This is a genomic window from Endozoicomonas numazuensis, from assembly GCF_000722635.1.
Classification (GTDB): domain Bacteria; phylum Pseudomonadota; class Gammaproteobacteria; order Pseudomonadales; family Endozoicomonadaceae; genus Endozoicomonas_A; species Endozoicomonas_A numazuensis.
Map to the genome: position 1 here is coordinate 271,914 of NZ_JOKH01000006.1, position 51,522 is coordinate 323,435.

Consider the following 51,522-nt stretch of genomic DNA (forward strand, 5'->3'; position numbering starts at 1 on the left):
GATAGAAATAATATTCAGGAATCCTCAGTATTAAAGGACAAAGAAAATATTTCATGGGAATCTGCAACCGTGGGGTTGGCATTTTAACATCTAAGAATCGAAGCAACATTTTACGCATCACTGATGCCGAAATGTTCCTGATAGATAGCCCTGTGCAATAAGCCTGAATTTGAATAATGATGCTGTCCAATACCTGGCCGGGCATACCTGATGCCTCGTACCCGGGTTACAGTCAGCCTTGAGAAAATCGGAGACCTATTTACCATGCAACAGAATAAACTGTTTGTAGGTAACCTTCCTTTCAACAGTAATGAAAGTGACCTCCAAGAAGCCTTTGAGCAATTCGGTGAGATCGATGAAATCCATGTCATTACTGACAGAGACACTCGCCGCTCCAGAGGGTTTGCCTTTATTACCTTTTTCGAAAGCAGTGATGCTGACTCGGCACTGTCCATGGATGGTAAGGAAATGAACGGCAGACCCCTGCGTGTTAACTTTGCAACAGAACGCAGTGGTGGAAAGCGCCGGAATCAAAACTCACCAAAAAACAATGCCTGACTGAATCATTGGATTGAACTGAATGCTTCTCTTTCATTACTAAAGCCCTGAAAGATGAGACGACTAATGCCTCTGGAAAGGCAATGAAGGGCCAGCGAAGTCCTTTTTTAGCATCCTTGCCAAAAGGCTTGGTCTATTTTTTCTCCAGATTTTTCTTCAACACTTCCTGCTGAAGTTTTATCTGTTCCATTTGCATTCTTTGCAGTTCTTGCTGATTCAACTGCTGCTGCATCTGCTGTTGCTGAAAAGCACTGGGATCACGAAAATCCGGGATAGGAACTCTTGACTGGTTGGAACAGTTTTTATCCTGAGCAAGGCTAAGAAGGTGATTATAGCGCTGACGGTAGGCATCAATTTCGATTTGTTCTGCCTGACTCAGATCCATAAAAAACCATGGAACCAAAAAGAAAACACCCGTTACGCCCAGAGCTACGTTTTTACCGGTTTTATCCGTTTTGGGCATCAGTCTGCTGATCTCTCCCTCTATAAACATCATCTCGCCTTCCAGAGCGGCACAAGAGCGATTGATATCCCCATACTGTCGTACAGCAATTGGATGAGCATCTCTGCCTGCACAGCCTGTCTGCAATAACACCAGAGCCAGCAGAGACATCCCCACAATTCGATTTCGATTTCGATTTCGATTTTTTAATAACATAACTCTGTTTAAACACGCTATAAAACTCAGTACAGCGCAGACCAACAAGACGACTGTTCGTTCACTTCTTGGAAGATATTCATCAATCTAACAACCAACAGTTTGTAAAAAGAAGAAACAAACTCCTCTAATCAGAAGCCTCATCCATGTCCATTTCTGCCGATACAAACCTAACTCCACTCCTGCAACTGATCACTGGATGACCTGATGAAGAAAAATTATATTCTCCCCCTACTCCTGATTTTGTCACCAGCTCTGCATGCCAATCAAAAACCGGTTGAATCCACTCAGCCTGAACTGACCCTTAAGACAGCCATACAACCCGAGTTGACTGATGAATCTCCCATGCCATTAGTGTCTGCTGCTGTTCGTTATGGAATGATGGCCGATGCCTACCTCAGCAGCCCCAGCGGTATGGTAACAGAAGGATATCGTTTTCAGATCAGAAGTCTCTATCTGTCCTATCTCAAAGAGATGCTGGCAGAGCCGGGTAACACCGTCGATAACATCAATGAAGCACTACTGGCAAAATGGATGATGCGTCTGGGTCGCGAAGGTATTGGACCTGAGATATTGGTCAGCATCAAAAATGGTATGCAGAAAAAACTGGCAGAGTGGAGTCAGAAAAGTCTGTCAGGGCAGATCACCCCTTTTCTGGAATCCACTGAAATCATGCCAAAACTGGAGCAGCAGATTAAGGCGTGTAAGAAAATGACTCCACAGCCGTCGAGTGATCCAGCCAAGCGCCGTTCCTGCCACCAGGCCGAATCCCTGACTCGGGTTGAATCAAGCAGACTGATTGACCCCAACCTTCTGAAAAGCGCCATGCTGAAACTGATACCTTCTTATGCTGAAGGCCTGATTGATGTTTCAAATCGCCCCTATTACCGAGCCTTTCTGACTTCCCGGGAAGACTTTGAAGAAAGCCTTACTGCCTTGCTTGGACAAGGGTACACCGCACGCCAACTGGCAGAAATCCTTGAGTTTGCCGGGGTGGATTATCCTGAAGTATTCGACAGCCTTTATTACCACGCCCTGAGGAATGACAAAAGTATTCACGAACCCGCCATTACCCAGAAATAAACATAACCATCCAGATAAGCAGGGAACCCATCAGTTTCCCTGCTATCCAATCTCTACTGCAAACCCGCTGCTCAATTTAGTCGTACTTGACCTTATATAACAATGAATAGGTCACAGGAAGAACAATCAAGGTCAGAATCGTTGCAAAGCCCAGACCAAATATAATAGTAACTGCCATTGAGCTGAAGAAAGCATCAAACACCAGTGGAATCATTCCCAGCATAGTTGTGAGTGCCGCCATACAGACTGGACGCACCCTGCTGACAGCAGCATCCACAATGGCATGACCCAGATGCCCTGTTTTCTCTTCCTCAATATTGATCTGTTCCACCAGCACAATACCGTTCTTTATCAACATCCCTGAAAGGCTCAACAAACCCAGCAAGGCGGTGAACGTGAACGGCATATTCAGTGCAAGCAGACCCGCTGATACGCCAATAACGCCCAGCGGGACCGTAAACCAGATAGCCAAAGGCTGTCGGATAGTACTGAACAAAAATACGGTAATGATAAACATGATCAGATAGCCCATAGGCAAAGACTTGAAGACATTACCCTTAGCTTCACTGGACATCTCATACTCCCCACCCCATTCCAGGCTATAACCTTCTGGCAGGGTGATGGACTCAATTTTACTTTTCAGTTTCAGTCGAACCGATTCCGGAGTTTCATCGGTAAACGGTCTCGCATCCGCCATTACGGTCAGAACACGCTTGAGATTACGACGAATAATCAACGGATTTTCAGTCGCCGACTCAAAACGACTCACGACCTGCGCTACGGGTACAAAAGCATTACGCTCCTGACTCCAAACCTGAAGATCCGTCAGTGTATTAGCATTCAGCCGTTCTTCTTCCGGCGCTCTGGCCAGTATTGGCAACAGATGACTTCCATCTCGATAGACGCCTACCTGCATGCCTGTGAAGTTCACCAGCAAAGCATCATCCAATGCCTGTTTTGAGATGCCACTTCTTCGGGCTGCCGCTTCATCAATCTGTGGACGGGCAATGGTTACCCGTTCTCGCCAGGACTGCCTGATATCGGAGGCTGAAGGTTCTGCCTCCATGATGGCTATAGCCTTGGCACCCAGCTCTCGCAGCACTTCAGGATCTGCCCCATAAAACCTTGCTTCAATATTAGCGACAGGCGAAGGTCCGTTTTGCAGAAGTTTGAACTTAAATTCAATGCCAGGGTATTTGGCATTCATGGCCTTTTCCATAGGGCCAACCAATGCCTTAATCCGATCCCTATCGTCTACTTGAATAATCAGCTGCCCATAACTGCTGTAACTTTTTTCGGGTGCATAGGTCAGAATAAAGCGCTGAGCCCCCATCCCCATCACCGACGTCACATTTTCTACGCCTTCATAGGCCATCGCATCCTGTTCAAGCTGCTTGATGGCTTTTTCAGTTTCACGAATATCACTGCCTTCCTGCATCCAGACATCGACAAAAAAGATCGGAGTATTGGAAGGTGGGAAAAAAGCCTGCTTTACGTGACCAAATCCTACAATAGCCAACGCCAGGGCAGCGACAGTCAACACCAGGGAAATAGTTCTGTGTTTCAGGGCTTTACTCAGGAAACGGCGATAGAAAACAAACAAGGCACCTTTGTATGGATCGGCATCGCTACCTGCCATAACTTCAGAAGGTTCCTTGAACATCATATGACAGAAAAAGGGGGTCAATGTGATGGCCAGAACCCAGCTAATCATCAAAGACAACGACAGAACCTGGAACAGGGAAACCATGAAATCGCCGGTAGAGTCCGGGGACAAACCAATAGGTGCGAAGGCTATGATCGCAATCACAGTAGCACCCAGCAGAGGCCACTGATTCTGGACGACTACCTGTTTGATGGCATCCATGCGGGAAAGCCCTCGGTGCAAACCGACAAGGACTCCTTCGGTCACCACAATAGCGTTATCAACCAGCATCCCAAGGGCAATGATTAATGCCCCCAGCGAGATTAACTGCAGTTCCACTCGCAGCACTTTCATACCGATAAAAGTACCCAGAATGGTCAGCAACAGAATGCCCCCCATCAGCAGGCCAGAACGCAAGCCCATGGCAAAAAGTAATACCACAATGACAATGGCAATAGCTTCCGCAAGGCTGATCAGAAAGCCATTTACCGAAGCTCGTACGACTTCGGGCTGATCATAAACCACCGTAAAATCGATACCCAGCGGGCGACTGGATTCCAGTGCTGCCAGACGGGCATTCACGGCTTCACCCACATCCACTACATTGACACCCTTGGCAAAAGAGATACCCAGGGAAATCGCTTTCTCACCATTACTTCGGTAAAGGTTCAGAGGGGTCTCATCAAATGTGCTGTGAATATCAGCAATATCACCCAGATAAATCAATTCAGTCGTGCCTGGCGCGCTGATTACCAGCTGTTTCAGTTCACTGATGTCCTTGAATTCTCCTGTAGGATGAATACGCACCGAAAAGCCATCAATAAACATATCTCCGGCATTGGACACAACATTCTGATTCTGGATCAGACTGTAGATATAAGCCGGATCCACACCCAGTGCAGCCACTTTGGACTGTGAGATCTCGATGACAACCTGTTCGTCTACAGTGCCTGCAAGACTTACCTTCTTGACCCCATCCACCAGAGACAGTTCACGGCGAAGAAAGTCACCATAGTTTTCCAACTCACGGTAGTTGAAATCATGGCCACTGATATTCAGCATGATGCCAAAGACATCACTGAAGTCATCGTTCACGATCGAAGGCAGCACACCCGGCGGCATAGACGACTGTGCATCATTAACTTTCCGACGAAGCTCATCCCAGATTTGAGGCTGATCGCTGGCAGTGAATTCATCTTTCAATTCCACCATGATCTGGGAGACACCCGCATTAGAAACAGAATCGATATTTTTAACGTATTCCAGTTCTTGAATAGCTCGTTCCAGCGGGAGAGTTACCTCTTCCTCAACCTGTTGAGGCGAGGCCCCCGGATAGGCGGTATTGACCATAGCCTGAGGAATGGGAAATTCAGGAAACTCCAGCTGTCCCAGACCAAAAAACGATATCGTTCCGCCAATCAACAGCAGGACAACAAACATCCAGCTGATGACTTTGTTACGTATTGAATACTCTGCGATATTCATGCTCACAGCCCCCGCTCACGCTGCAGTGGCTTGACGGCCATACCGGAACGCAGACGATTAACACCTGCCGAAACAATGCGATCACCTTCCTTGAGCCCGGAAGTCACTTCGATACCTGATTGAAAAATGGTACCCACAGTCACCTCAACCGGATTCACCGTATTGTTTTGCTGATCAAATACCCAGACCTGCTCCTTGCCGGTAGCGTCATCCTTCAGAACCGCAGACAGCGGAACGACAAAGTGCTGACCTGCATTTGAGCGGGGTGAAACTTTAGACAGGTCAAGAGTCAGGGTTGCACCCATGCCTGGATAAACGGTCAAGTCTTCAGGAATAGGCATGGTGAACACCACTTCATACGACTGAGTGCCAGGTGTTACCTTGGTGGAGTGCTCTTTATAAGTGACCCTGTACTCTGTGCCTGGTCTTCCTGCAAACGTGGCAACTGGTTGATAGTTGCGGTCGATATTTTCCTCACGGACATTGGACACAATACTTTCTGGAACCTGAATACTGACATCCAGAGTATTACTGCCTTGCAGTATCAAAATGGTTTGTTGTGCCTGTGCAAACTGATAGTTTTCAACCAGTGTCTGGGCAACACGTCCATCAAAAGGCGCTTTCAGTACGGTGTATTTCAGTTTGTCATTAGCTAACTGCAAAGCTGCCTGTGCTGATTTCAGCTTGGCATTGGAGTTATCCAGCTCAGACTGGGAAACAACTTTCTTCTTACGCAGTGATTTAATCCGGTTATTTTCTGCTTCTGCCAGATCATAATCAGCCTGCCGGGCAGCCAATTCATTACGAATATCCCGATCATCCAACTTAGCCAGCAGCTGTCCTTTTTTTACCTCTTCTGCCTGCTTCACTGGAAACTTGACCAGTTCTCCAGGAATACGAAAAGAGATTTCAGCTTCTTCACTGGCATAGACCTTGGCTGGAAACTGTCTTAAATTTCCGGCGTTGGAATCTTCAACCTGAAACAACTTTACAGGGCGAATCATTTCTTTCTGCTCTTCCTGTGGTTGCGAGCAACCCGAAAGAGTCAGAGCCGCAGCCACCAATGAGCTTATGAAGAGCAGGGAATAACTCAACTTATTTCTTTTTGTAAAAGCCCTGCCTTTGTGCAGGCTGAACGGCGATTTCATAAACCTTCTCCCTCTCAGGCATAAACTGCCCAAAATTCCGAATATTATTCGAAAGATGTTCTAAAAAATCCCCAGTCAAAGGGGATCATAAAAAATCAGCAGGATGCTGCTTCAAGTGCGGTGTAGGAACTCACGACGTCTGCCAGCTGGCTCAACCGTGATCTGGGAATAGCTGAGTGAAGTTTCCAGCCCGCCAGATAACGCTCAATATTTGCCAAGTGTAGATCAACCCCGTCGTCTTCTCGAAAGTCAGCATTGAAAACACCAAAACCTGATTCCTTGATTTGATAAAGACCACTGGACAAGCCCCAGAGCCCCATCATCAACTCTGCTACTGACTGATCCGTCACATCTTCAATAGCATTTTCAACCAGAGCCAATCGAACCAGGGTCTTGAGCTGACCATCGATATAGTCACCCAATTCATTCATTGCATTGCTGCGATTGGAAGAGGCTCTTTGCCAGACGCTGGGGTTCATAGCCAGCTGACTGAGCGCAAAATGCTCAGGTCGATCCTGATTAATTTTCCACATGCACAGAGAGATCATGACCATTTTTTCAAGAGAGGTGAGCTCGGCCTCAATGATGCGGTGCAATACCTGAATTTTTTGCCGGGTCAGAAAGTATTCACACCCCAGTAGCAGATCTTCTTTGCTGGAAAAATGAGAATAAATTGCTCCCATTGAACATTCTGCGGCCTGAGCCACATCAGACATTCGTAGATCAAGAAAGCTTTTCTCTTCCAGCAGGAGGAGTGTGGCAGCAACGATCTCGGCCTCTCTCTGTATGCGCTTCTGCTGTCTGGACATAAGGATGAAAACACTTGGAAATAAGAGCGAATATTATTCGTTTTTCATAAACGGATACAAGCTATTTTTCAGGTTGAAACTACTTAATCCAACCTTGATGAGCCCATCCAGAGTCTGTAGTGTCGGGCTCTAATCTTTTTAAGACTGGATGTAGAAATGGCGCTCAAAGCCACCATATTCAAAACCGAACTGCACATTGCCGATATGGATCGGCATTATTATCAAAATCACTCTCTCACTATCGCCCGTCACCCGTCTGAGACTGACGAGAGAATGATGATTCGGCTTTTGGCTTTTACCCTGTTTGCGGATGAACAGCTTTCATTCACCAAGGGGTTGAGCACAGACGACGAACCCGATCTATGGCTTAAGAATTACAGTGATGAAATAGAACTCTGGATTGATCTGGGCCAGCCCGATGAAAAAAGAATCCGTAAAGCCTGTGGCCGTGCACACTCGGTTGTACTCATCAACTATGGTGGCAGAACTTCTGATACCTGGTGGGATCAGATGGCTGGAAAGCTGGATCGTTTTCAGAATCTGAAAGTACTTAACCTAGAGGAAAACTCAAGTAAAGCTCTGGCCGAGCTGGCTGAGCGCAACATGCAGCTCAGCGCCAGCATCCAGGACGGTCATATCATGATGAGCAATGAACGACACAGCCTGGACATTACCTTTGAGTGTCGAAAAGACTAGAAACAGTTAGTCGGTCTGGGCAAACCCGCGATTCTGGCCGCCAGCTTGGCGGGGCTGCCCGGGAATAATGTCATCAGGTAAATACTGTTACCCTTTTCCTTCCCAAGCTGGCTGGCAATGAACTTTACGAAGGGTCTCTGGCTGGGGGCATGCTCAAACTTCTGATAGAACTCTCTGAGCAGATTCAGAATTTCCCAGTGTTCGTCAGTCAGGATAACATCATCATCAGCTGCCAACTGAGTGGCAACCTCTGGACTCCAGTCACTGAGATTAACCAGATAACCCTCTTTATCACGCTTTAAGTCGATCATACTCTAAAACCAGCTCACTACCTTGTCATTGGCTTCAGTCAGTTCAACAAACCCCTGATAGTCCACCATACCAATATCCAGATTGTCCCGGTTGGTCATCCCTCTGGCCAACACATCCGCCTCCAGCACATAAACGGCCACATGCTTCAGCAAATCAGACAGCACATCACTGGCTTCATAAAGAGCATAAACGCCCTCTTCCAAAAGCAAAACATTGTCACCGGCATTGAGGGCTCTCAAGCAAAGCTCCAGGGGCTGCCCGGTTTTATTCACGGTATGCAAAGTAGCCATCAGAAACTCAAAACCTTGTCATGCTGTGCCAGAAAGGATGCAACGGCATCACCTTCCAGGAGAGTGTATAAAGGTAACAACTGTTCAGGATCAAGATTGCGCTCTTCCAGCGACTCTCCGTCTACATAGACTGTCTCAATTCCGTATAGCTCCAGCGATTGAAACATGGACGAAAGGTTTTTTCTGCCCAATTGCTCAGGAGACTGTCCGTCCAGTATCTGATAAACCCCATCGCCCATCAGTAAAAGACTGGTTGGAATGTCATAAGTGGCAGACACCAGAGCAGCATCCAGAGCTTCTTTGGCAAACTGGCCACGATAAGGAGCCTGAGTCGATATAATACAAAGGGTTTGACTCATAATCAGTCTCCAAAAGTTACCAGACGATCTGCCTCAACGGCTGCCTCAAGCAACTGCCCCAGCCCCGAAAGTTCATAACCTTCTCTGAGGTTGCTGGCTGACAACTCATACCTTTCTGCCTCATCGACACTGACCACTCCCCGTCTGAGAGCTGCTGCAATACAGACAACTGCATCAATATCATGTTCTGCTATCAGCCTTTGCCACTGCTCAGGAAGATTCTGCTCATCCTGAGGAGGAGAAGTCAGGCTGGTAGCATTGTGTACACCTTCCTGATAAAAAAAGACACGCATCACTTCATGACCAGAAACCAACAGAGCTCGGGCAAAAGACAATGCGGTCAGTGAAGACTGCCCAGTACTGGCAGCACCATAAACAGCCAGTGCATATTTCATTCACAGACTCCAATCTACAAAATTATCTTTAAGCACTTCATGGAGACCGTACTTTGTTCACTCAAAGTTCATCGGACCGACGTGAAGCCGGATTGTTAGCAGGAAAATAGTCGTTCACAAGGTCGGCTACATGATCCCAGCAATCTGGCGTACTCGGTCCCGACAAGGCAGTCCCTATATAATAGGTAGAGTGTCTACCCTGCAGCTTGTTCAGATTTTGATAGAAACCATTGCGAATATCATCCACTTCTACGTAAGGTCCAAAGGGAGAGTGATTATGGAACTCAACAAACTCTTTGAACTTAACTTTGCTGCCCCGAAAACTCAATCGTTCAATATCATCCCTGATGCGCTGCTTGACGTCATCATCGGAAAGCGACAAATCTTCCGCGCCAAATAGCACATTATAATGATCTGAAAATGGCATGGGTAGCACAGCATAAATACCCGGGAACCTGGCAGCCTTGATCATATTTTTGGTATTGACATTAAAAACCCCTTTATCCTTGTCCAGACCCTCTGCCCGGACAACCGCGGTCCAGTAGCCCCTGGCCTTGAATTTGCTCAAAAGTAACCGCTCGTGCTCATCAAAATCAAACACGGTACCGAATGTCTCTAGCAGTGGTGGCGCAGAAACACATAAATAATTGCAGGAGAATTCAAGACGCTAGCCATTCTGATAAGTTTCAACCAAGACGGGCTCGTCTTCGACTCTTCTTACTTTTTGTATCTGGAGGTTCAGAAAAACCGCTTGCTTACCGGTTAACTGAGCTATTTCTTTCGAAATAGCCGGATAAATAGCGTCCCCCCCCCTCGGCTGGCGTCTGGAAGCTGTCCCTGAGAATAGAATATGCCACTCGATGGGTAATGTTCTTAAAAACATACAGCATGGGCACATTCTCAATGGAGCCATACCCCTGCAGGTAATGAATCAATGGCGTGAACCCAATATCAATTTCCTTCTTTTTGAGGAATTCTCCCATTGTGAGCAACAAATCTTCTGGCACAGGATCAGGTAAATGAGTACCAGGCCTCAACAAAAAGGAGTAGGTATATACCTTGAGTAATACCAGTAATAAAAGAGGGATATCAGCGTAGATCGATAAGAGGGCTCCTGATAATCAGACAGCGCACCGCTTTCAAAATCGACATATTTCCTTTTTAAATCGAGGATAGATGCACGCACGAGCTTCTGGCCAAAGCGATCAAACACCTCTTTGACCGTATCACTCTCTGGAAATATTCTGACGCCCAAATCGTAGACTGAGCCCCAGGGTTCAGCCCGATAGGTCTGAGCATGCCCACCCAGTCGCCCTTTTGCTTCGAGAACCGCAACAGAATATTTTTTATCTGCTAATTTGAGCGCTGCATACATCCCTGAAGCGCCGCCCCCTATGATACAAACATCCCTGCTCAGTTCCTGCCCATATCCCGTGACGCTAAATAACCAACCTAGAACAATCAGGATCTGCAAACGACCAGAGAGAATCTTTTCCATGAGAAGGCACCTTCACAGCTCATCGTGAACCGTATTCACTTCCCACTTATCTGACAGGCAAAAAAATACCCCGGGGCAAAACCCCGGGGTATTTTCATCAAACACTGAATACTCAGTCGTCAGAAGACATACCCAGCAGAGAAAGCAGAGCCGTAAACAGGTTATAAATATTCAGGTACAGAGAAACTGTAGCGCGAATATAGTTGGTCTCACCACCATGAATGATACGGCTGGTATCAAACAGAATGAATCCGGACATCAACAGCACAATAGCTGCAGACAGAGCCATAGAGGCCGCCGGAATCTGGAAGAAGATCAAGGCAATACTGGCAATAACCGCAACAATCAGGCCTACCATCAAGAAACCGCCCATAAATGAAAAGTCTTTACGGGAAACCAGGACATAGGCTGACAAAGCAAAGAAAACAACGGCTGTACCACCCAGAGCCTGCATAACCAGGGAAGGTCCATTAGCCAGAGCCAGGTAGTAATTCAACATAGGGCCCAGAGCTGCGCCCAAAACACCAGTGAAAGCAAAGACAGCGACCAGCCCCTTGGCTGAATCAGCGGTTTTATTCACGACAAAAATCAGGCCAAAGCCCACCAGGCTCAGTACCATGGCAGTCATACGGCTGATTTCCAGTGCCATAGCTACACCAGCAGTGAAAGCACTGAACAGCAGAGTCATACCCAGCAACATGTAGGTGTTGCGCAGTACACTATTGATTTCAATGCCGCTGCCGACCTGTGTCGACCTTGACGCTACAGCGGTGGGTTTTCGTTCCATCTTTTATTCCTCGCATTGGGGCTTATATAAGGAGTATACCAGAGCTGGACACACCGGCTATATCCAGAACCTCTTTTTACAAGATGGCCATAATAGCGTATTCACTGTTACGAAACCGTAACAGTCGTTGGTTTTTTCAATGCAATGTGACAAAAAAAATCGGATTCGGATATATCCTTTGGTTTTCAAGGGTTTGACAGTTGGTCGTTTTCAGGTAATATTCATTCCCGTTGCTGCGGAGGGATGGCTGAGCGGTTGAAAGCACTGGTCTTGAAAACCAGCGTGGGTTAATAGCCCACCCAGGGTTCGAATCCCTGTCCCTCCGCCATTTTTCTATAGTCTGTTCTATATAAAGTCTCAGTAGCCCCACATTCTAGTGGAGTTATGCCCTACGGAGGGATGGCTGAGCGGTTGAAAGCACTGGTCTTGAAAACCAGCGTAGGTTAATAGCCTACCCAGGGTTCGAATCCCTGTCCCTCCGCCATTTTCCTGATTGATCATCACTTTCTCAAAACGCCTGAGCCTGTATATTCTACCCTGTATTCAAACAGTTACACCTTTATTTCCCCACATACCTCCTTTCGCCACCGCCCGACACAAGCCGTCATTTGCCGAAAAAGCCTTTTTACCCTGAGAAGTTCTCTAAAAAATTCCCCACTTTTGCGTTTTTGGCGGGGAATTTTTTCTCGTTTTAAAACAGTTGGTTGTACGCGTTTTCGGGTATACCCTGATTTTCAAGCTTTCTCCTACCCACCGCCTATCGGTAATGCATTAATGGGTTAACAGTTAATCCTCTCTACTGCTATTACCTACTCATTCACCGCCACCAGCCGCATAAATCCTTTCACACTTAAGGCATTTAGAAATAAACACAGGGTTTTACTACTGGCCGACAGGCGGTGGAAATGAGTACAATCTTATCATCTTAAAAATCACCCCTCAGAGCTATCGAGTCCCATGCTTTGCCAGCCTTTAAACGACCATGGCTATATCTCCGGGTGGTAGCGTGTCTAATTCTTACCTAGTTTCCGTCCAAAAACTCTGCACTCCTTATGTAGCAGGACGTAACGTCAAAAACAGGACTTTTGTTTTTACCCCTGAAACCCTTGATTCCCGTAGGCTCTGGAAAAAACTTGCAATTTTCAAGTCATTTCCAGAGTCTTCAATTCGCTACGTATCCGGTGGCTCAAGGGCTAGAGTTTTTGGACGGGAACTACCTACTTTCGAGTACTCCATGGATTCAACCGGTCAACAGTTTCTCAACAGTCTTGAGAAAAAACTCTGGGCAAGCGCCGTCGGTCAACTGATCGACAACTCTCTGGAAGCCATCGAACACGACAACCCCAAAGGCGTACAATGCTACACCCAACTTCAGATCAACTTGAGCTGTGCCAAAACAGGCTGAAGTGCTTACTAACCAGTGGAGTAGCCTCAACCAACAAAAATATTGGACGGGCAGCCTGGTTTGGTATTTGCCAAAGGAATGACTGTGATTAACTAGTCGAGTCAATCACTATCTTCTCTCTATAATTTTAATCTCTGGATGATAAAAAGTGCTCAATGTATTCGTAAGCTACGCTCATGCCGACGAACAGTATAAAGATGAATTTCGAAAGCATGCGGCAGCTTTAAGACGGAACAAGATAATTTCATTATGGAACGATAGAGAGATTGTCGCAGGACAAGAATGGGAATCAGAAATCACGGAAAATCTTGAACAAGCAGATATTATACTTCTGCTCATAAGTCCTGACTTTCTCGACTCAGACTTTTGCTATGACATTGAAATGGAGAGAGCAGTCCAACGTCATGATGAAGGCTCCGCTACTGTTGTACCTATCATTCTGAAAGATTGTGACTGGGCTGAAACACCATTCGCAAAAATTCAGGGCGTTCCCAAAGATGCTAAAGCTGTAGTTACCTGGTCAGATAGAGACACTGCATGGCTGGATGCCATTCGGTCCATAAAAAAAGCTATTGAAGAGCATAAAAAAAAATTCCAGCAGTCCCTACCTCACCACAGAGCAACCAAGATCTAATTTCAGATTCTGTCAGTCAGTGGATAAATGATACTGCTGTTGAATTCACCCACAGAAAAAAAGACCGAGTTACACTCCCTGACATATATATAGAACCGGACCTCAAAAGATTAAGAGCCGACCTTAATAAGATAGAAAATTTCCATACAATAAAAACAATATCCAAAGATGGATATTTCCTCGTCTTTGGTGATACCCAATCGGGAAAGACATCCCTCACAAAAAAAAATGTTCGCAGAGCTTTTCAATGCCGGTTATTTCCCAACAGTCATTGACGCAGAAAAGGTAAAACAAGCCGACATAGCTCCTCTAGTCAGAAAAACTCAAAAACAGCAATTTAGTGAAATAACACCAGAGCTAAAATATCGAAAAAGAGCTCTAATCATTGATGATTTCTCGAAGATAAAACTCAATAAAAAATATATCGAGAGCTTCATCAAGAACTGCAAAGAATCAAACAGCATTTGTATCTTTATCTGTTTGGACTCGTATCAGTACATTGCTCCTGAGATTGAGGAATTTGACGATTTCGATTTTTATGAGATCATCCCTTTTGGTAATATCAAAAGAACTGAGCTTATTGAAAAGTGGGTTTCTATGGGGCAAGAAGAGACGATTGAAGACAAATCGCTCTATAAAAAAACAGACAATATAAAGTCGAAAATAGACTCAATGGTGAGAAAAAAAATTATCCCACCAAAGCCACTATATCTTTTGACTCTCCTTCAAATGCTGGAGTCTTATACCCCACAAAAGTTAGAGCTTACCTCGCATGGCCATTGCTACCAGCACCTAGTTTATAAAGCACTGGAAAACTCAAAAATCCCCAATCAGGAAATAGACAAGTATTTAAATGTTCTTACCGAACTTGGTTGGTACGTCTTTGACCAGAAAAAGACTGAACTAAACGAACAAGATTTAAATACCTTCTTCGATGAATACAGAAAAAAATATTTAGCAGTCGACAGCCAAGACATAATCGAAAACTTAATTAGATGCAGCATATTAGAGAAAAGAGAATATGGAACTTCCTTTAAATACCTCTACATCTACTACTTTTTTGCTGCAAAGAGGATGGCTGATACATTTAGAAATGATAATCACGTAAAGGACTCAATATCAGACTTGCTACACAACCTCCATAAAGAAGACTCTGCCAACATCATAATCTTTATTACCCACCACACTAAAGATGACTGGATTATTGATGAGCTCCAACTATGCCTAATGGGACTATTTGAAAGTCAAGAGCCTGCACACCTTGAAGCAGAAAAGCTCACCTTTATGAGTGAGTTCATTGATGACATTCCAGACCTAGTCATAGAGAGAAGAAAAATTAGAGATGAAAGATTAAAGCATGAGCAATTAAAAGATGAAGCTGACAATAAATCCAAAGAAATAGATAAACAGATAGAGCAATCAGAGTCTACTGATATACTCGCAAGAATAAATAAGACTTTCAAAGGAATTGAAATAGCAGGGCAAATCATAAACAACAGACATGCTTCATTGACAAAGCACAATTTATACCAACTTATTAATGAAGGCATAACAACAGGTCTTAGATTTCTTGGATACTTCCTAACTATAGCTGACAGCTCTAAAACTGAAGTAATTAAGATCATTGAACATCATCTTAAAGAACACCCGAATTTAACCAATAAAGAAGTTCAGAAAGCAGCAGAAAGTACATTTCTTTTCTTAACATACGGTACAATTCTTGGTGTAATTAAAAAAGTATCTACTTCTATAGGATCTGCCGAGGCACAAGAAATATATAAAGAAATAGACAGAGATTTTGATACCAGTTCTATCAACCTAATAAACCAAGCTATCGACCTTCATTTTCATAAAAGTCTGAATTTCAGTGAAATTGAGCGATTGAATAAAAAATTCACCAATAACCCTACCTGCGCAAGAATTCTTAAGGAAATAATTGTTCAACACACATATATGTTTCCTGTTGAATACAAAGACAAACAGAGAATCTCTTCAATGCTGAATATACCAATGAATACCCAAAGGAATATGGATAGGAAAAAACAGATCAAACAGTGATCCCAAAACAAAACTATTGACTCGTTCCCACGGTCCTCCGTGGGAATGAATCCCCAACAATAACGCTCCCACGCTGGAGCATGGGAGCCAGAAAAGCCCGGCCAAAGGAATATTGCCTGCGGCAAAATTCCTGACGATACTGACAACATAACCCCAACAAAGGCCCAACCATGACACTGGACACCACAGGTATCACCCAGGCACTCACCCCCCTTAACAATGCGCTGGAACTGCTGGACGAAACCGCTTCTGACAACGAACGTCTGCGGCTGGCCCTGCAGGATTCCGTGGTGCAGCGTTTTGAATACACCTACGAAATGAGCTGGAAGCTGATGAAACGCTGGATCAGCGACAACGTCAGCCCGGAAGACAGCGAACCCGGCTGGTCACGGCGCGAACTGTACCGGTTGGCGGCCAAAACCGGCCTGATTGCGGAACCAAAACGGTGGTTTGCCTACCATGAAGCCCGGAATGTTTCTTCTCACACCTACCATAAAGCCAGCGCCGCAAAAGTGATGGCCGTGGTCAGGGAGTTCGCCACCGACACCGCCTGCCTGGTTCAAGTGATCAATGAACAGGAACCATCATGATTGATCTCAACAGGGAAGACGCCAAAATACTGAAGCAGCTTCTTCAGCAACATGTGCCCGATTGCGAGGTTCGCGCCTTCGGCTCAAGGGTCACGGGCAAGGCCCGCCGCTATTCCGACCTCGACCTGGTGCTGACCCCCTCCAGCGGCCAGCCCCTGCCGCTGGAGCAGCTATCAGGCCTGCAGGAAGCCCTGGCCTGCTCGGACATCAGTATTATTATTGATCTTCATGACTGGTTCGCCATACCGGATCATTTCAAAAACACCATTAACACGCAGAGCGTTCCCCTGACTCTGTAAAACTTTACTTTTGACATATAGTAAAGATCTATTACGATGAATCTTGCTTCTCAACAGTAAAGAGGTCCAACCATGCCCAGAGTCAGCGCCAAGCGACAGATCACCCTGCCCATGGATCAGTGCCGCCAAGCAGGCATTGAACCCGGTGATGAGTACGAGAGTTTTGTCGATCATAACGGCCATATCACTATTATCCGCAAGGAAGCGGGAGCCGCTGAAGGCCTGCTGAAAGATCTCCAGCCCGACCCTAACCTGACCGATGAGGACTCCCTGCAGGACGCTATGCATGATCGCCATTGATACCAATGTGTTGCTTCGCTATCTGCTGCAGGACGACGAGAAACAGTCACAAAAAGCGACCGCCCTCATTCACTCCTGCTCTTCGGTGCTGGTTACGGATGTTGTTCTCTGCGAAACGCTCTGGACACTCAAAGGTAAAAAATACCAGCTGGCTCGATCAGACCTTCTTGCTGTCATTGACCGTTTGTTTCGGGAGCGAAACATCCGTTTTGAAGAAGGTCAGGTTATCTGGAGAGCATACCGGGATTTTGCAGAGGCAGTCCCTGTCAAAATTGCTGGTGGCAAGAAAAAATGGCCTGATTTTGCCGACATCTTGATCATTAACAAAGCCCGGCATATGGCTGAAGCTGAACGTGAGACCTTTGAGGGTGCCTTTACATTCGATATCGCTGCCCAGCAAATCGATGGAGCTGAACGTCCATAAACGACAAATGACCTAAACCGCTTTTTCCCGTAAGATGGGTAGGAACCCAGACACCTGCCTATCTGATGGAATAGAGCCGTTTATGACCAGCCAGCCTTTCAACGAAGCCAACACCATAGAAGCCGCCCTGATCGATAAACTCACCACTGGTCGCGGCCCGAAGTGGGATTTCGTCAACGGTGAACAACTCCCCAAACAAGCCGGTGATGTACTGATTGGTGAGTACCTGCACGATGCCCTGTGCAAACTGAACCCGAAGCTCTCGTAAGAGAACGCTGATGAGGTGATCTACAAACTTAAAGGCGTACTGCTGGAAGCCAAAAACAGCGGTTTAGTACGGGCCAATGAGCAGTTTATGGAATGGCTGCTAGCAGAGAAGTCGTTGCCCTTCGGTGAAGATGGCGAGCATATCACTATTCGGCTGATCGACTTTGATCAGCCGGAGAACAACCATTATGTGATGTCTCAACAATTGCTATCTCTTGTGTAGCGTCTCTGACGAGGTGGCTACTGCCGGTAAGCAACATTACCGGCAGTGTGGAACACTTTGGAGAGTTCAGGTCTGGGGCTATGTACCAGGCTTTGTTTTAGCAGGTTCGAACTGCGGGCCTCCAGAGGAGGCTAGGTTAGGCATTAACGGTTGGCCTTAACCACACAGTGCTCCCTTGGGGGCTCACCTTTCCGGTCAGTTACGGTAATTGAGTCGCTTTTTTCGTTTATTCCGTCTTTTATGTCCAGAACAAACTCCCAGGGGTCGTTTAAATCGTATAAAAGGCGGAGCTGATCACCGGGTGTTGGTTGAAGATCCTTCAGGTTGGTGTCATCGGTATAATCAGTGTGCCGTGGTTTTAACAGAGGGTCGGCAATCTTATATATATCGCCATAAGAATCCTCATAGATAAAGCAGTGAAGATGCTGATTGCTAAACGAAAATGCTGCCAGAATCGCTTTAGCTAATTGCTCCAGAGTTGCATTGGCAGGCACCATGAGTGTTCTTCGGCATTTGTAGGCATACATTGATGCATTGATGATGTAGCTGTCTTGCAATTGTTCAGCTATTGGATGCAGCAGCTGTTTCAAGTCATTACGCCATTGCCGGACCACTTTCAGCATGCCGTCATTTTCATAGAGTATGTCCTCGCAGCCATCGGGCATGGCTAGTCCATGAAGATCAATGGATTTCTGGAAAGCATTAAACAAGACGACGCCCAGAGAGGTAAATTGCAGATGTGTTAGTTGAGTGGTGGTTTGCCACTGGACGTTAGCCAGACCAAACAGTTTAAGTAATGCAATATTATAAGTGCCGAAACTGGTAGGAAGTGCTTCAAGGCTTATATCTGAAACAGGGTCTTCATTAAAAGCGAGCTGTCTGAGAAAATTAACACCACTGCAGCTCAGCGGGCGGTGCCCCCTGCCATGCAGTTCTTCACCAATAATGTCTGAACTGCCCCTGGTCAGCCAGCCATCCAGCAGGCTGAAATACTGTTCTACAGGTCTCATCTGTCGCCACTGTGCCACCATACTTTCGTTAATGACCAGTTGCAGTTTGTTGGTTCCCTTTATAATAACTCGACCCAGTCCAGAGGCTCGAACCAGCAGGTACAGCCCGAGTGCTGATGGGTAATGAATGGTAAGAGGGCGCTTGAGCTCAGGGTAGTCCGGGGCTGTAAGCCCTTCATTCAGGAGTGCGGTCCATTTTTGAACCGGCTGTCGTTTCCCTTTACTTAAAGGAACGGGTTTTTCCATAATCAGGTCCAGGAAGATATTAAAATCTTTAACGACAGAGTCGGGTTCTGTTTCAGAGAAGCACTGGGTTTGAATGGTTTTCAGCGAATCAGAGGGAAGTTTGATAAGATTCATTTTATTTGATCTCGCTCACGTAGGAATCGTAAGCTTCTGACAAGGCATCGTGGAAACCCCAGCCCATTTGCGAGGTTTTTTCTAATATATCGCACAGGCGGTCATCAAATGTCTGGATAAGCCCCTCTTTTGTGATGAATTTGACAGCATTTTCATACATGCTTTCCATACTGCAATAAAATGGCTCATCAATATCGCCATACTCGCGAGTACACCAAACACCAGACTCCACAAAAGTTAGCATGATATCAGCAAGACCCGCATTGGAACATGAGACTTTCTTATAATCCGAGATCGCCTTTCTCGCTACAGATGCCCGCATACGAGGAAATTGTCTCCGTCCCGAGGGAATGTATTCATCCCTGACAATCTTTTTGTACTTTTCCAGCACTACACAATCGTCATTAAAGAAAGAAGCTTGATAGAACTCTTTTACATTGCTGAACCTCTTATAGAGGTGAGCAATTTCCTCGACCAGCTCGTTCTGGGTCTTTTTTCTTAACTGTTTTTTCAGTTCAGTCAGGTTGGGCTTTTTGGACATAGCTAAATTTACTTCAAGAGATTATGAAGGAGTTACTGGTTAGCAGAGGTGCTATGGAGTGCGGGCTCTGTTCACAATAAATGTTGGTAATATATGAAGTACCGCTGGCTGCCTTGCTGTTATAAGGATTCACTAAAATCCTGACTGCCTCAGTACTACTGATTTTGAGAAGATTACCAACACTTACTGTGAACAGAGCCAGAGTGCGTATTATTGCTTTTATTCGGAAACATTGGTAGCAATGTTAATGCCTCTTACCGATAGTGTGGAACACTGGTGTGAAGCGTTTTGGAGAGTTCCGGCCTGGGATTATGGAATACCAGAGCTGGTGCTTGTCAACATAGTTGCCACTTCGGATAAGTACTCTCACCATTGAAAAACTGCTATCACTCTGAATTTGTAGAAAAATAAAGAGAAAATTTAGGGCGATAAGAAAGCCTGTTGCGCATTTATGAGAAGGGCTAAGAGAGGGGGTAAAGCGGCTACCAGCCATAGGAGTGGGTGCGTAAATTATGAGAAAATTGTTTAAATTTGTCGTTGCCCCTTCGCCATTCAAAAGCCCCTGTCAGCATAAAGCTGATCAGGGGCTTTTTTTCATTAAACTCTACTCATCAACTATCTTCGTTTGACCCTTTCACTGATAAATTCCAAGTGGCTTGAGGTTATCCATTCTTTACCCAAGTCAACCTGGTAACAACTTAACCAACAAAGAAAAGTGTCACTTTTTGGGCTGATAAAGAAAGTAGTGAACATTGGCCCCGACCTGATGCTCATAAGCCAGCTTTTTATAAATCCTGTTCAACAACTCCTCCTGAGTATAAAACTCAGCTTCCGAATCCTGGGTAAGATAGTAAGGCTGAACAACAAACATTTGCAGGTCAGAATTATAGAAGATGACGGCCTGAGAATTACCAAAACCCTGAGTTCCCTGATTCTGAATACCAAATTCGATAATTAAATCTCCCTGCAACAGATAACTGATGATTCTGCTGTTTTCCGTTCCAATACCCTGAGCTAACTCGGCCGCAGCGAGCGAAGCACCTTGCTGACCTATGGAAGACTGCTCTTGAACCAGCTGAGACAATGCACTCGATAGACAGATGAAACCAGCCAGGCAGAGCACATTATTAAAAACATCATTATTAGCATTCGACGCTAGAAAAGGCGTCACGACATTCTCGTAAAAACTATAAAGCACCCCTTCCGGTGTTGGCGTTGGTTTTGCTAAATCCGGAGCCATTGCCCAGGCTCCAGCACCTGCCTGAGGAGCATCGATATGGGGAGTATCAACATGGGTAGAATCAATCTGGCAAGTTTCAATCCCACTGGATTCAGTATGGCTCGCTCCAAGACTGATACTGAAATGCTGACTGGCTAACTTTTGAGTTAAAGCATCAACCAGGCCACCCAGTACCTGCTGATCAACACTCTGACCACTTTTAAAGATTCCTCCCGAAGTATCAGAGCCTGAACTTGCAAAAACAGCCACCACAGGCTTGCTGACGATAGATGTTAATCTCCCGGGCGATATTAACTCTGCATCTGATACATCACTCACCCCCTGTAGCGGAGTACCTTCATCGTCATCCGACATATCATCAAGATAATCATCATCGTAATCCTCTTCTTCCTCATCCGTCTCTTTCAGCTCTTCTTTAGGCTTATCCTTGTACTGGAACTTACACACCTTGCAGTTAGCGACACCATCGTTGTTCGGAGGATTATCTGTTTTACCACATAACGGACATAGAATGGCCTGAGCACCCATACTAAAAGACAGACTCAACAACAGGCTAATGACTGCAAAAAACAGCTTGTGATCGACCATGATACTTTTGAATGCTTATTATCGGACTGGTAAGTTTAGACAAAGAAAAAATATCGACTCAGATTCTTGTTCTGCTCGAAAGAGCAGATAGATAAAGGTCATTAATGAGCCTGAGTTACCATCCATTCATGTCGTATAGTTCACCCTGTAATGAAAAATAACTACATCAAGAACGGCTACATTTACCTGCCAGACTTTTTCACCGACAAGGAACTGTCAGAGATCAAACCTGTGCTATTAAAGTTCCATAAAGCCTGGATAGCTGACAATCAGCCGTTCTACCATGAGAAAGCAGTCAACTCTGCTTATCTGACCGGGACAAAATACCTGAATAATTTAGAACGGCTGGTACTCTTCAAACTCATTGCCTCTGAAAAGATCGCTTACTTACTTCAGTCACTGCCTTTTCAAAACCCTGCTTTTATGAATACTCAACTATTCTTTAATCCGCACAACCCCCATCAAAAAAATTACTGGCATAGAGACCCGCAGTACCACTTGCCTGAAGAGCAACAGAAGCAGGCTCTGAAAGGCCCTGAAGTGATTCATTTACGGATCCCTCTTGAGAACGAACCGGGTATAGAGTTGATTCCCGGCACTCATAAGAACTGGGATTCAAAGGAAGAACTGGCAATCAGGCTGGAAAAAAATGGAAAAAAGAATCATGAAAACCTGTCAACAGGAAAAGTCATACCTCTACAGAAAGGCGACTTATTGCTCTTCTCTGCCAATATGATTCACAGGGGTCTTTATGGAAAAGACCGACTGGCACTGGATGTTCTGTTTTGCGAAGCCGACCCTGAACTTCTTAGCTTCGCTGATAAAAACTGTATGCCAGACGAAGCCTCAATGAATCTTATCGACCGTCCGGAACCTTTTGCAAACACACTCAGGATAATGACAAAGCAGCCATAAAGACTGTTGTATCTGAGACCATTTTGAGATGAACTATAGAAACCAAAGTGCCCTGAGATAACCCTCAGGGCAAAATCATTTTCAGAGCTGCAACTTTAAACCCAATCAATTTTTTCTTAACAGCTCAAGCTGCATAATTGACTGTGCAAACCCCTGACCCGCGGCCAGTTCATAATACGTTTTGGAGAGCGTTTTATTCATGGGGGTGCCATGACCCAGTTGATACATTCTGGCTACCCAGTGCTGAGCACAATCCAGGCCATTATCGGCCTCTACCTTAAGCACCTCAAATGCCTTGGCGTACTCACCATCAATATAAATGGCCAGTCCGGATGAACAACGTTGATTATCAACCGTTTCTTCAGCAAACGATTGCAAAGGCAATAAAACCAGTAACACCAACAGTCCCATAGCTTTCATACCAAACACTCCCTGTTTGTTTATGCTTTTCCATAATGACAGAAAATTAAGAAAGAAATGAAATTTTTCTTTTCAAATCTGTCTAATCAATCACAGGTTATTTAAACGGTGCATTCCAACTGAAGTTTGTTGATCTTTTGAGTCAACTCATCATAAACCAATTGCCTGAACCAGATATGTGCAGGTTCTTTCATATGTCGCTCATGCCAAATAATGGAATAAGTAAAGGGTTGCTGCTCCATAGGAAAGGGCAATATTTCCAGACCGTAGTGTCCAGCACAGCTTCTGGCCAGACCATATGGCACTGTCAGGATATAATCGGTATTAGCAACGAGTGCCAGTGCCGCAACAAAATGCGGAACTCTCAGCGCAACTCGTCTCGACAAACCTTTCTCTTCCAGCAGATAGTCGACCGCTCCCTTACGTTCGCCCCCCATGGTAATCAACGCATGTGGATGACTGGCGTACTGCTCTATATCCATCCCCTGCTCCACCAGAGGATGAGAGTCTCTTACTACGCAAACAAACTTGTCCTGCCCTACTCCACGCCCGTGAATCATTGCTGGCGCATCCGTTATTGAACAGGTAGCCAAATCCACATTCTGTTGATCCAGTTCATGCAGCAAGTGTGAACGCCAGGGCACAATTTCCAGAGATATGCCCGGAGCTTCTTCACTCAATCGCTTAATGACGTCAGGCAACAAGACCTGCGCTCCGTAATCGGAAGAAGCCATTCTGAAACTGTGCTCAGACTCAGAAGCTATAAAGTTCGGAGGTTCAATTAATTGACCAATATCTTGTAAGGATTTCTGCAACCCCAGAGCTATACCCTGAGCCCTTGGAGTGGGAGCCAACCCTTGAGGCGCACGGGTAAAGAGTGGATCATCAAACAATATCCTCAAACGAGCCAGGCTCCGGCTAATGGCCGGCTGAGTCAGATTCAAACGGCCAGCAGCACGGGTCACACTTCGTTCTTCCAATAACACTTGCAGTACAGGCAACAAGTTCAAATCAGAAGACGACAGATTATCAACAGGCAATATCATTACTCACAATCATGATCACTATAACAATGATGCATTGGAGTCATAATCAGTACAACGATAAATTACCCATGAAATGTCGGTTATTGGAATCCTGCCCATGTTTGTTGAGAAAAGCTGCGAAATTCACCTCACCAGACGTCCAGAAGGACTCCCGAACAAAGAGTGCTTCAAACTGGTCACCCGGACGGTTGCAGAGCTAAAAGAAGGGGAAGTACTGGTTAAAAACCACTGGATGTCTGTAGACCCCTATATGCGTGGGCGCATGATTGACCAGAAAAGCTATGTAGAACCCTTTGCTTTAGACACCCCACTAGAAGGTGGTGCCATTGGAGAAGTCGTAGAATCTCTCAACCCATCACTGCCTGAAGGTACCAGAGTGTCCAGCATGAATGGCTGGCGTGAATACTTTATTTCCAATGGAAAAGATCTTCAGTCTCTACCCGACACATCGGTGGAAGATCAGGCTTTTCTGGGAATACTGGGCATGCCAGGCATGACAGCCTGGGCAGGACTCATGCAGATTGCCAAACTGAAAGAAGGCGACCACGTCTTTGTTTCTGCTGCATCCGGTGCTGTGGGCTCTACCGTTTGCCAAATTGCGAAACTGAAAGGCTGTTATGTGGCTGGCAGCGTTGGCTCTGATGAGAAAGCCCGCTACTTAATGGGAGAGTTAAATGTTGACTCAGTTGTTAATTACAAAACCACCAGTGATTTACAAAGCGACATCGCCAAAGCCTGCCCTGAAGGCATTGATGTTTATTTCGAAAATGTCGGCGGTAAACATCTTGAGGCCGCACTCAACCTAATGAACGAGCACGGTCGTATTGCCGTATGCGGCATGATCGATCAATATAATACAACCAACCCCACTCCCGGACCGTCCAACCTGTCCCAGCTGATTATTAAGAAGCTGAAAATGCAGGGTTTTATTGTGTCAGACCACTGGGAGCATTACCCCGCCTTTGTCCAACAAATGAGCCAGTGGATACAGGAAGGCAAGGTTTCCTGGAAAGAAACTGTTTTTGAAGGTCTCGAACAGGCACCCGAAGCATTCCTGGGGCTTTTTTCTGGCGTAAACACCGGCAAAATGCTGGTAAAACTCAGCTGAGCATTTGAGTATTTATGAAAAATTTTTCCTTTCAAAATCCAACACGCATCCATTTCGGCAAAGGCATGATCGCCCGTATTGCTGAAGAGATCCCCCAGACCGCCAACATACTGATTACCTATGGTGGCGGAAGCATCAAAAAGAATGGCACTCTCCAACAGGTCAGAGAGGCACTCAAAGACCACGCATCAATCACCGAATTTGGGGGTATTGAGCCAAACCCTTCCTATGAAACACTCATGGAAGCTGTTGCTGTAGCCAAACAGGAAGGTATCGATTATCTGTTGGCTGTGGGCGGTGGTTCCGTCATTGACGGCACCAAGTTTATTGCCGCAGCTATCCCTTTTGAAGGCGACCCCTGGACCATACTCAGTGACAATGCAGAGATTCATCAGGCGGTTCCCGCAGGCAATGTTCTGACGCTTCCTGCTACAGGTTCCGAAAGCAACTCAGGCTCTGTCGTCACACGCAGAGCCACGAATGACAAGCTGGCCTTTCTCAGCCCAAAAGTGTACCCACAATTTACTGTGCTGGACCCCGAAACAACCTACAGCCTCCCCCTGGGACAAAGCGCTAACGGTGTGGTTGATGCTTTTGCACACGTTATGGAGCAGTACCTCACTATCCGAGAAAATGCCCCTATTCAGGATCGCTATGCCGAAAGTCTACTCATAACCCTGATCGAACAAGGCCCCATTGTACTTACTCAACCTGAAGATTATGAAACACGAGCAACCATTATGTGGGCTGCCAATCAGGCACTGAACGGCCTTATTGGCCTGGGTGTGCCCCACGACTGGTCAACTCATATGATAGGTCATGAAATCACTGCCCTGTTTGGGCTGGATCATGCTCAAACCCTGGCCATCGTACTCCCTTCAGTCATGCATATTATGAGAGAAGATAAAGCATCCAAGCTGCTTCAGTATGCTGAGAGAGTCTGGGGGATCAGAGAAGGTAACGATCAGGAAAAGATAGATTCAGCCATTAATAAAACCCGGGCATTCTTTGAACAAATGGGCATTAAAACTCGCCTGTCGGACTACGGCATTCAAGAAAGCGCTATTACCGACCTTGTTGACCAGCTGAAACGTCATAAAATGACAGCACTGGGAGAAAACCAAAACATTACTCCTGAAGTTGCCACTCGAATTCTCAGGCATGCAGCCTGACCATAGGGAGATGAGCTTATGAAGGTGTTATTCGTCCTGACTTCCCATGACACATTGGGAGAGACAGGTGAGAAAACCGGTTTCTGGATAGAAGAGTTTGCTGCACCATACTATGTGTTTGCTGACCACAACGTCCAGGTGACCCTGGCCTCACCTGAAGGCAATCAGCCTCCCATTGACCCCAAGAGTGCCTTAGCTGACTTTCAGACTGCAGCTACTCAAAGGTTTGACTCTGACAGCGCCTTGCAAGAAAAACTGTCAAACACGGTCAAACTATCAGAAGTATCCGCCGATGAGTTTGATGCTGTTTTTTACCCGGGCGGCCATGGTCCTTTATGGGATCTGACCCATGACCAGCACTCCATTGCTCTAATAGAAGCTTTTGTTCAGCAGGGGAAACCTGTCTCAGCGGTTTGCCATGCTCCTGCCGTACTGTTGAACGTCAGAAAAGGCGACAATACACCGCTGATCAGTGGCAAAAGAGTCACCGGTTTCAGTAACAGTGAAGAGGCTGCCGTTGGATTAACCGACATCGTCCCCTTTTTACTGGAAGATGAGCTCAGAAACAAAGGTGGACATTACAGCCAGGGAGATGACTGGTCTCCTTACTGTGTGACAGATGGCCTGCTGGTAACCGGGCAAAACCCGGCCTCTTCAGAAGCCGTCGCAGAAGTCGTTTTGTCTCTACTCACTTGACTTTATTCCTCCTCAACGGAACGGGCCCTTGGAAATTATTCCAGAGGCCCTTTTCGTTGAGGAGAAACATTACTGCCTTTGTCAGTTATGAAGCAGCCTTATCAATAAAGCTCCAGGCTCTCTCAAAGGATCGAGGTTCTTGCTTAATACATAACCATCACAGGGAGCGAAATATTGACCGCATTCCTGCCCAAAACTGTCATGCTGAATAACCAGTAACTCTTCTTTTTTTACCTGTTGCCCCATAGCGACCTGAGGAATGAAATACCCTCCGGACTTAGCTCTAATGCTGGTCAGTTTTTTACCCTCATAAGCATTCCGAGACGGGTGTATAGGAGCTTCGGGCAGTACGTTCTCAGACTTCAGTATATTCAGAACTCCCTGAACAGCCCGCTCAACCAGATCCAGTTGCATCAGCTTTCCAGTACCCACTTCAACCGTAATACTGGGAATGTTATTTTGATTCCACACTGTTTCAAGAATGCCAGGATCACCGGGGTCATCCATGATGGCATCAGGTGCCATCCATCTTGCCATAGCAACACAGTCCGAAATCCGATAATCAGCAAATACATAGAGTGGATACTCAGCACCCTTAGTCTGGGTATGCAGGTCAATGGCCTTTTCAGCATTGGGCATCAATAACTTATGCCAGATGGCGCCAATGTATTGCTCAGCAGAACTGCCCTCCTCCTTGCCCGGAAAAACCCGGTTTAAATCGATGGGAGGTGCATCAGGGTCGGAAGGTATAAAGTGCCGGGTGCTGGCATTAATACCTGGCTGATTAATTTCAGGCACAACCATCACAGAGCCATTGATCTCACTGTCTCGAAGCTCTGCAATCAACTTCTGGGCCGTCAATACACCGTTCAGCTCGTCTCCGTGAACCCCCGCCGTAACCACAATGGCTCGCCCGGGCTGCCGGCCTTTTTTCACAAAAACAGGCAACAGCCACCCCTGTCCGGTCGCATTAGTAGAAGGCCTGAACCAGAACTCGTGACATCCGGGGGTCAGGGAGCTGACGTGTAAAGACTCCACCACCTTGCGGCCCTTTAATACTTCCATGGTCTGAAATCTCTCCAGAAAATCCAGCTAATCATACTAACGAAAATGGGCGACCAGAGCCGCCCATTTCTCACTGCACTGCCAATCAGGCAAATCCAGCCAAGTGTGCGCCTACAACAATCACACTGGAAAGAACAAACAACAAAAGAATAAAACGCCAGCAGAATCTTGCCCAGTCGCCCCAATCAATACGGCAAACACCCAGTGTAGCCATTAAGGAAGCAGAGGTTGGCACAATAATGTTGGTCAGGCCATCGCCCAGCTGAAATGCCAGAACGGCTACCTGACGGGTTACACCGGCAATATCTGCCAATGGCGCCATCAATGGCATGGTCAGAGCAGCCTGCCCCGAACCAGAAGTCACAAAGAAATTGAAGACAGACTGAAAGAGATACATAAACCAGGCAGCCACAACCTCAGGCAAACCACTGATAGCACCACCCGCACTGTTCAGAATAGAGTTCAGCACACTGGGCTCTGCAGAGTCACCACCCAGAATCAGCAGTACACCTTTGGCTGCACCCACCAGTAGCGCAGGCGCCAACATAATACCGGCACCTTCCTTAAAAGCTGCAGCAATATCATTGGCAGTCATGGCGTTAAGCCGGAAAATGACACCCAGAATACCTGCGACAATACCCATGGTAAAAAACTGGGAAGCAATTTCTGGCAGATACCAGGCATGGACAACCACACCCCAAACGACCCAAATCGTTGTAGCGGCTACGGTGAGAAGTACCAGTGTGTCACCCAGACCCCAGCGAGATGCTTTGCTTTCCAGAGACTGTTTTTTGAAATGAGCATCGCCTTTCAGACTGAAGGAAGCAGACGGGTTCTTCTTAATACGGCTGGCGTATAAAAGGGTAAAGCCAATACCGATCAGCGTGAAGAACACCCAGATCCCCATTCTCAGACCGGCACCTGAAAGTACCGGTATACCCGCAATACCCTGAGCAACAGCCACAGAGAATGGATTCATCCAGGAAGTAGCAAAACCGATTTGGGTAGCGACATACGTCACCATCACTGTTGTGATCCCATCATAGCCAAGACGAACCATCAGGGGCGCAATGATGATGGCAAAGGCCACCGCCTCTTCTCCCATCCCAAAAACGGCACCGCCTAATGAGAACAACAGGAAAAGCACCGGTATAAAAAGCGCTTCACTGCCTTTCGTCTTGTCAATCAGACGAAGAATACCGTTATCAATGGTACCGGTTCTCATTACGACACCAAACGCGCCGCCAATCACCAGCATAAACATGATGACACCTACGGCAGAACCCCATTTATCACCTGAAACCAGACCTTCAAAGATGAAGTTCATCAGGCCAATGCCGCCACCACTTTCAAACAGACCCACCGTGTTATAGACCAGCTCACCACTTTTATCTGTGGCATAAGCAAAAGAGGATGGGTCAATGGTTTCACGCGTTTTCTCTACACCATCTACCAGATAGGAGATAGTCTGAGAGTCAAAAGAACCCGCTGGAATCAAATAAGTTAAGAGAACGGCCAGAACGCCAATAAAGAAGATCAAAACCAGGGTATCGGGCATGCGCCACTGTCTGGTCTGAACCGCTTGATACACTTCCGCTGTAGTATGACTCATATCAGGTACTACTTACTGCCTAAAAAACGCATAAAGTAGCATAAATAGAGCATAAAAAGTCATGTTAATAGTACTTATAGAAACGCAGAAAAAAGCATCAAAAGTGCGAAATCAACGGATTACCAATCAATCACTGAGCCATCAAAAGCCAGAAACTGCCCCGATTGATCAGGGTTCAAACGACGAATCACATGCAAAATCTGACCCGCTGAAACCCTTGGGCTGAACAACTTATCAGAAGGGACATTTTTCTGAAATGGCTCCGAAAGCCGGGTATCGACAGTACCAGGATGAATAGCAACGACACACCCTTTGGGTAATTTTCTCTGCCACTCAATACTGAGGGTTTTCAAGATCATATTAAGCGCCGCTTTTGAAGCTCTGTAGCTGTACCACCCTCCCAACCGGTTGTCTGAAATACTTCCTACTCTTGCAGAAAGTGCGACAAACCGGGCTGAATCACTGCCTTTAAAAGCATCCATGAAATAACGCGCTAGTAACAATGTGGGTAACACATTAGCTTCAACGGTCTTGAGGAAGAACTCTGGATTAACCTGAGTGATCGATTTTTCGGGCATTTGGGTCAAAGTATGGAGCATACCGACGGCATTAATCACCCAGTCGACTGGACCGACAAGGTCTGAGAGCTTTTTTACGGATTCTGCATCGGTAAGATCAGATGGGTGCCAGTGAACCGAATCATCCTGTAAGTTTATGTCTGGCACGCTTCGAAAAAAAGTGGCATGAACTTCTGCATCGGGAATCTCCTGCAGTATCTCTGCGATTAATGCCTGGCCGATTCCACCTGTACCGCCCGCTACCAGTATCTTCATATAAGCCTCGCTCTGATGCATCAGACCTTTTACGTCAGTGGGTGGTTCCCTGGATCACCCTCTCTCTGAATAATTCTGTATCCGTTTAAATGCATATCACGCTACCTGCCTGTGTCTTACTGGCTAAAAAAGAATCAGAATACAATCGAGAAACAGGTAACTTTATAAGCGAAAAATGATCTACCATCGCAAACTTGACGGTTTTTGCTAGTTGGATTACTTATTGCTGAAAAATCAGCATTCCCCTATCTTGCGCACCTGCTGTGTCATCCCAATGGATGCAGAAATCTCAGTGAAACAACCTTTCCACCCACTGGTTCACATCACTGTACTCTCAGCCCTGACTTAATCAGAAAGATTCGCCGTTAACAGCCCAGGTTCCTTAATGAAGCAGACTAATCACTTTGTTGCTGTCGAAGCCAATATTGCCGCAGGTAAAACCACATTGCTGCCCAGGTTGGCTGAAGCACTGGACTGGGACGCCATTCAGGAGCCTGTAGAAGATCCGGAGTTTACTCGATTATTGACCGAGTTCACCCAAAATCCTTCTGACTCTTCAAAACGCGTTAATTTTCAGCGTTACATTACCGAGCGCAGAGCAGAAATTGTCAAACACCTCCCTAAAGGCAGAAATTATCTGATTGAAAGGTCACTCTACTCTGATCTGATTTTTACTCAGGCTAACTTCCTTTCCATGGAACAGCCTGATACCGACTTTATGCTGCACTACTGTGAGATTCAGCGTAAATTAAGAGAGTATCCAGTGATCAGTGCAGTTGTTTATCTACGCACCACACCAGAAGTTGCCCATGATCGTTTATTAAGCCGAGGCAGAGAAGCAGAAAACGGTACACCGTTTGAATACATTCGAAATATTCACCACTATCACGAGGCTATTCTTCCACAAATCTGTGAGTCGATGAACACGCCTCTGATGACTCTGGACTGGAATGAGTTTGGCTGCGAAAAAGAAGTAGGTAAACAGCTGATGGACATACTGGCCAGAGCAAAATAGTGATGACAGGGTAGCCTCTATCTTAAAGGATAGAGGTTACCTTCATGGAAAGCTTGAATCTTTAAAACTCAACTTTATGACTTTCATACCCACAAGGCTCATACCCATAAAATGGCGATGATCCCCTGTACAGGAGTCTATCCATCACTGGGATACTTATACTTTGAGTGCCTGCAGGTATTCTGAATAGGGGAGTATGATTCACGTTACAAAGATAACTTTCTTTATTATCTTTATAGGATAACGCCAACTCCTCTTTTTCAATATTTTTAAAAGCTCCTGTCCACCGGCTTCGCTCGCCAAACTGCCTGTCAAGGGTATACACACCAGGTAGTTGACCTAACTCCTGAACGGTCAAAGGTCTTACTTTGAGTTCGCCGGATGTAGTATTTACTGCAGAAGCATTGGTAGCAACGAGGACACTCTCCTCAACTCTTTCTTCTAAAATCGCTTTTTCAAATGAGCTGGTCTGAGCTGAAACTAAGCGGGGGCTATTCGCCTGTAAAAAGAAGTCATATCGAAGCAACATCGAGCTTTTAATTTCTTTTTTCAACTTCAGGACAGTATAGAAAGGACGTTCTTCATTTTCCAGAGCCTCTGAGTATTTGTGATCTGAAAATGGGCTCCAGAAAACTGCGCAAGGTTTGCCTTTCCAACGATAGTTATTGCAGAAATCTTCGTAGATTTGTGTCTTTAAGGTCTTACCTGCCAACCTGACAGCCACTTCCTCTGCTAATTTTGGCAAGCTTTCAGCACCTGATCGATAAGGGAGTACATGCAGATAGAAATCAGCTGACAATTGCCCCAGATCACATAAGCCGCTCGCATAAGGCTTACCTATATGAGTGCAATATTGTTCGGTTTTAGTCTCAATATTGAATTTGATAAATTCAGCACTGACTACCATTAAATCTTCTTCAGGCATGCCATTGACCAGCATGACAGCAAGTTTTCTCTTGTCCTCCTTTCCTGAAAATAACCCTTCAACCTCTGCCAATAATTCAGCCCTTTTGCTTTCATAATTAGGGGTTGTCAGCCAGTCTCGAATATATAAATACCATGATACAGGCCTTTTAAAGTAATCTTGTTGGTACACATAACCAAGTAATAGCAAAGTTCCTACTACTTGAACTGCTTTCATCTCTTTACTCTGAGAGGAGAATAAAGCCCAGACAGTAAAGACGGCCATACTAATCTTATCGGTCAAGTGATATTCAACGATAGGATTGGCGCCACGTGACAACCTGGCTTCATGTAATTTTCTAAAGTCTATTTTCTCAGGAGCAGCCCAAACAGAAGGGACGAGCAAGACCATTAAACAAAGCATTACCTTTAAGACATTGATGAATCTAGCCAGCTTTTTTATTCGCATCTTCAAGTTCCTGATAAATTATCAGAAACAGATTAGTTAAATTTACTAAATTCGCCAGAGTATACAGTTAAAATTAATGTGTCTCATATTCGTATTAATAAAACTGCTGCAATAAAAGTTAATGAAACAACAATATAGAAACACCTGCCTTTCCTAAAAATCCCTTCTTATCTTTTCTTGTTTTTAGCTCAATTCCCTTTGAGCTTTCAAAAGAAATCAGAGATTGGAAAGAGGATTAGCTGACTCTCCCCAAGGCGGTGTGAACATTTCTGAAACCTTCTCCTGAGGAACATCTTCTATGACCGAATAAGTCCACTGTGGCTGATTATCCTTATCAACCAGAAGCGCCCTGACGCCTTCCTGCAAATCACCTTTCAATACGCAATTAATAGAAAGTATTAATTCATTTTGAAAGACTTCTTTGAGAGAGTCATATCGACTCCTCTTCAGTTGCTCATAAGCTAAGACCGCAGACAAAGCCGAACCTGTCAGGGCAATATTTTTTGCTTGTTCCAGCCAACTGTCTTCTGTTTGCAGTGCTTTCAGATCGCCAATGATTGCGGAGAGCGTGGGCTTCTCCATCATGCGGGCAATCTGATCACGATGCTCTCTGATTTTTGAGTAGGGCAACCAGCCAGCACTGTTATCTGAATAATGTTGAACAACATCAAAAGTGGCCTGATAGTGATCACCGGACCAGTCTGCCTCCTGAAGAGACTCAATCACATTTTTTCTGAAAGCATGGTCAATAAACCGATTGGCCAACCCCAGATACATGGCATCGGCCGGGTTTAGACGACAACCTGTCAAAGCCATAAAAAGGCCAATTCTGGCAGGTAGTCGATTAAGAACCCATGAGCCACCTACATCAGGATAAAGACCGATCGTAATCTCAGGCATGGCCATTATAGAAGTATCCGTCACGACACGAAAATCAGCGCCGGCCATCAGACCAAAGCCCCCGCCCATAATGACGCCGTTGCCCCAACATATGACGGGTTTACGATAAGTATGAATCAGATAATCCAGACGGTATTCTTTTTCAAAAAATTGCCCTGGTGCGCTTGTATCTCCATCAATAACGCTCTGCCTGAGAGAACGAACATCACCACCTGCACAAAATGCTTTTTCTCCAGCAGCCTGAAGAAAAATACAAACGATGTTCTCGTCATCCTGCCAGAGGGTCAGCTGGTCATAGAGACTGTCGACCATTTTCTTATCGAGGGAATTAAGGCTTCGTTCAGCATTCAGTGTGATGACACCCAATTGATGTCCGGACACTGTATCGAGCCTGTCGAATAGAACCTTTTCGGTCATTTCTTCTTCTCCTGCCATGACCGGCGATAAACCGCTCAATCGTTATCCTGTGCTTACCCAGGGTCACTGGATAAGTATTTATTCCATTCAGTGACCACTAACTATATGAGAGCAACGTGGGCATTTCAAACTCAACCCGCAATCCTATACCCATTGGATTTCAAGATGCTACCAGGCGGCAGCTCGCGAAACCCCACATGCCTGCAAGAAGCAGATGACCGGGATGAGGGAGCGCAGCCAACAACCTCACATCTTCAAGGGTGGTGGGTATAGACGGCCTTCAGAATAACGCCTGGCATGCAGACGCACCTGTTCCGGATGGACTACATCAATCCCAACAGCGCTGTTGCCAAAAGCAAAACAAAAGCACCACCAATTCTTGAAGAGACCTGAGCATAGGGCATGAGATGCATACGACGACTGGCTGATAATACAGCCACATCGCCGGTCCCCCCCATATTAGCCATACAGAGGCCTGCCGTTACCGATGCCTCTATGGGGTAAAAGCCCAGCATCTTTCCGGCCAGACCCGCTCCCAGTATGGCACCCACCACGGTAGTCACCACCAGAATGAAATATTGGACTGAAATCACTTCTGCAACCTGATGAAGGTCCGTAAAACCTACACCAATGCAGGCCAGTAAAGCCGGTGTCAGGGACATCACCATAAAATCACCCCACAATGCTGCTCCCTCTTCAAACCGTGAGGGCATTACTCCCAGTGCCTTTACCAGGCCAACACACAGAATCATTAATGCGTAAGGATGCAGGGAAATCACCAGACTTAACAAATACCCCATGACATAGAAACTGGTCGCCACAAACAAACCAGTTCCCATCTTCGCCAGCTCCGGGATCTGCTCTACTTTCTCATCATCTCTAATGCCCTTCTGGCTCTTCATCAATTTTCCATTGCCTGTCAAACCTGGACTAACCTTACCTATTTTTTCCAGCATACCGGCAGCAATAATGGCCACCAGATTCCCCAGGACAACGGCCGGAACCATTTTAGACAATACACTTGAAGCATCTGAATTCAGAATATTGGCAAAAATCTCTGCCAGTGGTACTGCCCCTGCCCCCATACCACCGCCCATGATAGGCAGACCGACATAGAATACGGCTTCAATAAAACCACTTCCGACCAGCATTCCAACCAGTCCAACCAGAATCAGAGCACCTGAAACACCACCCAGAATGACAGGTAAATACCAGAGAGCAGATCTTAGCAACAGCTGTCGGTCCATACCGAACAGGCTTCCGGTAATAAGACCGGAAATAAACAAGGCAAGAAAACCCTGATTTCGAACAAACTCAGTGACATCAGAACTGATATTGGCAGGAATAATACCCGTGGCTACCATCAGGCTGGAGCCAAAAATCACAACAATTGGCCCTCCCCCCAGGTAATCCCGGATCCAGCCAAGACGCTCTCCCAAAGCGTTCAGCACTCCGCCCAGAGCCATCACAAAAGGAATCAATCCAGCCATACCTGCTGGCAGGTGGCCGGTACAACCAGCAGTAATCAGGACAATACAGAGCAAACTTAACCAGAACAGCACCGCCCGCTGGGGTGACTGAACCCCTGTAATTTGCTGCAATAACATTTCCATCAACTACCGCCGCTATCCGTTAATTTCAAGTTGTCACTAACTAATAGCAAAGTTATACAAAATAGTGTTACTTATTGTTGCTTCCCGGTAACAACGCCTGCTTTTACGGGATACATTTCGTACACGTATAAAAAAACCGGGATTTCTCCCGGCCTTCATTAAGATGCAAATGATAAATCAGTTTTTGCTAACTGCCTGCGTCTTACCTACTGATTCAACAGTTAGTCTGCCCTTGTCTTCAAGCACATCACTCAATGCCTGTTGTATCTCTTCAACGGAAACGGTTTCTACCTCATCAGCAATTTGCTTACGGTATTGGAAGCCGGTTTCCTTACCATCCAGGGACTGCCAAAAGCGGGAACTGCGCTCATCAAGGTTTGCATCTTTCTTGAGAAGGTCACCCAGCAACCCCTGACGGTATTGAGCTAATTCTTCATCCGTCAGTGATTTCATTCTTTCTTTCTGACCCTGCAAGAATTCAGCCACCTTTTTCTCAATACCCTCAGGCCCCAGAACGGGAGACTGAACGACAAAGATCAATCCCGGATGACGCTCGATAGGGCGAGCCCCGGCGAACACAATATAACCCAACTGCTGCTCAGTTCTCAGCTGATTGAAAAACGGTGTCGCCATTAATCTGCCAAGCAAAGAGTAGACGGCACGATCCCGGTCATCCGTATCAGGGCGCTGGAAATAACTGATATACAGCGAATCGTTATGGTTAAAATCTGCCTTGATAGTTCTGTTCTTCTCTTTCAACAAATTGAAAGGTTGTTTGAACTGACTACCACGATTTTCTTCGGTCAGTAAGGCTTTATCCACCAGCTCAGCAAGTTTCATGCTTTCTTCAGCGCTGTGATTCCCATGAACCAGCATTTCAATGAAGATAGAGCGATAGAAGTCTTTGGCATACTGTTTAACATCACTCAGTTTGACCTTTTCAGCTGCTGCCAATAAAACCTGATCATTACGGTAGTTTGGATAGAGATCCTGACTCAAACGGTCCATACCCAACCGATAAGGGGGCTGAAACTGCTTGTTCTTGACCCTTCTGATCAGTAAAGCCTTCTCCTGATCAAATTCAGCCTTGTCAGGGTTAAACTGCTTGATGGCTTTGAGAATATCTTCCAACAGCAGCCCCTGCTTGTCCTGATACCCAGACAGAGTGATAGTCAAACCTTCACGCCCTGAATTCAGACCATAGTTCAAACCGGCCTCTTTGGCTGGATAGCCATACTCGTTCAGGCTGCGGGATAACAGAGTGCGATAGAGTTGCAGTTGAATCACATCGTCTTCTGTTCTGGATGCTTTTTCTGTAGAAACCTTGATCCGCACATTGGCTCGGGGGACTTCAAAGCTACTGTCTGTCATACTCCAGACTTTAAAGCCCGGTTCTTCCAACAGCACCTGAGGCACATCGTCAGGACTGCTTTTTCTCTGCTCCAGATCCCGGGCAATAAAATCATTGCGTTTGGGTATCGTCATTTCTGCATGAACGCGCGGAGATGAAAGTCTTTTCACTAAAGTATCAGGCAAAGGTTTGATGCTGTACCGGGTCTTGAAATAAGGCTCGACCTGATCTGTATCCAGCTCTCTGGCAATCACAACCTGCCTCATGTTCGAGGGGGTCATTTGATTAAGCAGCTCACTGATCAGATCGGGATCAAAATCCTCGAACAGGTAGTTTGCCCTTAAAATATCTGCAGCAGGGATATCATGAATACGGGTAGCAAGCCCTGACGCGGTTTGTTGTGGATTGGCATCTTCCTGATAACGGAACCCAAGATCAGCAACCAAGCGACTTTCTTCGTATATCCAGGGCTCAAGACCCTGTTTACGAATCAAGTCCAGATAATCAAATACCTCAGCCGTGATCTCATCAACCTGTTCCAGACCTTTAGGGGTCAACTCCATACGGACTGAAAACTCACTGAACTCTCCAGGTACATCACTGGAGTAAGACGCCAGCGATTCAATCAGCCCACGCTCTTTCAGATAACTGTGCAGACTGCCCTCGCCTTCATAACCAATGACTCTCGCAAGATAGCCCAGAGGCTTCTTACGGTAATTTTCATACTGGCTGGGCACAGGGAAGCTCAGAGAAAGCACACGAGTGTCTTTTAAAGGCACCAGATTAATGCGAACACCCAGTTGCTCGGGGGTATAGGGTGGAAGACCAATATGAGTATCGGGTGACTTACCTTCTGGCACTCCGGCAAAAGATTCCTTCAGCCAACTCTCCAGAACATCAGGCGATTCCTTGCCATAAATGACCACCCCGATATTCTCAGCCACATAATATTGATCGTAGAACGATTTAAGATCATTCCACAAAGACTGGCCATCGTCATTAGAAAGCGTTTCCAGGCTGCCAATATTAAAACGGCTACGAGGATGAGCTGGATTCGAAGTAACATTCTGCGCCGTCAACAAACGCCAGCCATCTTCTTTGGCATGTAATTTATATTCAGAGTCAACCGCATTTCGCTCCCTGTCCACATAGGCAGGGTCCAGCGTTGGTGAAACAAAAAACTGCGCCAGTTGATCAAGCGCCGGTTTCAGCTTGTCACTGTTGATATCAAAGTAATAGTTTGTCCGTGTATTGGCTGTGTAGGCGTTGGCACTGCCGCCATGAGCACGGATGTACTCAAAATATCCGTCCACTTCCGGGTACTTTTCATTTCCCAGAAATAACATATGCTCCAGAAAGTGTGCCAGACCCAGACGGTTATCAGGATCTTGGAAGCTGCCCACCTTAACATCCACAGCCGCTGCCGCCTTGTCCGTATCCGGATCCGAGATCAGCAGGGCCTTAAGACCATTATCCAGCTCGACAAAACGGTAATCCCTGTCGTCAGCTGGACTTTTCACCACCACCTGGCTGTTATCCATTGCATTCCGTTCAGCTGTCACTGTACACCCACTTACCAGTACCGTTGCCAGCATCCCGGCAATCAGAGACATGCGTTTTAATGTCATAAAAAATTCCACACCTTAAAAAGGCCTTGATCACGACTGAATACTTTCTGCAAATAAGGCTAATTATCAAGGATATAGGTATCCTATTTACCGTTCTTTTACTGTTTGCACAGAAAGTGCATGCGTTTGTGCTTATTTTTTTATTATTCAAAAGTTTTGAAACCAGAATATAAAAGTAGCAGTCATGATCTATTTACACTTGTACCATAAAAAGGATTACAGATTCGAGCATTAAACCGCCATGAAGGTTAGAAACACTCTATCGCCCAGCGGGGTTGCAAAGAATTTTCACTATTGACCTACTGCCCGATGGGTTTGTATTCCCAAACATCTTGCTACCGCCTTTAACTCTGTCACCTCCGGGATATACCCATAGCATTTCCGGTTGTTTTGGTGAATAATCCGCCGCCTCCTGAATTAATCTTCCTGCTGAAATGAAGTTTCCTGGCCGTCGTAAAATTAAGCACTACTTCCCAGTCAATGCTGACAACCGGTTTGACCGGGAAAGCATGACCTTTGGGCATGCCCACACCTTCGTCTGTGGCATTGATCAAAACATCGTGGATATTTATGCCCATGTTGATGAATCCGTTTTAGCAGACTTTGGCTTGAACAAAGCCATGTCTCAGCTGATGAGCAATGAAACGGCCAGCCGTTTGTATCAGTTTCTGCAAGGTTATGATCTGATCGACAGTCAATATGCCGGTGGCACTATTGGCAACACGCTTCACAATTACTCCATTCTGGCGGATGACCGCTCAGTACAGTTTGGAGTCATGAGCCAGAACATTGCTGTGGGCGACTATGCCTACGGATACCTTTGCAATACCAGCTCCAAGGTAGATCTATCCTATTTGCAGCCTGTCGAAGGGCCTATTGGGCGCTGCTATACCCTGATTACGCCTGATGGTGAGCGTACTTTTGGCATTAGCCCCGGATTGATGAACGCTCTGACGCCTGAGTATATCTCTGAAGAAGTCATTCAAAACAGCTCTGCCCTGATGCTGTGTGCATATACTTTGGGTGATGCCAGTCTGCCTATTTATAACGCGACCCTGAAAGCCGCTGAACTGGCCTGCAAGCACCAGGTTCCGGTTGTTCTGACACTGGGGACAGCAGGACTGGTCGATGCCATCAAAGACTCCCTGACCGCCTTCATCGAAAAGTATGTCACTGTGCTGGCCATGAATGAAGACGAAGCGGCTTCCCTGACCGGCCATAAAGACCCTCTTCTGGCCTGTGAAGTTGCACTTGACCTGGCTGATATGATCCTTCTGACAGCAGGGCCGGACGGCCTTTATGTTGCGGGACATACCGAAACAGAACTGGCAAGAGTCACCGACAACCCCATTCTGTCAGCTGGCATCAGTGACTTTAATCGGTATGAGTTCAGCCGCCCATTGCTTAAAGCAAGCTGCGATCACCCTATGAAGGTTTACTCTCACATCAATCCATACATGGGCGGACCTGAAAAAATCAAAAATACCAACGGTGCCGGTGATGGTGCTTTGGCTGCAGTCATTCATGATATGGCGGCTAATGCTTTCCACCAGCAGGTATTACCCACATCGGGTAAGCATAACCGAACCTGGCTGACCTATTCGTCGTTCTCACAAATTTGTAAGTATGCGAACAGGGTCAGCTATGAAGTACTGGCACAGAGTTCACCCAGGCTCTCAAGATCTTTACCAGAAAGAGAAGATTCTCTGGAAGAAAGTTACTGGGCTAAGTAAATCATGTCGCCCTTCTATTGGTTGCCTTCAAAATGAATTGAAAGCAATCAATAGAAAGACAAGATAATGTTGACGGGCTGGAAGTGTCTTTATAATTCAGATAAGTACTGTTCTTTCGTTCTAGTCGGTAAAGGCTCTCCCTTTACTACTTTTACAGCTGCCTCACGCAGAAATTCCTTTTTTTCTAACTCTTGCTGCTGAGCCAGCAGTTTTGAAAAGATATTAAACTCGTGCTCATTAAGATTGTCGTACTCATCCGTTAACAATTCTACATATTTGTCGCCGATGTCCTGAATATAACCAAAGTAATCCCCATCCAGTTTATCAACAAAAACCTTCCACTCCAGTAAGTCATCTATGACCTGCTGCTCAGTTCTTGCGGCTAGCTTATTGGTTACATCGTCACAAGCTTTGGCAATGTCTTCTTTGGTGATCCGGGAGTACCACCCCCATTTCATTTGCTGACCTGACTCAATAGGTAGATCCAATACTGCCTGTAACCCCAACAAATAAGCCAACCTCACTTCAATCTGATCAGGCTTTCTCCGCTGCTCTTTTGTAAGAGGCTTACCAGACTCTATATCTGCCTTATATTCCCTTTCAATATCTGCAAACCGATCATCGGCCAGTTGTTCAACCAGCTTTTTAACATAAAGATCCCTTTGCAGTTTCACTAACTCTGACACCCCCCCTTTTTTCTCGGCTCTAACAATTTTAGCGGCCAGCTCCATATCATTAAGTCCCAACAAAGCTCTATCCTGACAACTGGAAACTGCTTCAACAGAGGCTGCAATACAAACACTCATAATGTCTTTGTCTTCAGCCATTGTTTTTAATAAGCCTGTCACCCTGCGAGCCATCGCCCGTGCTTCCGTAAACTTACCTTCTTTATAATCCCTGGTACCCACCAGCTTTTGTAGATGAAGAGTGATTGCATTGCTGTTAGAAGAGTCTTCAAATGCGGCAAGTAAATCATCTGGCATCAACTCTCCCGCCATTGAAAACCAGTTCTGCATGTTCTGCTCCAGAGAATAGTTTTCTGCCATCCCAACGCTCATACGTTTTGAGGCAAGGAGAGATAAGGTTGGATGTAATGGATGAGTCTTTTTCCATTCCAGTAAATCTTCGGCGACAAAAGCATTGCCTTGTAAAAATACCTGGCATGAAAGATTATTCTTATTCTTTATTTCAGTAAGCTGATCCGGTACTGCCTGAAGTCGGTTATAAGCAAGAGTCAGTTTTCGAAGATGTCGTAACTTGCTTAATCCCGAAGGCACTTCTGCAATGCTATTACGGCCCAGATAGACTTCAACGAGATGCTTACATTCAAATATTTCACGGGGGAATGTTTGAAAACGATTGCCAAAACAATCAAGCACCTCCAGGTGCTTCAAATTGCCGATCTCTGCCGGTAGAGATTCCAGCTGATTATCACTGAGCTGTAACACTTCCAGTTTTTTCATTCCAGGTACAGTGACGCTGTCAGGTAGCTTTTTTAAACAATTTTTCTTGCAGTAAAGTTCTCTTAACCGGGTCAACTTTGATATCGATTCTGGAAGTTCTGACAATTCATTTTCTTCGCAACTGAGAACGTTCAACCAAGTCAAATCACCTACCGTATTGGGCAAGCTGGTCAAATTAAGACCTTTTAAATCCAGCGTCTTTTCTCCCCGCTCTACACAAAGCTCAACTCTTTCAACGGCGTCCATTCTTGAACTTTTTTCTTCCGGCCTGGCTGCATCAACCCAGTTTTGCAGCTGCTCTTGTTGAGCATCTGATAATCCACCGACATAACCAATAGCTCGATCTGATAGACGAGTGACCGGAGTAGCGTCACCAAAGGTATTCCTGGCTTTATTCAGTACATAAAGACAGAGTGGCTGAACGACCTTTAGATAAAACCTTCCGTGCTTTGCCGTACGACTTTCTCTTACCGTCTCAGAAACACTCTTGTCTACAACCCGATCTTTTATAGAAGTAGACGCTTCATCTTCTCTGGCAGGAATAGATCTGGGAATCTGTGTTTCAACCGTATGGGGTTTCATGGGGTCCATGAGTCTGACTTCCGTTTTAATCCTTCAAAACTTTAATTAGTATAGGAGGTAGTCCCTTCCTGTTTTTTACAGTCACTTGAACCAGTCTCTGACAGTCTTTATAAATTGATCATTCAATAAGTCTGTCCCTTCAATATTCTGACGCTCAATGAATGATGCCTGTTCCCAGGAGTCTGTCAGTGTCTTGCGTTTCACTGAACTGAAGGGTTCATATACAATGGATTCACTACATCAGCGAAGTACAAACATGGACATCAGTCACCTGCGAGAAAACTATACCCAGGCAGGTCTGGATCTGGATTCTTTAGACTCCGACCCATTCCAGCAATTCGACCTTTGGTTTCAGCAGGCCGTCGAAGCACAGCTACCTGAACCCAATGCCATGAGCCTGGCCACAGTATCTGCTGAAGGTTTACCCAGTCTGCGTACCGTATTGTTGAAACATATCAGTTCAGAGGGTTTTGTCTTTTTCACGAACTACAGCAGCCGCAAGGCACAGGACATCACTGAAAACTCGAATGTTGCAATCATGTTTCCCTGGATACCCCTGGAGCGGCAGGTCATTGTCCGGGGAAGCGCCGAAAAAATCTCCAAGTCCGACTCTTTAAGATACTTCACCAGCCGTCCCCATGGCAGTCAGCTCGGCGCCTGGGTTTCTCAGCAAAGCTCCGTTATTACCGGCAGAAAAGTACTGGAAATGAAGCTGGAGGAAATGAAAAGAAAGTTCAAGGAAGGCAAAGTCCCACTACCAGACTTCTGGGGAGGCTACCGCATAGTTCCAGATTCCATCGAGTTCTGGCAGGGGCGCCCCAACCGGCTGCATGACCGCTTTCTGTACCGTCGAGAACAGTCTGACTGGTGTATAGAAAGGTTGTCACCATGAGTCAGAAAACGGCGGCCAGGATAGCCGTCCGGGATAGCCTGATTTATATGGTAACGGTCAACCGACAGTTTCGTGATCAAGTCTATGATGACAAGCTGCTGCCTGTCTGGGTCATGAAGTCTCCGGACGAAGATAAGGATGATCGCGCCCTGGCGGCTGAGACCAGCACGAAATTGATCTATAGCGACCAGCAGAACAAACAGGAAACAGCTCGACTCCCCGGCATTGTTGGTATTTCCAAAGAGACACTGCAAACCGGTGTAAAGCTCAACGAAGCACGAGAAAACTTCAAACAGGCTATGTCCGAATTCAGAAAACTCTATGGTGACAGCATCGAAGCCATTGAAGAAACTTCAGATGAAATACGTGAGAAAATGCTGGGAGGCTTACAGTTTTCCCACATCCATTTTGTCCAGAGTTATCGTCAACTGAAACTCTTTGAGACCCCACCCCGACGAGTTGGCTTCAGCTGGGCCGCTCATCACAGTGGTTCTGTGAAACTGTCTGCCAATGAAGCGATTGATCATCTGCGCAAGAAGTATCTGGCGTCCAGCGCCATCCACAAAGATATTCAGATTCTTGAACAGATGCCCGCCAGTGAAACCGTTATTATTAAAAGAATTCTGAGCCCACATCTTCGCGCCAACTTAACCTGGGCGAAAGACATTGAGCTGCTGCGAAAGGCAGATAAGGATTTGCGAAAACGGTATCCGGGTCAGATCAACACACCTCTGCCGGTGTTTGTCCAGCTGGAAAAAGGACAGCCATTGCCAGAATTCAATAAGATCAGAGCTTTTGATCCTTCAGCAAAACAAGAGCGACTTCCCCGCAGTGATACCAGATTGGTAAAAATCTCTGAGAACCCACACTCCCGAATTTATAAATACGCTTAAATTTGAGAGTTAACACGAATCAGTTGGCAGAGTTAGCGAATACCCTGCCAACTGTTTACTGTGAAAATCCAGCTCTATCAGACCCCGTAGTCATTTTCATGACTCAGGGGGAGCCGCATTTCCCGCTCATGACTGTTTGTCGGTCAACGGCTTACTTCTAATTCGTCTTTCAGATAAACAGCCAGCTCAGTGTATCCACCAATGTATCGTTGGCCGTGGAAAATCTGAGGCACGGTTTCAACCGGCTTGCCTACTGTTTTTTCCAGGTCTGCCTTGGAAATACCTTCTGCATGAATATCAACATACAGCATGGGCAACTCGCGGCTTTCCAATACTTCTTTTGCACGTACACAGTAACCACAGCCAGGACGACCAAAAACGGTAAAGCGATCCATAAAATCCCCCTAATTCCAACCAGAATTTAAATTCAGAAATGTTATGCCGCTAACTATAAACAGGTTGGCATGATATAAGAAATCAGTATTTTCTAACTGTTTGATAGATGAAATCTATCAGTCATTGCCGAACCCCCTTATTGCTTGTTAGTCTGAAGCCTGATGGACTTAAGTTTTCGAGCCTAAACCGACTTGAGTCCGAGAGACTCCTGGTATCAGCAACGGATTGCACAGAGGACATCTCCATGCCAAGGAAAGGTCTGACTTGCCTGCTCTTCTCCTTACTACCCCTACAGGTTGCAGCGTCCAATCTGATCGACCTGGCCCACAAAGCCGGTTTTGATCGCTGTGATTCAGCCATCACTACGGAATTCAAAGATTTAGCAGAACAGGGGAATGGTGTAGCCTCCACTGGCTATTTCAATGATCGCAGTTTCAATATCATGGCCACCTGGGGCAGTGAGAAAGACAGTGTCTGGAAAAACACCACTTTTATTAAATTTGGTCGCAACTGTCTGGCCTACAGCGTTATAGGCACAGTCTATGGTGACAGCTGCTCAAATTTTAATGAGAAAAACCCTCAATGGGGGGTCATCAAAGAACAGGGTGGCTTTACCTGGACAAAAAACAAGGGCGGTGTGAACGCCATTATGAAATCACTGCCCAATGGCAGCTGTGAGATCACTTACCGCATACATCAGAATTACGATGCCACCTCTCCACAAGCCGGCAAGGAAAAAAAGAAGTCCGCTAAAAAGACGCCTCAAAAAAAGGGGTCTTAGTAAACAATGCTCTGAACACATTGTTTTAACCACTGAATGGCCTGTTTTCTACCCGTCAGGCCATTGGCTCGAGCAATCTCTGACCAGTCATGTCCCTGTAGCACCTTTGCAATCAGCCCATTGATTGCTTTATGCGGAGCCGAGTCGTCCGTTACTTTTGATAACAGCAGAGATCGAACCGCTGGAAGACAACTTTCGAATAGCCGATCTGAACAGGCAAAAGAGTTCAGATCCATGATATCTCGCTGATCCAAAACAGTTTCAACATTTGAATGCGTAAAACGCAGTAACTCTCTAACCAGATCAGAGTCCATCTCTCTGAAAGCTCCCGACAGCTGCATCAGGAACCCCGAGTTAAAACGATCAACCATTTCCTGTGTCAGTCCATGAAAGTCTTTATTCAGTGACTTCAACACCATCATTGAGTAACAGCCACTGGCTGCCTCCCGGGTGATTCCGATACGAACAGGAATATATCCCGACTGTCCCCAAAAGGCTGCCAGTTCAGAGGTTGCACCAAAGCTGCTCCCGAGATAATCCAGTTTTCTGAGCCTGGCCACTTCTTCAATACAGTTCAACAGATGTGACCCCAGCCCAGCCCGTTGCAACGAGGGATGCACCGCTATACGTATCACTCGCAATCCGGAAAAACCGGAAGCCTCTGGAAAACCACAGTGGTTACTGAGTGACTGAGGAATAAGATGGCCTCGCACTCTTCTTTGCCCGAGCCAAATGGCTTCGTGCAAACTGTCTTCTATTCCACCTTCCAGCGCCAACAATGCTGTGGCAACAACACGCCCTTGATACCTGAGACAATAAGTTTCTATATTTGGGCCGTCTAAAAGATGGCGAAGATCGAGGGGACGTGTACGATAATGGGCTAATACCAAAAGGCCAAACAGGTCGCTCAGTAATGGTTCGTCCTGAATAAGCTGAGCTGGTTTAATCCGTTCAAACAAACAATGCTGAATAGCAGCGGCCTGTATTGTCTCTTCAGGGGCCGGCACTGCATTCAGCATTAAGGCTTTAAAAACAAAACTCTCGAAGGGATCATTCTCCGCCCAACGAATAGGTTGCTTTAAATGCAGCCCCTTCCATTTGGGTGTCAGCTCACAAAGCGTTGACTTGAACTTTATCGCAAAGCCCCTGCCTGTACCTTCATATCCATGCCGGGTCGAAGAGAAAACAATACGGGCCTGTTTTTTTAATAAATGCGTCAGAAGAGGCACAGGAATAGCAGCCGCTTCATCCACCAGCATCAGTTCACAATCAGCATGGCAATCCGAGTGCAGAAGCTCATCTGGAGCCTTGAATTCAAGTATTTTATCTTCCCAAAGCAAACTTCCCCGGTGGGTTTCACACCCTTCGAGCAAAGTTTCAGCCGTTTTGAACACCACTTCAGCAGAAGCCAGGGAAGGAGCAGTCACCCAGATTCGTGAGAGACCGGATTGCATTAAACGGGCTGCAGCAATACCCAGTGCGGCACTCTTGCCACGCCCTCGATCGGCAGTCAGCACTAATGGACGACGACGATGACCTTTGGCCACACGAAGTATGGATTCAACGGCCAGAAATTGATCCGATGTTCTACATGCGCTGTCGCTGAATGATGGCGCCTGCACGGGCTCAATGTTGGTATCTGAAACATAACTGCGGAAGTTATCCTGCTGCCACGACGCCTCTTTGTTCTCACGTAGCAGCGAAAGCGAAGTGTCCTGCTCTATAAGTTCTGCCAGTCTTTTAAGATAGAACCCTGAGATGTGCTCAGTCTGGAAGGGATAAACCGCTAACCTTTTATGGTCTGGGTCGCAATAGTCAGGCCAGTCAGTCCACTCCGGTACCAGAAGGACAAACAGGCCGCCGCCCTTCAAAGCACCACTGATTTGTCCAAAGGCATCGACATCAAAACCGGAAAAAGCATTAAATACAATACAGTCGATCTCACGCCCTAACCAACCCACTGCTTTAGTAGCAGAGATAAAAGGCTCACCTTCTTTAAAACGCTCACCCACCCAAAGTGTTTCCTGCCAGAGCGTTTTTTCAGACAAACCCTCAGCATGGTTCTGTGCCCAAACCTGACTGCCTGATAATACAATGAATGAACGGTGGTGACGGTCCGCAGCCTTTTTAAGAATTGACTCTACCTGTAACACTAACCTGCATCCACTGGTCTGGAAGCATCGCTGCTCCACTCCATCCATCCGCCGTCGTACACAGCAACATGGTCATAGCTCATGAGACTGGCCGCAAACCAGGCCAGACTGGCGCGCCAGCCAGTGCCACAATAAAAGGTGATAGAGTCTTGTTTTTCAATACCGTATGGCTGCCAGTATCCTTCCAGATCACGAAACTCTCTGAGAGTGTTATCAGGGTTCAGATAATCTTCCATACGATAGGTTTCAGACCCTGCCCTGCCCCACAGAGCTCCGGGAATTCTTCCAGCAGTCGGGATGTATTGATAACCACTGATTGCACCGATGTATTCTCGCCAGGTGCGGATACTCACTAAATATTCTTTTTCATTTTCCAGTATTCTTTCAACCGCTTCGGTATCCACGAGTATATCGGGTTCAGCCGGAATACGGCCGCCAAACTGTCTGACGGGCCTTGCTGAATTAATACCTCGTTCTACCGGAAAGCCTGAGTCTGTCCAGGCATCAAGACCGCCATTTAAAAGACGTACATCCTTAACACCAGCGTACTGTAGAACAAACAGAACTCTTGCAGCAGCTGTCATATCATCGCCATAAACAACGATGGGGGTCTCTTTTGTAATACCCAGCCTCAACAGCACTGACTCCAGCCTCTCAGACTCTTTAATGTTCCAAAGCGGCTCTGATTCGATACTTCCCGTATCAACATGCAAGGCTCCGGGAATGTGCTGAACCACATAGCGAGCCCCTTTTCCCCAGGAAACATCAAGCACCATCAGATCAGAATTAACCTTAAGTTGCTTATCAAGCCACTCGGGGGTTACCAGTCTTTCATAGCCCGGTAATTTGTCCGGCTTGCCACCCTGGGTCAACCAGAAAGAGAACCCCTTTTCAAAAACCCGAATACGTTCTTCTTTAAAGCCTTGTTCAGCCACCAGCCACTGGGCAACGACCTGAGCGTCCTGTTTGTCCCGGCCATAGACCACAATGTTGTTCTCAGGGGATATCCCCTTACTGGTCAGGAGATTCTGAACATGACCAGGGTCAGCCGCCATCCAGGCAAGGTCAAAATTCCTGGCGCCGGGAATATGCCCACCTTCCGGGTCTTTTCCCGAAGGCCAACCGTTATACCAATCACTATCACGAACATCGACCAGTACCCAGTCTTGTTCCTGTATCAATGTTTCCATCACAGGTTGATCAACCGATTTTAATTCCAGCCTGTTATTCCAGAAGGTGTCACAGGCAGTGAGTACCGGTAACAGCATGATTAACAGACAATATTTAGCCCAATGCTTCATGGAGCCTTAGTTACCTGAAAGTTATAGTGTGCCTCATCTGACTGACTGAACGAGCCAGCCAGAATGAGGCTAATCTCCATAGCACTGCAGTATTACTTTGGGGTTATTCCAATCTAAGCGGTGCTTATGGTTATTTAGATTTCTGTTCTTTAGTGGGGACTATTTTAACTCTTTCAACTGCCAGAATAGTTACAGATTCAACCGGAACATTAGCATGAGGTCCCCTGTTACCGGTTTTGACGGCAGCGATAGCATTCATAGTCTCGTCACCCTTAATCACTTCGCCAAACACAGCATAACCCGGACGGCCTGCACGATTATTCAGAAACTCATTATTCACAAGGTTGATAAAGAACTGAGAGGTAGCACTGTCCGGATTAGGGGTTCTGGCCATAGCAATCGTACCACGACTGTTTCTTAGCCCATTACCTGACTCATTTTTGATCGGGGCGTCTGTTGCTTTTTCGCTCATATCTGACGTCATTCCTCCCCCCTGGATCATAAATCCGGGCATCACCCGATGAAACACCAGACCTTTGTAAAACCCTTTATCTACATAGGAGAGAAAGTTCTTAACGGTGACAGGCGCCTTCTCTGGGTTCAGGCGAATCGTCATATCACCTTTACTGGTTTTCATGATGACATCTACAGGCTGAGCAGTGCTTACAGCAGGTTTAGTCGGCGCGGCTGCTTTTTGTTCTGCCATCACCTGACTGGCGACCAGTAAAAAAGAGACAGTAAGAACCGTTTTAATTGTTTTAAACACCAGCGTTTCCCATAAGTGATGATCATCCAGGTCGTTATCCTACTGGATTAGTCTGTAAGGCTATAGTGCGACAAGTCGAAAAAATGAACATTTTCTATGAAAATGCCGCTCTATCAGACCCTGTAGCCATTTCCATGTTTCGGGGTGAGCCGCATTTCCTCGCACAGCATCCATAGGACTTGTTCGTACCCTAATCCCTTGTTGTTATAGAAGAAAATCAGACTAAGACTTGCAAAACAGTATTAGAAAGGTAATATACGCCTCGCCGCACAGAGCGGCACGTCGGAGCGTAGCGCAGCCTGGTAGCGCACCACAATGGGGTTGTGGGGGTCGGAGGTTCGAATCCTCTCGCTCCGACCAGTATTTCCAAGGCTTACGGCCTAATCGGACTTTTCAAAAAATAGCGACGGGACTCAAACGAGACTGTCCTTATACCTTCCTGATTTTCTTATCCTTTCAATCTGACGATATATTCTCACCAATCCTACGACTGTGTGCTTGCCGTTGCATATTTTATTTGTGAAGTAAAGGGATTGGGTTTAGCATTTGCTAAACGTCTGTCTTTTTGGCAGACTGCCCCCTGTCCACACCTGACGCTGCTAGCAACAGTCCGTAGGTAGGGGGCAACTCCTGTTTAATTGGGTGGGACTCGTAATGCCGGGTATCTCACTGAATACAAAACCTTTTGGGAATAGGTGAGGGTCTGCCTATGGTGACTTGCTAAATTCCCTGCACTTTATTTGAGTTCTGTTTGATCAATGGTTTGAGAGAAAGACACAACAGAACTTATAGATGGGCTTTCGAACTTTATTCTAAGCTGTTCAAAAGAATATCTGGAATGCCTCAGAATTTTTGCCGCTGTCATTGACTTGACTCTGTTTTCCCAGTTTTGACCATGCTCCAATGAATCAGAAAGTATTTCAAGATTCTGTTCTGCTTCGATGGGGCTGAAGACTGGTTCATCGTCATCGCTTCTCATAGCAACTCCTATTAGTACAAAACAAATAAGCGCCGGCAGAATTTCATTTTATTCTAAAAAAGAATAAGAATTATTCTTTTTTAGAATAACTATGAATTAATTCTGTCGTCTGATTATATTCGACAACCGTTGCTGTTTCTTGTCGACAGCATCAAACCTTAAGTCAGTATTCAATCTGTCTTCTTCTATCTGCGTATCAGTTAGTCGACCTTCACCATAAAGCCTTTCTCTCTGCTTAATCCATTGGGAGCTTACACAGATATTACGACACTCTACTTCGAAAGATCCTGCCAAAAAACTTCAAAGGGACAAGGAAATCCGACAAGCCTGTCAGAACTACCTGAATGCCAGTCAGGCATTGATTGACAGAGCTGAAGAAACACTTCAGGACAAGGCGTTCATTACGATATGTCCAGCGAATAAATACAGTTCTATCCAGAAGTTTATCGATCATGGTAAGCGGCAGGTGGATCATGTTAAACGTCGATTGATCGACCATGAAAAAATCCCTCATGATGAAAAAGTATTCTCGCTCTTTCAGCCGCATACTGAGTGGATCAATAAAGGTAAAGCAGGTGTTCCGGTTGAGCTTGGCGTCCGTTTGGCGATTGTTGAAGACCAGTATGGTTTTATTCTGAACCATCGGGTCATGGAGAAAGAAACCGATGAAAAGGCTGCCGTTCCGATCATCCGGGCAACCAAAGCCGCCTTTCCATCTTTGAGCGTTTGCAGTTTTGATAAAGGGTTTCACTCACCAT

The 51,522-nt window shown here is 46.1% G+C and carries 51 protein-coding genes, 3 tRNA genes and 1 pseudogene; 25 read left to right on the plus strand and 30 right to left on the minus strand.

Annotated features, from left to right (window positions below):
* Positions 1 to 264 precede the first annotated feature (264 nt).
* A complete protein-coding gene (locus tag GZ78_RS21950) occupies positions 265 to 558 on the plus strand; it encodes an RNA recognition motif domain-containing protein (RefSeq protein WP_051786453.1) in 294 nt (97 codons plus the stop codon).
* Positions 559 to 691: 133 nt separating this feature from the next.
* On the opposite strand, the gene GZ78_RS27810 is transcribed toward GZ78_RS21950, so the two are convergent.
* Complete coding sequence (locus GZ78_RS27810) at positions 692 to 1,171, minus strand: hypothetical protein (RefSeq protein WP_236631649.1); 480 nt, start codon at positions 1,169 to 1,171, stop codon at positions 692 to 694.
* Positions 1,172 to 1,423: 252 nt separating this feature from the next.
* Between GZ78_RS27810 and GZ78_RS21960 the strand changes: the two genes are divergently transcribed.
* Complete coding sequence (locus tag GZ78_RS21960) at positions 1,424 to 2,299, plus strand: hypothetical protein (protein WP_034840973.1); 876 nt, start codon at positions 1,424 to 1,426, stop codon at positions 2,297 to 2,299.
* Between the two features lie 76 nt (positions 2,300 to 2,375).
* Here the strand turns inward: GZ78_RS21960 and GZ78_RS21965 are convergent, their stop codons facing one another.
* From GZ78_RS21965 to GZ78_RS21975, 3 genes are all read right to left on the minus strand, one after another.
* Positions 2,376 to 5,429 carry an efflux RND transporter permease subunit gene (locus GZ78_RS21965; protein ID WP_034840975.1) on the minus strand — a complete coding sequence of 1,018 codons (3,054 nt, stop codon included), beginning with the start codon at positions 5,427 to 5,429 and terminating at the stop codon, positions 2,376 to 2,378.
* A gap of 2 nt (positions 5,430 to 5,431) precedes the next feature.
* A complete protein-coding gene (locus tag GZ78_RS21970) occupies positions 5,432 to 6,577 on the minus strand; it encodes an efflux RND transporter periplasmic adaptor subunit (protein ID WP_051786440.1) in 1,146 nt (381 codons plus the stop codon).
* 95 nt (positions 6,578 to 6,672) lie between these two features.
* Complete coding sequence (locus tag GZ78_RS21975) at positions 6,673 to 7,386, minus strand: TetR/AcrR family transcriptional regulator (RefSeq protein WP_034840978.1); 714 nt, start codon at positions 7,384 to 7,386, stop codon at positions 6,673 to 6,675.
* A 156-nt stretch (positions 7,387 to 7,542) separates the two neighbouring features.
* Here GZ78_RS21975 and GZ78_RS21980 point away from each other — a divergent pair, with 156 nt between their 5' ends.
* Entirely contained in the window at positions 7,543 to 8,082 is a 540-nt protein-coding gene (locus tag GZ78_RS21980) for a YaeQ family protein (protein ID WP_034840981.1), read from the plus strand.
* On the opposite strand, the gene GZ78_RS21985 is transcribed toward GZ78_RS21980, so the two are convergent.
* From GZ78_RS21985 to GZ78_RS22020, 8 genes are all read right to left on the minus strand, one after another.
* The gene (locus GZ78_RS21985) at positions 8,079 to 8,393 is read right to left on the minus strand and encodes a TusE/DsrC/DsvC family sulfur relay protein (protein WP_034840984.1); all 315 of its coding nucleotides are present in this window, start codon (positions 8,391 to 8,393) and stop codon (positions 8,079 to 8,081) included. The genes GZ78_RS21980 and GZ78_RS21985 overlap by 4 nt on opposite strands.
* Positions 8,394 to 8,396: 3 nt before the next feature.
* Positions 8,397 to 8,684, minus strand: coding sequence for a sulfurtransferase complex subunit TusB (gene tusB, locus GZ78_RS21990; protein ID WP_034840987.1), 288 nt, complete (start codon positions 8,682 to 8,684; stop codon positions 8,397 to 8,399).
* Positions 8,684 to 9,043: a sulfurtransferase complex subunit TusC gene (gene tusC / locus GZ78_RS21995; RefSeq protein WP_034840990.1), complete on the minus strand. Its 360-nt coding sequence runs from the start codon at positions 9,041 to 9,043 to the stop codon at positions 8,684 to 8,686. Before tusC ends, tusB begins: the two co-directional genes overlap by 1 nt.
* A 2-nt stretch (positions 9,044 to 9,045) precedes the next feature.
* A complete protein-coding gene (gene tusD / locus GZ78_RS22000; RefSeq protein WP_034840993.1) occupies positions 9,046 to 9,438 on the minus strand; it encodes a sulfurtransferase complex subunit TusD in 393 nt (130 codons plus the stop codon).
* A gap of 61 nt (positions 9,439 to 9,499) precedes the next feature.
* Positions 9,500 to 10,039, minus strand: coding sequence for a hypothetical protein (locus GZ78_RS22005; protein WP_034840994.1), 540 nt, complete (start codon positions 10,037 to 10,039; stop codon positions 9,500 to 9,502).
* Positions 10,040 to 10,193: 154 nt separating this feature from the next.
* Complete coding sequence (locus GZ78_RS29105; RefSeq protein ID WP_152558883.1) at positions 10,194 to 10,421, minus strand: hypothetical protein; 228 nt, start codon at positions 10,419 to 10,421, stop codon at positions 10,194 to 10,196.
* 50 nt (positions 10,422 to 10,471) lie between these two features.
* Positions 10,472 to 10,936 (minus strand): FAD-dependent oxidoreductase, encoded by a 465-nt coding sequence (locus GZ78_RS22015; protein ID WP_034840997.1) that lies wholly within the window; start codon positions 10,934 to 10,936, stop codon positions 10,472 to 10,474.
* A gap of 112 nt (positions 10,937 to 11,048) precedes the next feature.
* Complete coding sequence (locus tag GZ78_RS22020) at positions 11,049 to 11,723, minus strand: Bax inhibitor-1/YccA family protein (RefSeq protein WP_034840998.1); 675 nt, start codon at positions 11,721 to 11,723, stop codon at positions 11,049 to 11,051.
* 237 nt (positions 11,724 to 11,960) lie between these two features.
* Here GZ78_RS22020 and GZ78_RS22025 point away from each other — a divergent pair.
* From GZ78_RS22025 to GZ78_RS22070, 11 genes are all read left to right on the plus strand, one after another.
* Positions 11,961 to 12,051: transfer RNA gene (locus GZ78_RS22025), tRNA-Ser, on the plus strand.
* 65 nt (positions 12,052 to 12,116) lie between these two features.
* Positions 12,117 to 12,207: transfer RNA gene (locus GZ78_RS22030), tRNA-Ser, on the plus strand.
* Between the two features lie 522 nt (positions 12,208 to 12,729).
* Positions 12,730 to 13,128, plus strand: a complete 399-nt coding sequence (locus GZ78_RS29880) for a hypothetical protein (RefSeq protein WP_152558884.1) — start codon at positions 12,730 to 12,732, stop codon at positions 13,126 to 13,128.
* A gap of 148 nt (positions 13,129 to 13,276) precedes the next feature.
* Entirely contained in the window at positions 13,277 to 13,762 is a 486-nt protein-coding gene (locus tag GZ78_RS22035) for a toll/interleukin-1 receptor domain-containing protein (RefSeq protein WP_051786441.1), read from the plus strand.
* Positions 13,763 to 13,951: 189 nt separating this feature from the next.
* A complete protein-coding gene (locus GZ78_RS22040; RefSeq protein WP_456236236.1) occupies positions 13,952 to 15,820 on the plus strand; it encodes an STAND family AAA ATPase in 1,869 nt (622 codons plus the stop codon).
* Between the two features lie 170 nt (positions 15,821 to 15,990).
* Positions 15,991 to 16,410, plus strand: coding sequence for an HI0074 family nucleotidyltransferase substrate-binding subunit (locus GZ78_RS22045; RefSeq protein ID WP_051786443.1), 420 nt, complete (start codon positions 15,991 to 15,993; stop codon positions 16,408 to 16,410).
* Positions 16,407 to 16,709 (plus strand): nucleotidyltransferase family protein, encoded by a 303-nt coding sequence (locus GZ78_RS22050; RefSeq protein ID WP_034841001.1) that lies wholly within the window; start codon positions 16,407 to 16,409, stop codon positions 16,707 to 16,709. Before GZ78_RS22045 ends, GZ78_RS22050 begins: the two co-directional genes overlap by 4 nt.
* A gap of 72 nt (positions 16,710 to 16,781) precedes the next feature.
* Positions 16,782 to 17,009, plus strand: coding sequence for an AbrB/MazE/SpoVT family DNA-binding domain-containing protein (locus tag GZ78_RS22055; RefSeq protein ID WP_034841003.1), 228 nt, complete (start codon positions 16,782 to 16,784; stop codon positions 17,007 to 17,009).
* Positions 16,996 to 17,433, plus strand: coding sequence for a PIN domain-containing protein (locus GZ78_RS22060; RefSeq protein WP_034841004.1), 438 nt, complete (start codon positions 16,996 to 16,998; stop codon positions 17,431 to 17,433). Before GZ78_RS22055 ends, GZ78_RS22060 begins: the two co-directional genes overlap by 14 nt.
* Before the next feature lie 82 nt (positions 17,434 to 17,515).
* A complete protein-coding gene (locus GZ78_RS22065) occupies positions 17,516 to 17,701 on the plus strand; it encodes a hypothetical protein (RefSeq protein ID WP_034841007.1) in 186 nt (61 codons plus the stop codon).
* A 15-nt stretch (positions 17,702 to 17,716) separates the two neighbouring features.
* Positions 17,717 to 17,923 carry a type I restriction endonuclease gene (locus GZ78_RS22070; RefSeq protein ID WP_034841009.1) on the plus strand — a complete coding sequence of 69 codons (207 nt, stop codon included), beginning with the start codon at positions 17,717 to 17,719 and terminating at the stop codon, positions 17,921 to 17,923.
* Between the two features lie 143 nt (positions 17,924 to 18,066).
* On the opposite strand, the gene GZ78_RS22075 is transcribed toward GZ78_RS22070, so the two are convergent.
* From GZ78_RS22075 to GZ78_RS22085, 3 genes are all read right to left on the minus strand, one after another.
* Positions 18,067 to 19,293: an IS1096 element passenger TnpR family protein gene (locus tag GZ78_RS22075; protein WP_034841011.1), complete on the minus strand. Its 1,227-nt coding sequence runs from the start codon at positions 19,291 to 19,293 to the stop codon at positions 18,067 to 18,069.
* A gap of 1 nt (position 19,294) precedes the next feature.
* The gene (locus GZ78_RS22080; protein ID WP_034841013.1) at positions 19,295 to 19,834 is read right to left on the minus strand and encodes a DUF6155 family protein; all 540 of its coding nucleotides are present in this window, start codon (positions 19,832 to 19,834) and stop codon (positions 19,295 to 19,297) included.
* Between the two features lie 718 nt (positions 19,835 to 20,552).
* Positions 20,553 to 21,662, minus strand: a complete 1,110-nt coding sequence (locus tag GZ78_RS22085) for a hypothetical protein (RefSeq protein WP_034841015.1) — start codon at positions 21,660 to 21,662, stop codon at positions 20,553 to 20,555.
* A 150-nt stretch (positions 21,663 to 21,812) separates the two neighbouring features.
* On the opposite strand from GZ78_RS22085, the gene GZ78_RS22090 reads away from it, so the two are divergent.
* Positions 21,813 to 22,577, plus strand: coding sequence for a phytanoyl-CoA dioxygenase family protein (locus GZ78_RS22090; protein WP_034841016.1), 765 nt, complete (start codon positions 21,813 to 21,815; stop codon positions 22,575 to 22,577).
* 105 nt (positions 22,578 to 22,682) lie between these two features.
* Here GZ78_RS22090 and GZ78_RS22095 read toward each other — a convergent pair whose 3' ends face one another.
* Together GZ78_RS22095 and GZ78_RS22100 are read right to left on the minus strand one after the other, a co-directional pair.
* Positions 22,683 to 22,997, minus strand: coding sequence for an SEL1-like repeat protein (locus GZ78_RS22095; protein ID WP_034841019.1), 315 nt, complete (start codon positions 22,995 to 22,997; stop codon positions 22,683 to 22,685).
* A gap of 101 nt (positions 22,998 to 23,098) precedes the next feature.
* A complete protein-coding gene (locus GZ78_RS22100) occupies positions 23,099 to 24,043 on the minus strand; it encodes a LysR family transcriptional regulator (protein ID WP_051786444.1) in 945 nt (314 codons plus the stop codon).
* A 97-nt stretch (positions 24,044 to 24,140) separates the two neighbouring features.
* On the opposite strand from GZ78_RS22100, the gene GZ78_RS22105 reads away from it, so the two are divergent.
* Genes GZ78_RS22105 through GZ78_RS22115 form a run of 3 tightly spaced genes read left to right on the plus strand, consistent with a single transcriptional unit; the run spans position 24,141 to position 27,019 of the window.
* The gene (locus GZ78_RS22105) at positions 24,141 to 25,151 is read left to right on the plus strand and encodes an NADP-dependent oxidoreductase (protein ID WP_034841166.1); all 1,011 of its coding nucleotides are present in this window, start codon (positions 24,141 to 24,143) and stop codon (positions 25,149 to 25,151) included.
* Positions 25,152 to 25,165: 14 nt separating this feature from the next.
* Positions 25,166 to 26,323, plus strand: a complete 1,158-nt coding sequence (locus tag GZ78_RS22110) for an iron-containing alcohol dehydrogenase (protein ID WP_034841022.1) — start codon at positions 25,166 to 25,168, stop codon at positions 26,321 to 26,323.
* Positions 26,324 to 26,341: 18 nt separating this feature from the next.
* Complete coding sequence (locus tag GZ78_RS22115) at positions 26,342 to 27,019, plus strand: type 1 glutamine amidotransferase domain-containing protein (RefSeq protein WP_034841024.1); 678 nt, start codon at positions 26,342 to 26,344, stop codon at positions 27,017 to 27,019.
* Between the two features lie 81 nt (positions 27,020 to 27,100).
* Here GZ78_RS22115 and GZ78_RS22120 read toward each other — a convergent pair whose 3' ends face one another.
* From GZ78_RS22120 to GZ78_RS22130, 3 genes are all read right to left on the minus strand, one after another.
* A complete protein-coding gene (locus tag GZ78_RS22120; protein ID WP_034841027.1) occupies positions 27,101 to 28,084 on the minus strand; it encodes a succinylglutamate desuccinylase/aspartoacylase family protein in 984 nt (327 codons plus the stop codon).
* Between the two features lie 85 nt (positions 28,085 to 28,169).
* A complete protein-coding gene (gene yfcC / locus GZ78_RS22125; RefSeq protein WP_081869988.1) occupies positions 28,170 to 29,696 on the minus strand; it encodes a putative basic amino acid antiporter YfcC in 1,527 nt (508 codons plus the stop codon).
* 119 nt (positions 29,697 to 29,815) lie between these two features.
* A complete protein-coding gene (locus tag GZ78_RS22130; RefSeq protein WP_034841171.1) occupies positions 29,816 to 30,529 on the minus strand; it encodes an SDR family oxidoreductase in 714 nt (237 codons plus the stop codon).
* 385 nt (positions 30,530 to 30,914) lie between these two features.
* Here GZ78_RS22130 and GZ78_RS22135 point away from each other — a divergent pair, with 385 nt between their 5' ends.
* Positions 30,915 to 31,544: a deoxynucleoside kinase gene (locus GZ78_RS22135; protein WP_034841029.1), complete on the plus strand. Its 630-nt coding sequence runs from the start codon at positions 30,915 to 30,917 to the stop codon at positions 31,542 to 31,544.
* A 61-nt stretch (positions 31,545 to 31,605) separates the two neighbouring features.
* Here GZ78_RS22135 and GZ78_RS22140 read toward each other — a convergent pair whose 3' ends face one another.
* The 4 genes from GZ78_RS22140 to GZ78_RS22155 all read right to left on the minus strand — a co-directional run bounded on the left by GZ78_RS22140 (position 31,606) and on the right by GZ78_RS22155 (position 38,825).
* Positions 31,606 to 32,916, minus strand: coding sequence for a hypothetical protein (locus tag GZ78_RS22140; RefSeq protein ID WP_034841031.1), 1,311 nt, complete (start codon positions 32,914 to 32,916; stop codon positions 31,606 to 31,608).
* Positions 32,917 to 33,132: 216 nt separating this feature from the next.
* A complete protein-coding gene (locus GZ78_RS22145; RefSeq protein WP_201772778.1) occupies positions 33,133 to 34,272 on the minus strand; it encodes an enoyl-CoA hydratase/isomerase family protein in 1,140 nt (379 codons plus the stop codon).
* Positions 34,273 to 34,556: 284 nt separating this feature from the next.
* On the minus strand, positions 34,557 to 35,834 hold the full coding sequence (locus GZ78_RS22150) for a 2-hydroxycarboxylate transporter family protein (protein WP_236631651.1): 1,278 nt from the start codon (positions 35,832 to 35,834) through the stop codon (positions 34,557 to 34,559).
* Between the two features lie 189 nt (positions 35,835 to 36,023).
* Positions 36,024 to 38,825, minus strand: a complete 2,802-nt coding sequence (locus GZ78_RS22155) for an insulinase family protein (RefSeq protein ID WP_081869990.1) — start codon at positions 38,823 to 38,825, stop codon at positions 36,024 to 36,026.
* Positions 38,826 to 39,259: 434 nt separating this feature from the next.
* Here GZ78_RS22155 and GZ78_RS22160 point away from each other — a divergent pair, with 434 nt between their 5' ends.
* Positions 39,260 to 40,558, plus strand: coding sequence for an inosine/guanosine kinase (locus GZ78_RS22160; protein ID WP_034841035.1), 1,299 nt, complete (start codon positions 39,260 to 39,262; stop codon positions 40,556 to 40,558).
* A gap of 89 nt (positions 40,559 to 40,647) precedes the next feature.
* Here the strand turns inward: GZ78_RS22160 and GZ78_RS27815 are convergent, their stop codons facing one another.
* A complete protein-coding gene (locus GZ78_RS27815; protein ID WP_051786446.1) occupies positions 40,648 to 42,612 on the minus strand; it encodes a leucine-rich repeat domain-containing protein in 1,965 nt (654 codons plus the stop codon).
* A 217-nt stretch (positions 42,613 to 42,829) separates the two neighbouring features.
* Between GZ78_RS27815 and pdxH the strand changes: the two genes are divergently transcribed.
* Both pdxH and GZ78_RS22175 read left to right on the plus strand, forming a co-directional pair.
* Positions 42,830 to 43,495: a pyridoxamine 5'-phosphate oxidase gene (gene pdxH, locus GZ78_RS22170; RefSeq protein WP_236631652.1), complete on the plus strand. Its 666-nt coding sequence runs from the start codon at positions 42,830 to 42,832 to the stop codon at positions 43,493 to 43,495.
* Positions 43,492 to 44,388 carry a DNA replication terminus site-binding protein gene (locus GZ78_RS22175; RefSeq protein WP_034841038.1) on the plus strand — a complete coding sequence of 299 codons (897 nt, stop codon included), beginning with the start codon at positions 43,492 to 43,494 and terminating at the stop codon, positions 44,386 to 44,388. Before pdxH ends, GZ78_RS22175 begins: the two co-directional genes overlap by 4 nt.
* Positions 44,389 to 44,531: 143 nt before the next feature.
* Here GZ78_RS22175 and GZ78_RS22180 read toward each other — a convergent pair whose 3' ends face one another.
* Complete coding sequence (locus tag GZ78_RS22180; protein WP_034841042.1) at positions 44,532 to 44,783, minus strand: GrxA family glutaredoxin; 252 nt, start codon at positions 44,781 to 44,783, stop codon at positions 44,532 to 44,534.
* A gap of 245 nt (positions 44,784 to 45,028) precedes the next feature.
* On the opposite strand from GZ78_RS22180, the gene GZ78_RS22185 reads away from it, so the two are divergent.
* Entirely contained in the window at positions 45,029 to 45,565 is a 537-nt protein-coding gene (locus GZ78_RS22185; protein ID WP_034841045.1) for a hypothetical protein, read from the plus strand.
* Here the strand turns inward: GZ78_RS22185 and GZ78_RS22190 are convergent.
* The 3 genes from GZ78_RS22190 to GZ78_RS22200 form a co-directional block, all read right to left on the minus strand.
* Positions 45,562 to 47,718 carry a tRNA(Met) cytidine acetyltransferase TmcA gene (locus GZ78_RS22190; protein ID WP_161787462.1) on the minus strand — a complete coding sequence of 719 codons (2,157 nt, stop codon included), beginning with the start codon at positions 47,716 to 47,718 and terminating at the stop codon, positions 45,562 to 45,564. The genes GZ78_RS22185 and GZ78_RS22190 overlap by 4 nt on opposite strands.
* Positions 47,718 to 49,019, minus strand: coding sequence for a sulfurtransferase (locus tag GZ78_RS22195; protein ID WP_051786448.1), 1,302 nt, complete (start codon positions 49,017 to 49,019; stop codon positions 47,718 to 47,720). The genes GZ78_RS22190 and GZ78_RS22195 overlap by 1 nt, the downstream gene beginning before the upstream one ends.
* A gap of 130 nt (positions 49,020 to 49,149) precedes the next feature.
* On the minus strand, positions 49,150 to 49,785 hold the full coding sequence (locus GZ78_RS22200; RefSeq protein ID WP_236631653.1) for a peptidylprolyl isomerase: 636 nt from the start codon (positions 49,783 to 49,785) through the stop codon (positions 49,150 to 49,152).
* Between the two features lie 283 nt (positions 49,786 to 50,068).
* On the opposite strand from GZ78_RS22200, the gene GZ78_RS22205 reads away from it, so the two are divergent.
* A tRNA-Pro gene (locus GZ78_RS22205) sits at positions 50,069 to 50,145 on the plus strand.
* 376 nt (positions 50,146 to 50,521) lie between these two features.
* Here the strand turns inward: GZ78_RS22205 and GZ78_RS22210 are convergent.
* Positions 50,522 to 50,764, minus strand: coding sequence for a hypothetical protein (locus tag GZ78_RS22210; protein ID WP_034841048.1), 243 nt, complete (start codon positions 50,762 to 50,764; stop codon positions 50,522 to 50,524).
* Positions 50,765 to 51,020: 256 nt separating this feature from the next.
* Between GZ78_RS22210 and GZ78_RS22215 the strand changes: the two are divergent.
* Positions 51,021 to 51,522, plus strand: a pseudogene (locus tag GZ78_RS22215) (ISNCY family transposase); the annotation flags it as partial.

Excerpts from the sequence above, each read along its gene's own strand:
- tusD (WP_034840993.1), bottom strand. The coding sequence starts at position 9,438 with ATGAAATATGCACTGGCTGTTTATGGTGCTGCCAGTACTGGGCAGTCT.
- GZ78_RS22075 (WP_034841011.1), bottom strand. The coding sequence starts at position 19,293 with ATGAATCTTATCAAACTTCCCTCTGATTCGCTGAAAACCATTCAAACC.
- GZ78_RS22110 (WP_034841022.1), top strand. The coding sequence starts at position 25,166 with ATGAAAAATTTTTCCTTTCAAAATCCAACACGCATCCATTTCGGCAAA.
- GZ78_RS21980 (WP_034840981.1), top strand. The coding sequence starts at position 7,543 with ATGGCGCTCAAAGCCACCATATTCAAAACCGAACTGCACATTGCCGAT.
- GZ78_RS21975 (WP_034840978.1), bottom strand. The coding sequence starts at position 7,386 with ATGTCCAGACAGCAGAAGCGCATACAGAGAGAGGCCGAGATCGTTGCT.
- GZ78_RS22140 (WP_034841031.1), bottom strand. The coding sequence starts at position 32,916 with ATGCGAATAAAAAAGCTGGCTAGATTCATCAATGTCTTAAAGGTAATG.
- GZ78_RS22195 (WP_051786448.1), bottom strand. The coding sequence starts at position 49,019 with ATGAAGCATTGGGCTAAATATTGTCTGTTAATCATGCTGTTACCGGTA.
- GZ78_RS22015 (WP_034840997.1), bottom strand. The coding sequence starts at position 10,936 with ATGGAAAAGATTCTCTCTGGTCGTTTGCAGATCCTGATTGTTCTAGGT.
- GZ78_RS21965 (WP_034840975.1), bottom strand. The coding sequence starts at position 5,429 with ATGAATATCGCAGAGTATTCAATACGTAACAAAGTCATCAGCTGGATG.
- GZ78_RS22120 (WP_034841027.1), bottom strand. The coding sequence starts at position 28,084 with ATGGAAGTATTAAAGGGCCGCAAGGTGGTGGAGTCTTTACACGTCAGC.
- GZ78_RS21985 (WP_034840984.1), bottom strand. The coding sequence starts at position 8,393 with ATGATCGACTTAAAGCGTGATAAAGAGGGTTATCTGGTTAATCTCAGT.
- GZ78_RS27810 (WP_236631649.1), bottom strand. The coding sequence starts at position 1,171 with ATGTCTCTGCTGGCTCTGGTGTTATTGCAGACAGGCTGTGCAGGCAGA.
- GZ78_RS22155 (WP_081869990.1), bottom strand. The coding sequence starts at position 38,825 with ATGACATTAAAACGCATGTCTCTGATTGCCGGGATGCTGGCAACGGTA.
- GZ78_RS22055 (WP_034841003.1), top strand. The coding sequence starts at position 16,782 with ATGCCCAGAGTCAGCGCCAAGCGACAGATCACCCTGCCCATGGATCAG.
- tusC (WP_034840990.1), bottom strand. The coding sequence starts at position 9,043 with ATGAGTCAAACCCTTTGTATTATATCGACTCAGGCTCCTTATCGTGGC.
- GZ78_RS22095 (WP_034841019.1), bottom strand. The coding sequence starts at position 22,997 with ATGAAAGCTATGGGACTGTTGGTGTTACTGGTTTTATTGCCTTTGCAA.
- GZ78_RS27815 (WP_051786446.1), bottom strand. The coding sequence starts at position 42,612 with ATGGACCCCATGAAACCCCATACGGTTGAAACACAGATTCCCAGATCT.
- GZ78_RS22045 (WP_051786443.1), top strand. The coding sequence starts at position 15,991 with ATGACACTGGACACCACAGGTATCACCCAGGCACTCACCCCCCTTAAC.
- GZ78_RS22060 (WP_034841004.1), top strand. The coding sequence starts at position 16,996 with ATGATCGCCATTGATACCAATGTGTTGCTTCGCTATCTGCTGCAGGAC.
- GZ78_RS22135 (WP_034841029.1), top strand. The coding sequence starts at position 30,915 with ATGAAGCAGACTAATCACTTTGTTGCTGTCGAAGCCAATATTGCCGCA.
- GZ78_RS22130 (WP_034841171.1), bottom strand. The coding sequence starts at position 30,529 with ATGAAGATACTGGTAGCGGGCGGTACAGGTGGAATCGGCCAGGCATTA.
- GZ78_RS22160 (WP_034841035.1), top strand. The coding sequence starts at position 39,260 with ATGAAGTTTCCTGGCCGTCGTAAAATTAAGCACTACTTCCCAGTCAAT.
- GZ78_RS22100 (WP_051786444.1), bottom strand. The coding sequence starts at position 24,043 with ATGATATTGCCTGTTGATAATCTGTCGTCTTCTGATTTGAACTTGTTG.
- GZ78_RS21950 (WP_051786453.1), top strand. The coding sequence starts at position 265 with ATGCAACAGAATAAACTGTTTGTAGGTAACCTTCCTTTCAACAGTAAT.
- pdxH (WP_236631652.1), top strand. The coding sequence starts at position 42,830 with ATGGATTCACTACATCAGCGAAGTACAAACATGGACATCAGTCACCTG.
- GZ78_RS22020 (WP_034840998.1), bottom strand. The coding sequence starts at position 11,723 with ATGGAACGAAAACCCACCGCTGTAGCGTCAAGGTCGACACAGGTCGGC.
- GZ78_RS22115 (WP_034841024.1), top strand. The coding sequence starts at position 26,342 with ATGAAGGTGTTATTCGTCCTGACTTCCCATGACACATTGGGAGAGACA.
- GZ78_RS22085 (WP_034841015.1), bottom strand. The coding sequence starts at position 21,662 with ATGGTCGATCACAAGCTGTTTTTTGCAGTCATTAGCCTGTTGTTGAGT.
- GZ78_RS22175 (WP_034841038.1), top strand. The coding sequence starts at position 43,492 with ATGAGTCAGAAAACGGCGGCCAGGATAGCCGTCCGGGATAGCCTGATT.
- GZ78_RS22065 (WP_034841007.1), top strand. The coding sequence starts at position 17,516 with ATGACCAGCCAGCCTTTCAACGAAGCCAACACCATAGAAGCCGCCCTG.
- GZ78_RS22210 (WP_034841048.1), bottom strand. The coding sequence starts at position 50,764 with ATGAGAAGCGATGACGATGAACCAGTCTTCAGCCCCATCGAAGCAGAA.
- GZ78_RS22105 (WP_034841166.1), top strand. The coding sequence starts at position 24,141 with ATGTTTGTTGAGAAAAGCTGCGAAATTCACCTCACCAGACGTCCAGAA.
- tusB (WP_034840987.1), bottom strand. The coding sequence starts at position 8,684 with ATGGCTACTTTGCATACCGTGAATAAAACCGGGCAGCCCCTGGAGCTT.
- GZ78_RS22090 (WP_034841016.1), top strand. The coding sequence starts at position 21,813 with ATGAAAAATAACTACATCAAGAACGGCTACATTTACCTGCCAGACTTT.
- GZ78_RS22080 (WP_034841013.1), bottom strand. The coding sequence starts at position 19,834 with ATGTCCAAAAAGCCCAACCTGACTGAACTGAAAAAACAGTTAAGAAAA.
- GZ78_RS22050 (WP_034841001.1), top strand. The coding sequence starts at position 16,407 with ATGATTGATCTCAACAGGGAAGACGCCAAAATACTGAAGCAGCTTCTT.
- GZ78_RS22180 (WP_034841042.1), bottom strand. The coding sequence starts at position 44,783 with ATGGATCGCTTTACCGTTTTTGGTCGTCCTGGCTGTGGTTACTGTGTA.
- GZ78_RS29105 (WP_152558883.1), bottom strand. The coding sequence starts at position 10,421 with ATGGGAGAATTCCTCAAAAAGAAGGAAATTGATATTGGGTTCACGCCA.
- GZ78_RS22185 (WP_034841045.1), top strand. The coding sequence starts at position 45,029 with ATGCCAAGGAAAGGTCTGACTTGCCTGCTCTTCTCCTTACTACCCCTA.
- GZ78_RS21970 (WP_051786440.1), bottom strand. The coding sequence starts at position 6,577 with ATGAAATCGCCGTTCAGCCTGCACAAAGGCAGGGCTTTTACAAAAAGA.
- yfcC (WP_081869988.1), bottom strand. The coding sequence starts at position 29,696 with ATGAGTCATACTACAGCGGAAGTGTATCAAGCGGTTCAGACCAGACAG.
- GZ78_RS21960 (WP_034840973.1), top strand. The coding sequence starts at position 1,424 with ATGAAGAAAAATTATATTCTCCCCCTACTCCTGATTTTGTCACCAGCT.